The sequence below is a fragment of the Aliihoeflea sp. genome (assembly GCF_052435475.1).
Lineage (GTDB): Bacteria > Pseudomonadota > Alphaproteobacteria > Rhizobiales > Rhizobiaceae > Aliihoeflea.
Genome location: NZ_JBQVMV010000003.1, coordinates 227,270 through 283,422, shown reverse-complemented (window position 1 = coordinate 283,422; position 56,153 = coordinate 227,270). Strand labels below are relative to the sequence as shown.

51 protein-coding genes, 1 tRNA gene and 1 pseudogene (2 of these 53 running past the window's edge) are annotated in these 56,153 nt (G+C 64.6%); 19 read left to right on the top strand and 34 right to left on the bottom strand.

The features are described 5' to 3' along the window. Positions 1-21 carry the final stretch of a formate dehydrogenase subunit delta gene (locus ACT6QU_RS06835; protein ID WP_444563275.1) on the top strand. Its footprint begins 318 nt before the window's first position, so the window shows 21 of its 339 coding nt (coding positions 319-339); the start codon falls outside the window, past its left edge; the stop codon is at positions 19-21. A gap of 39 nt (positions 22-60) precedes the next feature. On the opposite strand, the gene ACT6QU_RS06830 is transcribed toward ACT6QU_RS06835, so the two are convergent. The 7 genes and pseudogenes from ACT6QU_RS06830 to ACT6QU_RS06800 all read right to left on the bottom strand — a co-directional run bounded on the left by ACT6QU_RS06830 (position 61) and on the right by ACT6QU_RS06800 (position 8,382). Continuing rightward, positions 61-1,521, bottom strand: a complete 1,461-nt coding sequence (locus ACT6QU_RS06830) for an aldehyde dehydrogenase family protein (RefSeq protein ID WP_444563276.1) — start codon at positions 1,519-1,521, stop codon at positions 61-63. An 830-nt stretch (positions 1,522-2,351) separates the two neighbouring features. Next, positions 2,352-3,056, bottom strand: a pseudogene (locus ACT6QU_RS06825) (ABC transporter ATP-binding protein); the annotation flags it as partial. Then, on the bottom strand, positions 3,049-3,780 hold the full coding sequence (locus ACT6QU_RS06820; protein ID WP_444563277.1) for an ABC transporter ATP-binding protein: 732 nt from the start codon (positions 3,778-3,780) through the stop codon (positions 3,049-3,051). The pseudogene ACT6QU_RS06825 and the gene ACT6QU_RS06820, both read right to left, overlap by 8 nt. Further along, complete coding sequence (locus ACT6QU_RS06815) at positions 3,777-4,736, bottom strand: branched-chain amino acid ABC transporter permease (protein WP_444563278.1); 960 nt, start codon at positions 4,734-4,736, stop codon at positions 3,777-3,779. The genes ACT6QU_RS06820 and ACT6QU_RS06815 overlap by 4 nt, the downstream gene beginning before the upstream one ends. Then, the gene (locus tag ACT6QU_RS06810; protein WP_444563279.1) at positions 4,733-5,599 is read right to left on the bottom strand and encodes a branched-chain amino acid ABC transporter permease; all 867 of its coding nucleotides are present in this window, start codon (positions 5,597-5,599) and stop codon (positions 4,733-4,735) included. The genes ACT6QU_RS06815 and ACT6QU_RS06810 overlap by 4 nt, the downstream gene beginning before the upstream one ends. 80 nt (positions 5,600-5,679) lie before the next feature. After that, a complete protein-coding gene (locus ACT6QU_RS06805; protein WP_444563280.1) occupies positions 5,680-6,876 on the bottom strand; it encodes an amino acid ABC transporter substrate-binding protein in 1,197 nt (398 codons plus the stop codon). Between the two features lie 57 nt (positions 6,877-6,933). Beyond that, complete coding sequence (locus tag ACT6QU_RS06800; protein ID WP_444563281.1) at positions 6,934-8,382, bottom strand: aldehyde dehydrogenase; 1,449 nt, start codon at positions 8,380-8,382, stop codon at positions 6,934-6,936. Between the two features lie 160 nt (positions 8,383-8,542). Between ACT6QU_RS06800 and ACT6QU_RS06795 the strand changes: the two genes are divergently transcribed. Beyond that, complete coding sequence (locus ACT6QU_RS06795) at positions 8,543-9,409, top strand: helix-turn-helix domain-containing protein (protein WP_444563282.1); 867 nt, start codon at positions 8,543-8,545, stop codon at positions 9,407-9,409. A 7-nt stretch (positions 9,410-9,416) separates the two neighbouring features. Here the strand turns inward: ACT6QU_RS06795 and ACT6QU_RS06790 are convergent, their stop codons facing one another. From ACT6QU_RS06790 to rpmH, 7 genes are all read right to left on the bottom strand, one after another. Further along, the gene (locus ACT6QU_RS06790) at positions 9,417-9,680 is read right to left on the bottom strand and encodes a hypothetical protein (protein ID WP_444563283.1); all 264 of its coding nucleotides are present in this window, start codon (positions 9,678-9,680) and stop codon (positions 9,417-9,419) included. A 9-nt stretch (positions 9,681-9,689) separates the two neighbouring features. Further along, complete coding sequence (locus ACT6QU_RS06785; RefSeq protein WP_444563284.1) at positions 9,690-10,970, bottom strand: amidohydrolase family protein; 1,281 nt, start codon at positions 10,968-10,970, stop codon at positions 9,690-9,692. Positions 10,971-10,997: 27 nt separating this feature from the next. After that, complete coding sequence (gene yihA / locus ACT6QU_RS06780) at positions 10,998-11,654, bottom strand: ribosome biogenesis GTP-binding protein YihA/YsxC (RefSeq protein ID WP_444563428.1); 657 nt, start codon at positions 11,652-11,654, stop codon at positions 10,998-11,000. Positions 11,655-11,785: 131 nt separating this feature from the next. After that, positions 11,786-12,337, bottom strand: a complete 552-nt coding sequence (locus tag ACT6QU_RS06775) for a fasciclin domain-containing protein (RefSeq protein ID WP_444563285.1) — start codon at positions 12,335-12,337, stop codon at positions 11,786-11,788. A gap of 131 nt (positions 12,338-12,468) precedes the next feature. After that, a complete protein-coding gene (gene yidC / locus ACT6QU_RS06770) occupies positions 12,469-14,295 on the bottom strand; it encodes a membrane protein insertase YidC (protein ID WP_444836570.1) in 1,827 nt (608 codons plus the stop codon). A gap of 20 nt (positions 14,296-14,315) precedes the next feature. Beyond that, the gene (gene rnpA / locus ACT6QU_RS06765; protein WP_024586492.1) at positions 14,316-14,654 is read right to left on the bottom strand and encodes a ribonuclease P protein component; all 339 of its coding nucleotides are present in this window, start codon (positions 14,652-14,654) and stop codon (positions 14,316-14,318) included. Between the two features lie 34 nt (positions 14,655-14,688). Beyond that, the gene (gene rpmH, locus ACT6QU_RS06760) at positions 14,689-14,823 is read right to left on the bottom strand and encodes a 50S ribosomal protein L34 (protein ID WP_024586493.1); all 135 of its coding nucleotides are present in this window, start codon (positions 14,821-14,823) and stop codon (positions 14,689-14,691) included. A gap of 280 nt (positions 14,824-15,103) precedes the next feature. Between rpmH and ACT6QU_RS06755 the strand changes: the two genes are divergently transcribed. The 4 genes from ACT6QU_RS06755 to ACT6QU_RS06740 all read left to right on the top strand — a co-directional run bounded on the left by ACT6QU_RS06755 (position 15,104) and on the right by ACT6QU_RS06740 (position 19,119). Further along, positions 15,104-15,955 carry a TVP38/TMEM64 family protein gene (locus tag ACT6QU_RS06755; RefSeq protein ID WP_444563287.1) on the top strand — a complete coding sequence of 284 codons (852 nt, stop codon included), beginning with the start codon at positions 15,104-15,106 and terminating at the stop codon, positions 15,953-15,955. Positions 15,956-15,966: 11 nt separating this feature from the next. Next, entirely contained in the window at positions 15,967-17,394 is a 1,428-nt protein-coding gene (locus ACT6QU_RS06750; RefSeq protein ID WP_444563288.1) for a dihydrolipoyl dehydrogenase family protein, read from the top strand. Between the two features lie 16 nt (positions 17,395-17,410). Further along, complete coding sequence (locus ACT6QU_RS06745; protein WP_444563289.1) at positions 17,411-18,898, top strand: ATP-binding protein; 1,488 nt, start codon at positions 17,411-17,413, stop codon at positions 18,896-18,898. A gap of 144 nt (positions 18,899-19,042) precedes the next feature. Beyond that, a tRNA-Arg gene (locus ACT6QU_RS06740) sits at positions 19,043-19,119 on the top strand. A gap of 65 nt (positions 19,120-19,184) precedes the next feature. Here ACT6QU_RS06740 and iolG read toward each other — a convergent pair. Then, positions 19,185-20,195: an inositol 2-dehydrogenase gene (iolG, locus tag ACT6QU_RS06735; RefSeq protein WP_444563290.1), complete on the bottom strand. Its 1,011-nt coding sequence runs from the start codon at positions 20,193-20,195 to the stop codon at positions 19,185-19,187. Between the two features lie 11 nt (positions 20,196-20,206). Next, complete coding sequence (locus ACT6QU_RS06730; RefSeq protein WP_444563291.1) at positions 20,207-21,331, bottom strand: Gfo/Idh/MocA family protein; 1,125 nt, start codon at positions 21,329-21,331, stop codon at positions 20,207-20,209. A gap of 159 nt (positions 21,332-21,490) precedes the next feature. On the opposite strand from ACT6QU_RS06730, the gene ACT6QU_RS06725 reads away from it, so the two are divergent. From ACT6QU_RS06725 to iolB, 8 genes are all read left to right on the top strand, one after another. Further along, a complete protein-coding gene (locus ACT6QU_RS06725) occupies positions 21,491-22,303 on the top strand; it encodes a MurR/RpiR family transcriptional regulator (protein WP_444563292.1) in 813 nt (270 codons plus the stop codon). Between the two features lie 106 nt (positions 22,304-22,409). After that, the gene (locus ACT6QU_RS06720; RefSeq protein ID WP_444563293.1) at positions 22,410-23,351 is read left to right on the top strand and encodes a sugar ABC transporter substrate-binding protein; all 942 of its coding nucleotides are present in this window, start codon (positions 22,410-22,412) and stop codon (positions 23,349-23,351) included. A 67-nt stretch (positions 23,352-23,418) separates the two neighbouring features. Then, on the top strand, positions 23,419-24,525 hold the full coding sequence (locus ACT6QU_RS06715; protein ID WP_444563294.1) for an ABC transporter permease: 1,107 nt from the start codon (positions 23,419-23,421) through the stop codon (positions 24,523-24,525). Beyond that, positions 24,525-25,298, top strand: coding sequence for an ATP-binding cassette domain-containing protein (locus tag ACT6QU_RS06710; protein ID WP_444563295.1), 774 nt, complete (start codon positions 24,525-24,527; stop codon positions 25,296-25,298). The genes ACT6QU_RS06715 and ACT6QU_RS06710 overlap by 1 nt, the downstream gene beginning before the upstream one ends. Then, the gene (locus ACT6QU_RS06705; protein WP_444563296.1) at positions 25,295-27,202 is read left to right on the top strand and encodes a bifunctional 5-dehydro-2-deoxygluconokinase/5-dehydro-2-deoxyphosphogluconate aldolase; all 1,908 of its coding nucleotides are present in this window, start codon (positions 25,295-25,297) and stop codon (positions 27,200-27,202) included. Before ACT6QU_RS06710 ends, ACT6QU_RS06705 begins: the two co-directional genes overlap by 4 nt. Next, entirely contained in the window at positions 27,199-29,031 is a 1,833-nt protein-coding gene (iolD, locus tag ACT6QU_RS06700) for a 3D-(3,5/4)-trihydroxycyclohexane-1,2-dione acylhydrolase (decyclizing) (protein ID WP_444563297.1), read from the top strand. Before ACT6QU_RS06705 ends, iolD begins: the two co-directional genes overlap by 4 nt. A 5-nt stretch (positions 29,032-29,036) precedes the next feature. Then, the gene (iolE, locus tag ACT6QU_RS06695; protein ID WP_444563298.1) at positions 29,037-29,945 is read left to right on the top strand and encodes a myo-inosose-2 dehydratase; all 909 of its coding nucleotides are present in this window, start codon (positions 29,037-29,039) and stop codon (positions 29,943-29,945) included. After that, a complete protein-coding gene (gene iolB, locus ACT6QU_RS06690) occupies positions 29,945-30,760 on the top strand; it encodes a 5-deoxy-glucuronate isomerase (RefSeq protein ID WP_444563299.1) in 816 nt (271 codons plus the stop codon). The genes iolE and iolB overlap by 1 nt, the downstream gene beginning before the upstream one ends. Positions 30,761-30,805: 45 nt before the next feature. Here iolB and ACT6QU_RS06685 read toward each other — a convergent pair whose 3' ends face one another. From ACT6QU_RS06685 to ACT6QU_RS06660, 6 genes are all read right to left on the bottom strand, one after another. Beyond that, positions 30,806-32,458, bottom strand: a complete 1,653-nt coding sequence (locus ACT6QU_RS06685; protein WP_444563300.1) for an ABC transporter ATP-binding protein — start codon at positions 32,456-32,458, stop codon at positions 30,806-30,808. Next, positions 32,455-33,369 carry an ABC transporter permease gene (locus tag ACT6QU_RS06680; RefSeq protein ID WP_444563301.1) on the bottom strand — a complete coding sequence of 305 codons (915 nt, stop codon included), beginning with the start codon at positions 33,367-33,369 and terminating at the stop codon, positions 32,455-32,457. Before ACT6QU_RS06680 ends, ACT6QU_RS06685 begins: the two co-directional genes overlap by 4 nt. Further along, a complete protein-coding gene (locus ACT6QU_RS06675) occupies positions 33,369-34,376 on the bottom strand; it encodes an ABC transporter permease (protein ID WP_444563302.1) in 1,008 nt (335 codons plus the stop codon). The genes ACT6QU_RS06680 and ACT6QU_RS06675 overlap by 1 nt, the downstream gene beginning before the upstream one ends. 64 nt (positions 34,377-34,440) lie before the next feature. Beyond that, the gene (locus ACT6QU_RS06670) at positions 34,441-36,030 is read right to left on the bottom strand and encodes an ABC transporter substrate-binding protein (protein WP_444563303.1); all 1,590 of its coding nucleotides are present in this window, start codon (positions 36,028-36,030) and stop codon (positions 34,441-34,443) included. Positions 36,031-36,068: 38 nt separating this feature from the next. After that, positions 36,069-36,746 carry an AroM family protein gene (locus ACT6QU_RS06665; protein WP_444563304.1) on the bottom strand — a complete coding sequence of 226 codons (678 nt, stop codon included), beginning with the start codon at positions 36,744-36,746 and terminating at the stop codon, positions 36,069-36,071. Between the two features lie 149 nt (positions 36,747-36,895). Further along, positions 36,896-37,828, bottom strand: a complete 933-nt coding sequence (locus ACT6QU_RS06660) for an AroM family protein (protein WP_444563429.1) — start codon at positions 37,826-37,828, stop codon at positions 36,896-36,898. A 136-nt stretch (positions 37,829-37,964) separates the two neighbouring features. On the opposite strand from ACT6QU_RS06660, the gene ACT6QU_RS06655 reads away from it, so the two are divergent. Together ACT6QU_RS06655 and ACT6QU_RS06650 are read left to right on the top strand one after the other, a co-directional pair. Beyond that, entirely contained in the window at positions 37,965-39,044 is a 1,080-nt protein-coding gene (locus ACT6QU_RS06655) for a DUF917 domain-containing protein (protein WP_444563305.1), read from the top strand. Further along, on the top strand, positions 39,041-40,597 hold the full coding sequence (locus tag ACT6QU_RS06650; protein ID WP_444563306.1) for a hydantoinase/oxoprolinase N-terminal domain-containing protein: 1,557 nt from the start codon (positions 39,041-39,043) through the stop codon (positions 40,595-40,597). Before ACT6QU_RS06655 ends, ACT6QU_RS06650 begins: the two co-directional genes overlap by 4 nt. Before the next feature lie 86 nt (positions 40,598-40,683). Here ACT6QU_RS06650 and ACT6QU_RS06645 read toward each other — a convergent pair whose 3' ends face one another. The 4 genes from ACT6QU_RS06645 to dctP (ACT6QU_RS06630) all read right to left on the bottom strand — a co-directional run bounded on the left by ACT6QU_RS06645 (position 40,684) and on the right by dctP (ACT6QU_RS06630) (position 44,573). Beyond that, positions 40,684-41,670, bottom strand: coding sequence for a quinone oxidoreductase family protein (locus ACT6QU_RS06645; RefSeq protein ID WP_444563307.1), 987 nt, complete (start codon positions 41,668-41,670; stop codon positions 40,684-40,686). Positions 41,671-41,706: 36 nt separating this feature from the next. Next, entirely contained in the window at positions 41,707-43,020 is a 1,314-nt protein-coding gene (locus ACT6QU_RS06640) for a TRAP transporter large permease (protein ID WP_444563308.1), read from the bottom strand. Further along, entirely contained in the window at positions 43,017-43,460 is a 444-nt protein-coding gene (locus tag ACT6QU_RS06635) for a TRAP transporter small permease (RefSeq protein ID WP_444563309.1), read from the bottom strand. The genes ACT6QU_RS06640 and ACT6QU_RS06635 overlap by 4 nt, the downstream gene beginning before the upstream one ends. Before the next feature lie 111 nt (positions 43,461-43,571). Further along, positions 43,572-44,573 carry a TRAP transporter substrate-binding protein DctP gene (gene dctP / locus ACT6QU_RS06630; RefSeq protein WP_444563310.1) on the bottom strand — a complete coding sequence of 334 codons (1,002 nt, stop codon included), beginning with the start codon at positions 44,571-44,573 and terminating at the stop codon, positions 43,572-43,574. A gap of 132 nt (positions 44,574-44,705) precedes the next feature. Here dctP (ACT6QU_RS06630) and ACT6QU_RS06625 point away from each other — a divergent pair, with 132 nt between their 5' ends. Both ACT6QU_RS06625 and ACT6QU_RS06620 read left to right on the top strand, forming a co-directional pair. Beyond that, a complete protein-coding gene (locus tag ACT6QU_RS06625) occupies positions 44,706-45,284 on the top strand; it encodes a MarR family winged helix-turn-helix transcriptional regulator (protein ID WP_444563311.1) in 579 nt (192 codons plus the stop codon). A 42-nt stretch (positions 45,285-45,326) separates the two neighbouring features. After that, entirely contained in the window at positions 45,327-45,959 is a 633-nt protein-coding gene (locus ACT6QU_RS06620; protein WP_444563312.1) for a glutathione S-transferase N-terminal domain-containing protein, read from the top strand. 66 nt (positions 45,960-46,025) lie between these two features. Here ACT6QU_RS06620 and ACT6QU_RS06615 read toward each other — a convergent pair whose 3' ends face one another. From ACT6QU_RS06615 to ACT6QU_RS06600, 4 genes are all read right to left on the bottom strand, one after another. After that, a complete protein-coding gene (locus ACT6QU_RS06615) occupies positions 46,026-47,399 on the bottom strand; it encodes a TRAP transporter large permease (protein WP_444563313.1) in 1,374 nt (457 codons plus the stop codon). A 2-nt stretch (positions 47,400-47,401) separates the two neighbouring features. Next, on the bottom strand, positions 47,402-47,875 hold the full coding sequence (locus tag ACT6QU_RS06610) for a TRAP transporter small permease subunit (RefSeq protein ID WP_444563430.1): 474 nt from the start codon (positions 47,873-47,875) through the stop codon (positions 47,402-47,404). 49 nt (positions 47,876-47,924) lie between these two features. Beyond that, entirely contained in the window at positions 47,925-49,043 is a 1,119-nt protein-coding gene (dctP, locus tag ACT6QU_RS06605; RefSeq protein WP_444563314.1) for a TRAP transporter substrate-binding protein DctP, read from the bottom strand. Between the two features lie 71 nt (positions 49,044-49,114). Next, a complete protein-coding gene (locus ACT6QU_RS06600) occupies positions 49,115-49,573 on the bottom strand; it encodes a cupin domain-containing protein (protein WP_152529557.1) in 459 nt (152 codons plus the stop codon). Positions 49,574-49,714: 141 nt separating this feature from the next. Between ACT6QU_RS06600 and ACT6QU_RS06595 the strand changes: the two genes are divergently transcribed. Further along, on the top strand, positions 49,715-50,470 hold the full coding sequence (locus ACT6QU_RS06595) for an IclR family transcriptional regulator (RefSeq protein WP_444563315.1): 756 nt from the start codon (positions 49,715-49,717) through the stop codon (positions 50,468-50,470). Positions 50,471-50,518: 48 nt separating this feature from the next. Here ACT6QU_RS06595 and ACT6QU_RS06590 read toward each other — a convergent pair whose 3' ends face one another. The 4 genes in view from ACT6QU_RS06590 to ACT6QU_RS06575 are tightly spaced (each overlapping or abutting the next) and all read right to left on the bottom strand, a layout consistent with a single transcriptional unit that may run on beyond the window. After that, a complete protein-coding gene (locus ACT6QU_RS06590; RefSeq protein WP_444563316.1) occupies positions 50,519-51,910 on the bottom strand; it encodes an FAD-dependent oxidoreductase in 1,392 nt (463 codons plus the stop codon). Continuing rightward, positions 51,907-52,521: a cysteine hydrolase family protein gene (locus tag ACT6QU_RS06585; RefSeq protein WP_444563317.1), complete on the bottom strand. Its 615-nt coding sequence runs from the start codon at positions 52,519-52,521 to the stop codon at positions 51,907-51,909. Before ACT6QU_RS06585 ends, ACT6QU_RS06590 begins: the two co-directional genes overlap by 4 nt. Continuing rightward, a complete protein-coding gene (locus ACT6QU_RS06580) occupies positions 52,521-54,575 on the bottom strand; it encodes a hydantoinase/oxoprolinase family protein (protein ID WP_444563318.1) in 2,055 nt (684 codons plus the stop codon). The genes ACT6QU_RS06585 and ACT6QU_RS06580 overlap by 1 nt, the downstream gene beginning before the upstream one ends. Then, positions 54,572-56,153 carry the 3' portion of a hydantoinase B/oxoprolinase family protein gene (locus tag ACT6QU_RS06575; protein ID WP_444563319.1) on the bottom strand. 110 nt of this gene lie beyond the right edge of the window, so 1,582 of the gene's 1,692 nt are visible here — the last part of the coding sequence; the start codon falls outside the window, past its right edge — the gene reads right to left on this strand; it ends in the stop codon at positions 54,572-54,574. Before ACT6QU_RS06575 ends, ACT6QU_RS06580 begins: the two co-directional genes overlap by 4 nt.

The following is a 56,153-nucleotide window of genomic DNA, read 5'->3' as shown; positions in this document are numbered from 1 at the left end:
ATCGCCGCATCACAGGGCTAAGAAAAAGGCCGGGCAATTGCCCGGCCTTTCCCGTTTCGATCAGAACATCGGCGGATAGGGCCGACCGCCACGATCAAGCGTGATCCAGCGCGTTTCAGTGAAGGTTTCGAGTGACCAGCGGCCACCGTGCTTGCCGACGCCCGACGCCTTGAAACCGCCGAACGGAACATGCGGCTCATCGTTCACCGACGAGCAGTTGATGTGGCAATTTCCAGTGTCGAGCTTGTTGACGATGGCAAGTCCCCTGCCCTCATCGCGGGTCATGACGCCGGCCGAGAGGCCGTATTCGCTGTCATTGGCGATCTCGATCGCCTCGTCATCGGTGCGGAACGGGATCACCGGCACGACGGGCCCGAAGGTTTCGTCCTGGTAGATCTTCATGTCCGGCGTTACGCCGGTCAGGATGGTCGGCTCGACGAAGCGGCCTTCGATCTTGCCGCCGAGCACCACCTTCGCGCCCTTGGCGATGGCGTCGTCGAGCTGTTCCTTCACCTTGGCGACCTGCTTGTCGTTGATGAGCGGGCCGATGATGTGCTCCTTGCTCTTGGTCGGGTCGCCGACCTTGAGCTTCTTCGCGCGCTCGACGAACTTCGCCAGGAAATCGTCGAAGATCTTCTCGTGCACGAGCACCTTTTCGACCGACATGCAGATCTGGCCCTGATGCATGAAGGAGCCGAAATTGGCGGCCTGTGTGGCGCGCTCCATCTCGGCATCGTCGCACACGATCAACGAATCCTTGCCGCCGAGCTCGACGCAGCACTTCTTCAGATGCGCGCCGGCCTTCGCCGCGACCTGACGGCCGACGGCCGTCGAGCCGGTGAAGGAAATGCCCTTCACATAAGGATGCTCGATCAGTTCGTCGCCGACCTCGGCCACGTTCTCGCGCGAGCAGGTGACGACGTTGAAGACGCCCTTGGGCAGGCCTGCTTCCTCGAAGATTTCGGCGAAGAGCAGGCCGCCGAGATAAGGCGTTTCCTCGGACGGCTTCAAGACGATCGTGTTGCCGGCGACGAGCGGGAACAGGAAGCCGCGCGCGGTGAGGATGCAGGGGAAATTCCATGGCGAGATGACCGAGACGACGCCCATCGGGCGGCGCGTCGCCATCGAGACCTTGCCGTATTCTGACGGCATGACCTCGCCGATCGGGTTCCAGACCGACGCCGCGGCGGCGTGGAAGACTTCCGTCACGTAGCCGGTCTCGAACATGCCCTTGCCGAACCAGCCGCCGCCTTCGGCCTGGATCGCATCGACGATTTCCATCTTGCGGCGCTCCCAGATCTCGGCCGCCTTATGGAGATAATGCGCGCGCTTGGAGAAGGGCAGCGCGGCCCATTCGGGGAACGCCTTGTGCGCGGCCTCGATGGCGGCAGCGGTCTCGGCGCGGCCGGAATCCGGCACCTCAGCCCACACCGAGCCGTCGGCCGGGTTCAGATCCTTGAAGGTCTTCTTCGTCGCGGACCAGCCGCCGCCGATATACATTCCTTCGAAAACACGAGCCATTTTCAAGCCTCCTTATGCTTCTTCCGCTTTTTGGGCGATTTCTTCTTCGTGTGGGAATCGGCGTCCAGCGTGGCCGCCGGTTGCGGCGGTATCGTGAACGCGGTGAGGGTTTTGCGACGCGCGGCGACGTGCTCGGCCTGGATGGCGGCGGCGCGGGCCACCACGTCGGACAAGTCGATGCGTTTGGGAGCTGCGGCGACCTGCACGTCGTCATCGTCGATGTCGAATCCGGCGCTGTTGTGACCAACGAGGCCGTGGCCGCCATCGAGCTTTTCTGGCGCCGCGACGACCGGCTTGCGCGGCAGGACGGGCCGCTCGATCGGCCTGCGCCGGCTTGCGACATGGGCGGCAAGCCGCTTGGTCGCGCGGTCGGCGAGCGCGGCCGCATCGAACGCAAGTTCCGCGCGGCGCGGCTCGGTCGAGTGCGTGACGAATGCCGGGCGCTCTGACGGCTGCGGGGTGCCGGCTCCGCGCGTCAGACGGTTCGCCATCATGTGAGCGGCAAGCCGTTCCTGCGCTCGCCGCGCCAGTTCTCCCGCCTGATCGGAGAGGCGGCCGGCATCTGCGGAGGCCGGTTTCGGCTGCGCCGTTTCCCTGGCGGCGACGTCCCACGGATCGGGACCGGCCTTCGGGTCGTAGCGCCCGGCAAAGGCGCTCGGCGCCGGGCTTTCACGGCGCAGATAGCGCACGAAGGCCGTCTGGATCGCGCCGGCGCGACGTGCGAGGTCGCCCGCCATCCGGCCCATCGCCTCGAGCGAGGCGGGTAGCGCGAGGAAGGGCGGCAGTGCGATGCCGCGCTTCGCGCTACGCTTGGCATCGTCCGTCTTGCCGCCGCCGAGATAGGCGTTGGCGACGGCCGGGTCATTCATCAGGTTGACCGCCGTGTCCTCGCCGGTGATGAGGCCGTTCTCGATCAGATAGCCGCGATCGGCGATCTTGAGGCTGAGCTTGGCGTTCTGCTCGACGAGCAGGATGCCGACGCCGGTGGCAGCCACGGCCTTCAGTGACTTGAACAGTTCCTTCGACAGGAGGGGCGACAGGCCGAGCGAGGGCTCGTCGAGCATCAGGATGTCGGGCTTCGACATCAGCGCGCGGCCGATCGCCACCATCTGCTGCTCGCCGCCCGACATGGTGCGCGCGATCTGGCTCTTGCGCTCGGCAAGGCGCGGGAAGAGTTCGTAGATGCGCTTCAGCGTCTGCGCCTCGTCCTGCCGCGCGCGGCCGGCGAATGCGCCGAGTTGCAGGTTCTCGGCCACGGTCAGGTCGCCGAAAATGCCGCGGCCTTCCGGAACGAGTGCGATGCCTTCCTCGACTATCCGATGCGCCTTGACGCCCCGGATCGGCTTGCCGTTCATCGCGATTTCGGTGCCGGGCTCGGTCTTCACGAGGCCCGCGATGGCCTTGAGCAAGCTCGATTTGCCGGCACCGTTCGCGCCGAGAATGACGCAGATTTCGCCCTTCGCGATCTTCGCCGATACGCCTTCGAGCGCAAGGTGGCGGCCATAGCGGACGCCGAGATTCGTCACCTCAAGCATCGTCGTCGTCCCCGAGATATGCGCGTACGACTTCCGGCTCGGACAGAACCTTCGCAACGTCGCCCTCGGCGATCTTTGTGCCGGTGTTCATGACGACGCAGCGGTCGCAGAGCGTGCGGATCGCGTCCATCACGTGCTCGACCATGATGATGGTGCGGCCTTCGCGGCGCAGATCGTCGATGAGGGCGATGCCGATCTGAAGCTCCGTCGGATTGAGGCCGGCCAGCCATTCGTCCAACAGCAGCACGCGCGGATCGGACGCCAGCGCACGCGCCAGTTCGATGCGCTTCTGGTCGATATAGGTCATCGACGCGACCGGCATGTCCGCCCTGCCCTCGAGCCCGACGCGGGCGAGAAGCTTGCGGGCGAGAGCATTGGCATCCGCGCCCCACAGCCGGTTGCGCGCGAAGACGGCCCCCGCCATGACGTTTTCCTCCGCCGTCATCGACGGCAGGATGCGCACGAGCTGGAAGGTGCGCGCGACGCCCTGCCGGGCGATGTGGTGCGCGGCGTGGCCGGAGATGCGCTCGCCCTTCAACCGGATTTCGCCGGCACTCGGGCGCAGCGCGCCGGAAATCAAATTGAGCATCGTCGTCTTGCCGGAGCCATTCGGGCCGATCAGCCCAAGAAGCTCGCCTTCACGGACGTCGAAGGAGACGTCGTTGACGGCGACGAGACCGCCGAACTTCTTCTGCGCGCGGTCGACGGAGAGGATAGCAGTCATGCCACCTTCTCCTCGCCGACGGGCTTCTCCGACCGCTTCATCCTTGTGCGCAACTGCTCCAGCCGTCCGGTCACGCCGTCGGGCAGGAGATAGACGATGGCGAGGAAGGCGAGGCCCATGACGATGGGTGTGTGGTTCGGGAATTGCGCGGAGACCTGATCGAACAGGATGGTGAAGGGAATGACGCCCACCAACGGACCCCATAGACGCTTCGTGCCACCGAGCAGAGCCATGATGACGACGAGGAACGAGATCATCGGATTGAAGGCCGATGGCGGCTCGATATACGCGTAGCGCGGAGCGGAGATGGCACCGGCAATGCCGATGAACGCGCCGGAGATCATGAAGAGGATGATCTTGGCACGCGCAGTGTCGATGCCGACATGGCGCGCCACCGTCTCGTCATTGCCGATGATCTTCATGGCGAAACCGAGCCGCGAGCGGCCGATCAGCCAGCCGGCGACGAAGACGGCAACCGTCAGCGCCAGCAGCATCCAGTAAATGTGCATCTCAGTGAAGTCGGTGAAGACGTAGAGGCCCATTCGCGTCGAGACCTTGGTCTGCGTCCACGAGACCAACTGGCGCACGAGTTCGGCCAGGCCCAGCGTGAAGATGACGAAATAGACGCCGGAGAGCCTGAGCGTGGCGAGGCCGACGAGCCCTGCCAGCACGGCCGCGACCACTCCGCCACCGAGCACGAGGGCAAAGAAAGGCACGTGGTCGACCCACAGGCCGACCGTATAGGTGCCGAGGCCGAAGAAGGCGGCCGTGGCGAGCGAGATGTAGTGCGTCGGGCCGGAGAAGAGCGTCCAGGCCGTGCAAAGCGCGGCGTAGAGCATCAGATTGACGCCGAGCGAGAGGTAGTAGCCCTGGCTGAAAAGCGGCAGCGTCGCGAGAGCGGCGACAGCGATCGCACCGAGAAGGCCAATGCGGATTTCCGACTGGTCGAGCGTCATGTGGTCTGCCTCCCGAACATGCCTTGCGGGCGGAAGAGGAGGACGATGATGAAGAGCGCGTAGGTCGCGGCGATGGTGAGGCCGGGATCGATGAGGCTCGCGACCGCCGTCTCGGTGATGCCGAGGATGAGGGCCGCCAACACCGCGCCGCGAATGTCGCCGACGCCGCCCATGATGACGATGATCAGCGCCTTCATGGTGAAGACGACGCCCATCGAGGCGTTGAACGTGTAGAAGGTCGACAGAAGCGCCCCGCCGCAGGCCGTCAGTGCGCCGCCCAGCGCGAAGGCGAAGGCCGCGGTCTTGGCGACGTCGATTGCGACGAGCCTGGCCGAATTCGGATCGACGGCGACGGCGCGAACGGCCGTGCCCTGCCGCGTCCGGTAGAGGAAGAAGTAGAGCCCGATGGCGATTGCGACCGCCGCGCCGAAGGCGACCACGCGGTTGAGGCCGAACGGATTGCCGAGGATCATGAAGCGCTCGGCGAGGAAGGTGTAGGAGAAGTAGGAGCCGCCGAACGCAAGCAGCATCAGGCCCTGCAAGAGGAAGAGCAGGCCGAACGTGGCGAGGATCGAATCCACCTCCAGCATGCCCCGGTTCTTCGCCCGATCCACCAGCGGCTTCAGAAGCACCGAATAGATTGCCCAGTTGATCGCGAAAGCGGCTGGCGCGATGACGAGCAGCCCGAGAAGTGGGTTGATCTGCATGGCCGTGAACAGCCAGAAGGCGATGAAGCAGGCCGCAACGAAGGTCTCGCCATTGGCAAGGTTCATGATACGCGCGACGCCGTATTGCAGTGTCAGCCCCAGCGCGATCAGCGCGTAGGTGCCGCCCAGCAATATGCCTGTGACGATGATCTGCATTCTCTAAGCTACCATACTCGCATCGCCTCGAAGGCGGGAAGCGCCATCCCGGAACCGCCGGGATGGCGCGTTCTCAAGACTTATTCCCAGCCGTCTTTTTTGATCGGCTCGATCGCCCCGTCGATGCCATTGGCGGCGACGCCGTAGAAGACGCCGTCCTTCCATTGGCCGACGGTCCAGAGGTTGCGGTTGACGTTGTTCTCGAACTTCACCTCGCCCATCACCGTATCGAAGGTGCCGGCCTTGATGGCCTCGACGACGGCTTCGCGGTCCTTGGTGCCGGCGGCCTCGATCGCCTGCTCGAGGACCTGGAGACCCGAATAGGTCACGGCGCTCGCCCAGTAATCGGCGTCCGCGCCCGTCACTTCCTTGTGCTTGGCGCGGTACTCCTTGATCTTCTCGTCATCCGGGTTGGTGCCGCCTGCGCCCAGAACGCCGTTCGCCGTTGCGCCGAAACGGCCGGCATAGGCAGGGAAGGACGCGCCGACGCCGACATAGAAGGCGCCGACGTCGAGGTCCTGGATTTGCGCCTGTTCGGTGAGCGCGAAGGTGTCGCCCGGATAGGAGAAACCGACGAATGCGTCCGGCGCGGCAGCCTTGGCCTGGCTGACGATCGGGGCGACGTCCTGCGTGCCGAGCGGATAGGATGCCTCGTAGACGATCTCGAACCCTGCCGCTTCGAGCGCCGGCTTGCCGGCACCTGCGAGTTCGAGGCCGAACGCGTCGGCGACGTGGACGAGCGCGACCTTGTTGCCGATTTCCCCGGCATCCTTCAGTTTCTTCAATGCGGCGGCAGTGCCCTCAGCCAGTTCCTTCGAGGTGCCGAGCATCCAGAACGAATTCGGCCAGCGACCGGCGAATTCCTCGACGCCGTCGGTGATCGCGCTCGTCGTGATGTGCGGATAGCCGTAGCGCGCGATGATCGGGGCGGTCGCGACGTTGAGGCCGGTCGAATAGGGCGTGACGATGAAATCGACATTGTCGACGGTGGCCAGGCGCTGGATATTCTGGACCGCGGTCTCGGCCGAGGTGCGGTCGTCATATTCGACCAGTTCGATCTGCATCTGCTGGTCGCCGACCTGGAGACCGCCGCGTCCGTTCACTTCCGACACCCAAAGCTGGATGTTCGGCCAGTGACTGACGGTCGCGCCGGCCGCGAGCGGGCCGGTCTTCGGCGCGCTCGCGCCGATCTTGATGGTTTCCTGCGCGGCCGCGTGGCCGGCAAGCGCCAGCGTCGCGGCGCTGGCTGCAAGTGCGATGAACGTGCGTCTGATCATGTCCTGTTTCCTCCCAGTGTTGACAAAGACCCGGCATCCTCCTGCCGGAATTCGGTTTCAGATCGGATAGTCCGGCCGTCCGCTCTGAATGGTGATCCACCGCAATTCGGTGAATTCGTCGATGCCGGCCCGACCGCCGAAACGGCCGTGGCCGGATGATTTGACACCGCCGAACGGCATTTGCGGTTCGTCATGTATCGTCGCCGAATTGATGTGGCAGATGCCGGTCTCGAGACGCTGCGCCACCATGAGCGCACGCGTGACGTCGCGGCCGAAAACGGCGGCGGACAGACCGTATTCGGTATCGTTCGCAATCGAGACGGCCTCGTCGATATCGGTGAAGCGGATGAGCGAGGCGACGGGGCCGAAGCTTTCCTCATAATAGATACGCATGTTGGGCGTCACGCCATCGAGGATCGTTGCGTCGAGCCAAACCGATCGCTGTTCGCCCCCGACGACGAGCCGCGCACCCTTCTGCATGGCGTCGTCGATCAGCGCCTTGACGCGCGCGGCCGCCTGTTCGCTGATCATCGGACCGATTTCGCTCGCGCCATCGCGCGGATCGCCAAGGCGCAACCGCTTCACTTCGGCGGACAGGCGCTCGAGGAAGGCGTCGGCAATGCTGTCCTGCACCACCAGACGCTCGGTCGACATGCAGATCTGGCCTTGGTTGAAGAAGGCGCCGAAAGCGGCAGCCCGGGCGGCTTCGTCGAGATCGGCGTCGTCGAGTACGATCAGCGGGGCCTTGCCGCCGAGTTCCAGCAGTGCGGGCGTCAAGTGGCGTGCGGCAATCTCCGCGATGATGCGGCCGGACCGCGTCGAGCCGGTGAAATTCACGCGCCGCACGGCCGGATGCGCGATCAGCGCTTCGACGATTTCCTGGGCATGGTCTTCCTGATTGTGAACGACGGCGATCGCGCCCTCGGGAAGCCCGGCTTCGGCGAAGATGTCGCACACCATCGCATGCGTGCCCGGGCAGAGTTCCGAGGCCTTGAACACGACCGTATTTCCGCAGGCGAGCGGCATGGCGATCGAACGAACGGACAAGACGATCGGCGCGTTCCAGGGTGCCAGCGACAGGACCACGCCGCAGGGCTGGCGCACAGCCATGGCGAAGGAGCCGGGCCGGTCGGCAGGGATCGTTTCGCCGGTCAATTGCGTGGTGAGCGCCGCCGCCTCGCGCAGAATGGACGCGCCGAGCCGGCAATTGAGTTCGCTCCAGGCGCGCGTGCCGCCAGTCTCGTTGGCGATCTTCGCGACGAACAGTTCGGTGCGCTCCAACAGGAGACCGGCGGCGCGGTTCAAGATCGCGCGGCGTTCGGATGGAGGGGTCTGCGACCATTTCGGGAAGGCTGCGGCGGCACGGTTGGCGGCATGTCGAGCTTCCGCAACGCTCGACCCATGTACGCGCGTGACCACTGTCCCCGTCAACGGGCCGACCCGCTCCAGATGGGGGGCTTCGACGACCTCCCCGACGGGAGCCGCGATCCGCGCTGCCTTTGCCAATTCATCCTCCCGCGAAGCGCATTTTCCGCTTCAGCCGCCACGGCTCCTTTGGAGTTCCGTTCTCCCAGCGACCCAATGATTGAAGCGCAAGGCACCCACACTTGATATGAACAAAACTGGTGATCTATTGTAAGAATCTGGTTTCAAGACGGACTGAAAGATGGATGTCGCCACAATCGATTGCGGACTGCACGCGCGGTTCTGGTCCTTCAACGGCGCGACTGGCGGCGTGGCACGCCAGCTCGTCCTCATGACCGATGGCGGCGGCGAGGCGGAAGCTGGCGGCCAGAGGCTTGCCATCGCCGCGCCCGCATTGCTGTGGCTGGGCGACATGAAACCGGGACGATTGCGGCTCGAGGCGGGCGCGACCGGGCTTCGGGCGCAGATCGGCGACGACACGCTCGTCGATGCGATCGGCGACGAGGCGCAATCGGTCGCCCTGCGCTACCTGGTCGATCGGGACTTCACGCTTTCGCTCGCCGGTCATCCCGAAGCGCTGGGCTTGATCGAGCGATGCCTGAGCGCCGTGATCGCGGAGCGGCAACAGCCTCGAGAGGCGTCGGCGCTGCTGCTGTCGGCGCTTCTTCGCATCGTTCTCGTCTCGATGCTTCGCGTTTCCGGCGGCCGGGAATCGCTGCCGGGGGTCGGCGAGCGGATGAGCCTGCTGCAGAGGTTCCGCCAGCTCGTCGAGATGAATTTCCGCAACCACTGGCCGGTGGCGCGCTATGCGACCGCGCTCGGCGTCTCGGCCGACCGGCTGCACGCGATCTGCACCGACGGGGTTGGAAAATCACCGAAGGCGCTGGTCTCGGAGCGGCTGGCGCGCGAGGCGATGCTGCGGCTGGAGCGGTCGTCGCTGACGATCCAGCAGCTCGGCCACTCGCTCGGCTTTTCCGACCCGGCGCATTTTTCGAGCTTTTTTCGCAAGATGACGGGCACCCCGCCGGGCCGCTATCGCCGCGCGGTCATCGATGCGCGGACCGACCGCCCTGCGCTGCATGCGCCCAGCTTCGCCGAATGGCCGTGATCCGCGTTCAGTCGCGGCGCACCGGCACGAAAACCGGGCGGTAGACGACAGCGGACGTGCGCGACCAGCGGTCGAACTCGGCGCGGCTGGCGCGTGCTTCCGCGCGGCGGTCGAGATCGATGCGTTGCAAACACCCCGCGAAGGCATCGGTTCCGGCGCGGAAGCCGTAGGAGCGGCACGCCTCCTCATCGAGCGCTCGCCGCTCCTCCGGTGTGATCGTCGTGCAGGCAGCGAGAGCCAAGGCAAGAAACGCCAGAACCGCGGATCGCATTTTGGCCTCCTAGCCCAGTTTGTGCCGGCGCCGCACGCTCTGCGGCCGTCCGTCGATCGTCAGGCGGGAATCGTTGCGCTGCTTGCGCGACACGATCTTGCCCTTCGACACCACGCAGAGCCGGTCGGGCCGCAGGCGCAGCGCTTCGATCGGGTCGCCGGCGTCGAGCACTACGAGGCTTGCGACGTTCCCGACCTCGAGCCCATAGCCTTCGAGCCCCATGATGGCGGCATTCTCCGTCGTCACCATGTCGAAACAGCGGCGCATGTCGGCCGGGCTCGTCATCTGCGCCACGTGCAGCCCCATGAAGGCGACGTCGAGCATGTCGGCGGTGCCGAGCGAATACCAGGGGTCGAGCACGCAATCCTGGCCGAAACCGACGCGAATGCCGGCCTTCAGCATTTCGGGCACGCGGGTCATGCCACGGCGCTTGGGATAGGTGTCGTGGCGACCTTGCAAGACGATGTTGATCAGGGGGTTCGGCACGGCCGAGACCTCCGCCTCCGCCATCAGCGGAAGGAGCTTCGAGACGTAGTAATTGTCCATCGAGTGCATCGAGGTCAGGTGCGAGCCATTCACCCGGCCGTGCAGACCGAGACGCTGCGTCTCATAGGCCAGTTGCTCGACATGGCGCGACAGCGGATCGTCCGTTTCGTCGCAGTGCATATCGACCCGCAGACCGCGTTCGGCTGCGATTTCGCACAGTTCGGTCACCGAGCGGGTGCCGTCCGCCATCGTGCGTTCGAAGTGGGGAATGCCGCCTACCACATCAACGCCCATGTCAAGCGCGCGGATCGTGTTTTCGCGCGCGGTCGGGTCGCGATAGAAACCGTCCTGCGGGAAGGCGACGAGTTGCAAGTCGAGGTAAGGCCCCACAGTCCTCTTGACGTCCAATAGCGCCTCGACCGCGAGCAGCCGGTCGTCGCAGGTGTCGACATGGGTGCGGATGGCCAGAAGGCCCATCGAGACGGCCCAGTCACAATAGGCGAGCGCCCTCTCCTTCACCGCTTCATGCGTCAAGAGCGGCTTCAGCTCGCCCCAAAGGCCGATGCCCTCGAGAAGCGTTCCCGACGCATTGATGCGCGGCGTGCCGTAGGACAGAGTCGCGTCCATGTGGAAATGCGGATCGACGAAAGGCGGTGCGACGAGGTCACCGGTCGCGTCGACCAATTCACGCGCATCGGTGCCAAGCTGCGGCGCGATCGCGGCGATACGATCGCCGCGAATGCCAATATCGGCGATACGGCCGTCGGCCAGCGTCCCGCCCTTGACGATCAGATCGAAATTCATCGCCGCCTCTCCCGGTCGCAACCCCGGTCAGGTTATGCAGGCCCTCATGATCGCCTCGCGCAACTCCTCGAGCCCTTCGTTCTTTTCCGACGAGGTCGCGAGGACGACGGGAAACGCGGCTGGGCGGCGCTTGATCTTTTGTGTCGTCTCTTCGATCAGCGGCTCGATGTCCGCCGTCTTGATCTTGTCGGTCTTGGTCAGGACCACCTGATAAGAGCAGGCCGCCTTGTCGAGCAGGTCCATCACGTCGGAATCGTTCTGCTTCACGCCATGGCGGGAATCGATCAGGAGATAGACTCGCTTCAGCGTGACGCGACCCTTCAGATAGTCGAAGACGAGTTTCGTCCAGGCGTCCACCTGCGCTTTCGGCGCCTTGGCAAAGCCGTAGCCGGGCATGTCGACCAGCGCCATCGGCGGCAGGTCGCCTGCTTCGCCTGAGTATCCATCAGGCACGAAATAGTTGAGTTCCTGGGTGCGGCCGGGCGTGTTCGAGGTTCGCGCGAGACCCTTCCTGACGACCAGGCCGTTGATCAGGGACGACTTGCCCACATTCGAGCGGCCGGCGAAGGCGATTTCGGGCGGGCCTTCGGGGGGCAGGAACTTCATCGACGGGACGCCGCGAATGAAGATCCAGTTCTTCGGGAACGGTGCCGCCACGATGGGTGCCGGGCGGGGGTCTTCCATATCGCTCAACGCAAGTCTCCACGGCCGTCAGGGCCGTTGTTGGCATTGAGCTTTCGGCCCGCCTTGTCAAGCGCAAGCAGGTCGCAGTCGCACGGCCGGACAATGGTAGTCCGGCCGAGCGCTTTTTCCTGTCAGGGAAGCAGGACGCGATTGACGACGTGGATGACGCCGTTCGACTGATTGACGTCAGCCGTGGTGACGACGCTCGTCGTCCCGTTCGCATCGGTCACGGCGACGCCGCGGCCGGACGGCACCACCGTCAGCGTTCCACCCTGGACCGTGGTCAACTGGGCTTCGCCGCCACCGGCATTGGCACGGCGCAGAAGCTCGGGACCGCTGAGCTTGCCGGGAACGACATGATAAGTGAGCACGCTCGTGAGCTGGCCCTTGTTCTCCGGCATGAGGAGCGTGTCGACGGTTCCGGCAGGCAGCATGGTGAAGGCGTCGTTCACCGGTGCGAATACGGTGAAGGGACCGGGGCCGGACAGGGTTCCGGCAAGATCGGCGGCCTGGACGGCGGCGACGAGGGTGGTGTGGACCGGTGAGTTCACCGCATTTTCGACGATGTTGCGCTCAACCAGCATCGGCGCGCCGCCGACGGTAGGGTTCTGCTGGGCGGATGCCGGAATGGCCAGCGCGACGGCGGCCGATACCAGAAGGGTCGTGATCGAAAGCTTTTTCATGATGCCTCTCCCAAAGCGTTGTTGTGTCGTTGACATGGGGAGTTACGGGAGGGCTGAGCGTCCAGTTTCGAGGTTCACCTAACTGTGACCACAAAAAAGCCCCGCTTGCGGCGGGGCTTTTTATCCATTGCCTACTCGGCCGGTTCCTTGGGCTTTCGGCGGAACATGCCGGACAGATTGTCCCAAAGCTCGATCTTGGCGCCCTGGCGCTTCATGATCAGGCCCTGCTGGAGAACGGACAGGGTGTTGTTCCAGGCCCAGTAGATCACGAGGCCGGCGGGGAACGTCGCAAGCATGAAGGTGAAGACGACCGGCATCCAGTTGAAGATCATCGCCTGGGTCGGATCGGGCGGCGTCGGGTTCATGCGCATCTGCACGAACATCGTGATGCCCATGATCAACGGCCAGACACCGATCATCAGGAAGGACGGCACATCGTAGGGCAGAAGGCCGAAGAGGTTGAACAGCGACGTCGGATCGGGCGCCGACAAATCGTTGATCCAGCCGAAGAACGGCGCGTGCCGCATCTCGATCGTGACGTAGATCACCTTGTAGAGCGCGAAGAAAACCGGAATCTGGAGAAGGATCGGCCAGCAGCCGGCGATCGGATTGATCTTTTCCTTCTTGTAGAGCTCCATCATCTCCTGCTGCTGCTTCATCCGGTCGTCGCCATATTTCTCACGGATTTCCATCAGCTTGGGCTGCACCTTCTTCATGTTCGCCATCGACACGTAGGACTTGTTGGCGAGCGGGAAGAAGATGAGCTTGACGAGAACGGTGGTCGCGAGGATCGCGACGCCGAAATTGCCGAACAGGCGGAAGAACCAGTCGATGACGAAGAACATCGGCTTGGTGATGAAATAGAACCAGCCCCAGTCGATCAGGAGTTCGAACTGGCGGATGCCATAGGCTTCCTCATAGGCGTCGATGACGCCGACGACCTTGGCGCCGGCGAAGACGCGCGTCTCGATTTCGGTCGACTGGCCGGGCGCGACGGAAACCGCGTCGGACAGGTAGTCCGCCTGATAGCGGACGCGGCCATCGTCGAAATAGGAATAGCGCGGCTGGAACGCCTGACCATCGGACGGGACCATCGCCACCGCCCAGTATTTGTCGGTGATGCCGAGCCAGCCATCATTGCTCTTGCCGGGCGTGATCTGACGATCCTCGGCGAGCGTCGAATAGTCGATCTCCTGCAGCCCCTCTTCGCCCGTCACCCCGATCAGACCTTCGTGAAGCACGAAGATGCCTTCGATGTCGGGCGTCCCGACGCGCGTGATGCGTCCGTAATTCATCAGTTCGACCTGCTCGCCGCCGGCGTTCGTGACGCTGTCGGAGATGGTGAACATGTAGTCCGCATCGACCGCAATCGTGCGCTCGAAGGTCAGGCCTGCATCGTTGGTGTAGGTCAGCGTGACCGGTGCGTCCTGCGTGAGCTGCGGATTGCCTTCCACGGCCCAGACCGTCTGCGGTCCGGGAACCGCGCCGGCGTTGCCCTGCCCGACATAGCCGACTTCGGCATAATAGCCGTTGGCGAGCGCGGACGGGTTCAACAACGAAATGTTCGGCGAATTCGGCTCGACGGTGACGCGGTAGTCCTTCAGCAACAGGTCGTCGATGCGGGCGCCAGTCAGGTTGATCGAGCCGGACAGACGCGGCGTGTCGATGGCGATGCGATCGGTCGCGCCGATGGCGCCGTCGCGCGTCTGCGGCGCGGCCGACGGCGCTCCGCCGCCGGGCACTTCGGCCTGCGTCCCGGGCGCGCTCGGCACGTCTCCATCACCGGGCGCGACACTTGAGCCCTGCCCCTGGGGGGTGGCCGCCTGCTGTTGCTGCGCCTGGATCTCCGCTGCCTCGCGCTGCGCCTCGATGCGGGGGTTCATGTAGAACACCTGCCAGAGGGTCAGGATCACGACGGAAAGCGCGATGGTGATGAAGAAGTTGCGATTGTTTTCCATCAAGGAATCCCTATCCCCGCTCAGCGAAATCGGCGGGAGAGTTCTGCCTTCAATTCGTCGAACGGCGTCTTGAGCAGTTCGCGGCGGCCGACGATGACATAATCGGTGCCGCACGCCATGTCACGCGCCGCATGGACGCGAACGGCTTCTTTCAGCCGGCGACGAATGCGGTTGCGAACCACCGCATTGCCGACTTTCTTGGTGACGGTGATGCCCAGACGCGGTTCTCCCGCGTCGTCACGCCGCATCGCCTCCAACAGAAAAAGCCGCCCCCGGCGCTTCTCGCCCCGGCGAACGGCCAGAAACTGGGCGCGCTTCTTCAAGCGCGCCGGTGCATTTTCGTGCGGCCGGTCGGTCAATCCCGTTGCCCTATGGCGCCCGGCCCGCGACGACTTACGCGGACAGACGCTTGCGGCCGCGGGCGCGGCGGGCAGCGATGACCTTCTGACCACCCTTGGTGGCCATGCGCGCGCGGAAACCGTGGCGGCGCTTGCGGACGAGTTTGGACGGCTGGTAGGTACGCTTCATTTATTTAATACCGCGGGGTGCGGCCCTTCTTGGTAGCTGTCTCATCGGACGAGGAGCTTCGGCCGGCCATGCGCAACATAAGTCGCGCCAGAACCTGGGCCCGAGCGTGCGCGGCTTATAGGAAGATCGCCCGCGCGAGTCAATCGATGTCGGTCACGTCGGGGTGAAGCGCGCAAGGCCGCTCGTCAACACCGCTTGAGACCGGGCGTGTGGGATTGTGGGCGGACGGAATGCGCGCCATGTGTATCGGCACGACGCATCTCCGCACCGGGAGCATCCCTTGCCAGCCAACCTCGCCAATGCCAAAGCCATGACCAATCTGTCGCGACCGACCCTTCGCGTTGCGGCCGCGACTTCGCGCGAGCGGACAAAGGACGGCGCCATGACAGCAGGCCGGTCGAAATCGATCTGGCGTTTCGTGCCGCTCGCCATCCTCGCCGGCGGACTGGCAATTGGCTATGCGCTCGGCTGGCACGAATATCTGAGCCTTGGCGAACTCGCCGCGCGCAAGGACCAGTTGCAGGCCTATGCGTCCTCCTACGGCATCCTCGCGCCATTTCTGTTCGGTCTTCTCTACATGGTGGCGACGGCGTTCGCCTTTCCCGCCGCAGGCGCCCTCACCGTCTTCGGGGGCTTTCTCTTCGGCTGGGCGCTCGCCGGCATCGTGGTCGCGGTTTCGGCGACGATCGGCGCGACGCTGATCTTCCTGGCAGCCCGTTCCGCGCTCGGCGATGCGTTGCGCAGCCGCGTCAAGGGACGTGCGGAAGCCTTGTCGAAAGGCTTCGAGGACAACGCGTTCGGCTATCTGCTCGTGCTGCGCATGACGCCGGTCCTGCCCTTCTTCGTCGTCAACGTGGCGCCGGCCCTCTTCAAGGTCCGCCTTGGCACCTATGTCGCGACGACGTTCCTGGGCATCCTGCCCGGCACGTTCGTGCTCGCCTATCTGGGAGCCGGCGTCGACAGCGTCCTGACGGCCGCCAACGCCGCCGGCCGGACGCCGACGCTTGGCGACATCGTGACGCCGCAGATCACGCTGGCGCTCGCGGGGCTTGCCCTGCTGGCGATTTCGGCCATGCTCGTCAAGGCCTACTGGACGCGCAGAACCGCATCCAAGGCGCCTGCCGCAGACTGATCGGATCATTCATGCACGAGCATCTCACGCCCGACATCTGCGTCATCGGGGCCGGATCGGGCGGACTGTCGGTCGCCGCGGCCGCGGCTGCCTTTGGCGTCGATGTGGTGCTGGTCGAGCGCGGACGGATGGGCGGCGACTGCCTCAACTATGGGTGCGTGCCGTCCAAGGCGATGATCGCAGCGGGAAAACGGGCGCACGCAATGCGCACGGCCTCGATCTTCGGGATCGAGCAGGTCGACCCGGCCATCGATTTCAGCGCTGTTCACGCCCATGTCCGTTCCGTGATCGAAGCCATCGCGCCGAACGATTCCGTCGAGCGCTTCGAGGGCCTCGGCGTCAAGGTGATCAGAGCCGAGGGGCGTTTCATCGACGAACGGACCCTCGAAGCGGGCGGTCACCGGATTTCGGCGCGGCGCTTTGTCATCGCGACCGGCTCATCGCCCGTCATTCCGCCGATCCCCGGTATCGAAAACGTCGAGGTGCTGACGAACGAGACGATCTTCGAGCTCGAGCAGAGGCCCGACCATCTGGTCGTCGTCGGCGGCGGGCCGATCGGGCTCGAACTCGCGCAGGCGCATCGCCGGCTCGGGTCACGCGTCACCGTTGTTGAAGCGGCCCGCTTCCTCTCGCGCGAAGATCCCGATCTGGCGGCCATCGCACTCGATGCGCTGCGTACGGAAGGGATCGCGCTTGTCGAGCGTCACTCGGTCGTTCGTATCGAGCGGACGGATGACGGGCTGCGGCTCGTCGCCAAATCAGAGGATGGTGGCGAGCAGATCGTCGCGGGATCGCATCTGCTTGTCGCCGCAGGCCGCTCGCCGAACCTGGCCGCCCTCGCTCTCGACGCCGCGAAGGTCCGTCACGACAAGAAGGGCATCGCCGTCGATGCGGGCCTGCGCAGTTCCAACCGGCGGATCTATGCGATCGGCGACGTGGCGGGCGGGCCGCAATTCACCCATGTAGCCAACTACCATGCCGGCATCGCGATCCGCGCGCTGCTGTTTCGTCTTCCGGCCAAGGCGGACTACGCATCTCTGCCGCGCATCACCTTTCTCGACCCCGAGCTTGTGCAGGTCGGGCTGACCGAGGCAGAGGCACGAAAGGCGCATGGCGAAGTGCGGGTGCTTACCTGGCCGGTCCACGACAATGACCGCGCCCAGGCGGAGCGCGAGACGACCGGGCTGATCAAGCTTGTCGCAGACCGTCGTGGACGCGTTATCGGTGTTTCGATCCTCGCCAAGGGCGCGTCCGAGATGGGCAATTTCTGGTCGCTCGCCCTGTCGAAGAAGATGCGCGTGCGCGATCTGACCGGCTTCATCTCGCCCTACCCCACCATGGGGGAAATTGGCAAACGCGCTGCCATGTCCTATTTTACGGATATGGCCCGCAGACCCGTCGTCAGGCGAATCATTCGCTTTCTCCGGGTCTTCGGATAGGGTGGCAGGAGACGCCGTGAGGGACCGCGAGACAGATGGCAAGGCGGCGGCGCTCGACAGGCGCGCAAGCGTCGCGCTGGGCCGTGGCCTTTCGACCAAGCTCCTCGTGCTGACCATGCTCTTCGTGCTCATCGCCGAAGTGCTGATCTTCATTCCCTCCATCGCCAATTTCCGTCTGCGCTGGCTGGAGGAACGGCTGAGCACGGCCGCCGCCGTCGCCACCGTGCTCGTTGACGAGGACGCGTCGAGCCTCTCGCGGGCGACGCAGGACGACGTCCTCGCCTCGCTCGGCGCGAAGGCCGTCGCCGTGCGCGACGAAGGCATGTCCCAGCTCCTCGTCGCAGCGGAAATGCCTCCGGCGATCGACGAGCATATCGCGATCGAAGCAACGTCGCCGATTGCGGCGGTGCGCGATGCGCTGTCGACCGCGCTTTGGGGCGGCGACCGGATGCTGCGGGTCTTCGGTCCCGTCGGCGACAGCACTAAGGAATTCGAGCTTATCATTCCCGACGCCGACCTGCGCTCGGCCATGATGGTCTATGCCCGCAACGTGGCGATCCTGTCGCTGATCATTTCCGTTATCACGGCCGGTCTCGTCTTCTGGGCGATCAACCGCATGATGATCCGTCCGATCCGCCGGATGACGCACTCGATGCTCGCCTTTTCCGCCGCGCCGGACGACCCGGCCCGTGTCATCCGGCCCGACCGCCGGACCGACGAGATCGGCATTGCCCAGCACGAACTGGCGAGCATGCAGGGTGAATTGCAGCGTACTTTGGGCGAGCAGAGGCATCTGGCGGAGCTGGGCCTGGCCGTCTCCAAGATCAACCACGACATGCGTAACATGCTGGCGGCCGCACAATTGATGTCGGATCGGCTGCGCCTGATCGACAATGCGACCGTCCAGTCCTTCGTGCCGAAGCTCGTGCGCACGCTCGATCGCGCGGTATCCTATTCCGAAGGCGTTCTCGCCTATGGCCGCACGCAGGAAGCGCCCCCGTCGCGGCGCCGGTTGCGCCTTGCCCAGATGGTCGACGATGTCGGCGAAATCCTCGGCCTCGCGCCCGAGGGCGATATCGAGTTCGTGAATGCGGTCGACCCGGGGCTCGAGGTCGAGGCGGACGCCGATCACCTCTTCCGAGTTCTCGCCAATCTGGCGCGCAATGCCGTCCAGGCGATGCAGACGGATACGGAAAGCGCCGTCGTCAAGCGGCTGACCATCGGCGCGTTGCGGGAGGGAACGGTCTCGAAGATCACGATCGAGGATACCGGCCCCGGCCTGCCCAAGCGGGCACGCGAAAATCTCTTCGCCGCCTTCCGCGGTGCGGCGCGAAGCGGCGGCACCGGCCTCGGGTTGGCGATCGCGCACGAACTCGTCCGCGCCCATGCGGGAACACTGGAACTCGTCGAGACACGCGGTGGGCGCACCATCTTCGAAATCTGCATCCCCGACCAGCCCATCGCGCTCGACGAAGCCCGCAAGTCGATCCGCCGCCCGGCCTGAGCCGATCGCTTCGCGGCTGCCCATGGGGAATCCTCACGCTGCGCTTTTTTCTCCAAAGGCCGCTTGCATTTCGCCCGGTCAGTGGCTAGGTAACGGCCACTTCAGGTGCCGGTTCGCCGGCCCCGCGATCGTTTCGATCGCTGCGCGCCCGTAGCTCAGCTGGATAGAGCACCAGACTACGAATCTGGGGGTCAGAGGTTCGAATCCTTTCGGGCGCGCCATTCAACTCACTGAAATGCCTACGATATCAAAGCCCTCATCCTGCCGATGAGAGCTGCCCGTATCATTACTGGCACGGCAGGATTTCGGCCACGTTCACGGCACGGCGTTCCTTGACGGAGCGCAAGGCTGCTTCCGCGATCATGAGTGCGAAAAGTCCGTCCCGGCCGGATGGTCGCGGTTGTGTTCCGTCGCGGATTGCGGCGATGAAGCCCGCGATCTCGGCGGCGTAGGCCTGCGTGTAGCGCGTCATGAAGAAATCGTGCAGCGGCGGTCGCGTGAAACCCCGCTCGTCGGCGATCTCGATGGAGACCGGGCGCTGGTTTTCGGCGGCGATCATGCCCTTCGTGCCCAGCACCTCGATGCGCTGGTCGTAGCCGTAGGTCGCGCGCCGTGAATTGGAGATGACGCATTGGCGCCCGCTGGTCGTCGTCAGGATGACGCTCGCGCTGTCGTAATCGCCGAGTTCGCCGATCGCAGGGTCGACGAGCGAAGCGGCCGACGCGCTCACCCAGACCGGCTCCTCGCCCAGAAGGAAGCGGGCCATGTCGAAATCGTGGATCGCCATGTCCTTGAAGATGCCGCCGGATGAGAGAATGTAGCTCGCGGGCGGTGCGCCGGGATCGCGCGAGGTGATCGTCACCATTTCCACGGTTCCGATCGCGCCCGCATCGATCTGCGCCCTCACAGCCTGGAAATGCGGATCGAAGCGGCGATTGAACCCCACCATCAAGATGCCGCTCTCCGCTTCGACCACGGCAAGGCAGGCGCGCACGCGATCGACCGACAGGTCGACGGGCTTTTCGCAGAAGATGGCCTTGCCGGCGCGTGCGAAGCGCTCGATCAGATCCGCATGGGTGTCGGTGGGCGTGCAAATTACGACGGCATCGATATCGTCCGCCGCCAGGATTTCATCGACGGAACGAACCTCGGCGCCCCAGAGCGCGGCGAGCAAATCCGCGGCCTGCGGCATGGCGTCGGCGACGGCCACCAGTGTCGCGTCCGGATCGCCGCTGACGGCCTTGGCGTGGACCTTGCCGATGCGACCCGCGCCAAGCACGGCAAACCGAATGGGCATGAAAATTCTCCTCAGGCGAGATGGATGCGGGCGTCGCTGCGCGCGGCGTCGGCGATGGCATGGATGACGCGCTCGAAGACGAGCGCTTCGTTGAAATCGGGTCCGGTGCGCGATCCGCCTGCGATCTGCGCGAGGAAGGCGCCGGCCTCGATCGTCTTGAGATCGTTCATGCCGATCTGGTGGCCGGCAGCCGGCACGAATGCCCCGAACGGCGCGTGCTCCGGCCCTGTCAGGATCGTGGTGAAGCCCTGGAGCGCCTTGTCGCCCGCATTGCGATAGAGCATCAACTCGTTCATACGCTCCTGATCGAAGACGATCATGCCCTTGGTGCCGTGGATTTCGAAGCCCAGCCTGTTCTTACGACCCCAGGCACTGCGCGAGATCGCCAACGTGCCCGTCGCCCCGCTTGCAAACCGCACGAGCGCGCTCGCCAGATCCTCATTCTCCACCGCCGCTCGGCCGTCGGACTCAGCGAGCGGGCGCGTTTCGTGCACGGTCGCCATATCCGCAATCAGGCTGTCGATGGGGCCGGCAAGCCGGCAGACCATGCTGACCAAATGGCAACCCAGATCGCCGAGTGCACCGAGCCCGGCTTCTGCCATTGCCGCGCGCCATGTCCAGGGAAGGTCGGGATCAGCCTGATAATCCTCGTCGACCCAGCCGCGCACATGCACGATGCGGCCGATCTCGCCGGCGTCCACGAGCCGCTTTGCATGGGTGAAGGCCGGATTGTGGATGTAATTGTAGCCGACCATGGTGCACACGCCGGCCTCTTGCGCGGCTCGCGCCATCTCCTCGGCCTGCGCGAGCGTCAGCGCCAACGGCTTTTCGCAATGAACGTGCTTGCCCGCTGCGATCGCCGCCAGGGCTATTTCATGATGCATCCGGTTCGGCGTGGTGATGCAGACGATATCGACGGCATCGTCGCGCACCAGAGCGCGCCAGTCGTCGGTGGCGTTCGCAAAGCCGAATTGCTCGGCCATGCGGGCGGCCTTGTCCTGCGGCACGTCGCAGAGAAGTTCGAGGCGCACCGGCGGCAGCCCGCCAAGCACCGCATTTGCGTTGCGATAGGCGAGCGCATGGCTCTTGCCCATGAACCCGGTCCCGATCAGGCCGATCCCCAGCGCGCGGGTCACGCCCGTCCTCCATCCATCTGCGCCATCGGCAACAGGCTCCTCCCGGCTTGCCAAGATCTCGACGGCGCGCCTCTCCGCGACTTGTCGAAATGGAATATTTGTTCCAAATATACATGTCCGCCCGACCGGCGGCTGTCAAGCGCATTGAGGACGACAGGCATGGATGCATCTTCCCCGCCGACCACGATCGAAGCCTTCCAGCTCCGCCTTAGCGAAGTCGCCGGCACGCTGCCCAAGCGCCTGCGCCAATGCGCGGATTTCGTGACGTCCAACCCGGAGCGCATCGCGGTCTCCACCGTCGCCGAATTGTCGTCGGCTGCCGGCGTGCCGCCATCGGCCTTCGTGCGGTTTTGCCAGATCATCGGCTTCAGAGGGTTTTCGGACATGCAGCGCCTGTTTCGCGACGCACATGCGCCGCGCTGGCCGGACTATCCGACACGCATCAAGGCACTGCACGAACAGGGACAGGATAGTCCCTCAGCGCTCTTGGCCGAATTCATCGAAGCTGGGCGGCACTCGCTGGAAAACCTCGCGACGACCATGGATAGCAAGGCTTTGGAAGCTGCCGTCGAGACGCTGGCCAAGGCACGCACGATCCATCTCGTCGGCTTCCGGCGCGCATTTCCGGTCGCCTCCTATATGGCATATGCGCTCGAGAAAATGGAAGTGCCGGCCATGCTGCACGGAGCGGTCGGCCATATCGATGCGCGCCATGCCCTTGCCACCGGCGACGCCATGGTCGCGATTACCTTTGCACCCTACACGCCGGCCACCGTCGAGCTGGCAAATTATGCCTGCGAACAGGGCATCCCCGTCATCGCGATCACGGACACGCTGGCAAGCCCCCTGCGCCGTCTGGACGTCACCGCGCTTTCGGTCAGCGAGATCGATGTGGGGGCATTTCGCGCACTGTCGGCGACGCTTTCTTTGGCAACAGCCCTTGTCGTTGCGATCGGCGCGCGTCGGAGCTGATGGAAAAATAGACTTGCATTGACTCCAAAATGGACGGAATATTCCATTTACCGGCTTGACCATGGAGGTGTCTCGCGCGGCAGCACACATCTCAGGGAGAGAGAGAATGTCCAGGACAATGATTGCCGCGTTGGCGGTTGCAACGGGTCTCGGCACGATGTCGGTTCCGGCACTGGCTGCCGACGAGCAGTTCGTTCTCATCAGCCACGCGCCCGATTCCGATAGCTGGTGGAACACGATCAAGAACGCCATTGCGGTCGCGGGCGAGCAGATGGAAGTACGCGTCGACTACCGCAATCCGCCGACCGGCGATCTCGCCGACATGGCCCGCATCGTCCAGCAGGCGACCGCTGCCGGGCCGGATGGGATCATCGTCACCATCGCCGATTTCGACGTGCTGTCCGGACCGATCAAGGATGCCGTCGATCAGGGCATTCCGGTCATCACCATCAATTCGGGTACGCAGGAACAGTCCGCCGAACTCGGCGCCATGATGCATGTCGGCCAACCGGAATTCGACGCCGGGCACGCCGCCGGACTGCGCGCCAAGGAAGCGGGCGCGACCTCGTTCCTGTGCGTCAATCACTACATCACCAACCCCGCCTCGGTCGAACGCTGCCAGGGGTTTGCCGATGCGCTGGGCGTCGAACTGGGCAGCCAGATGATCGATTCCGGCCTCGATCCTTCCGAGGTTCAGAACAAGGTCGCCGCCTATCTGACCACCAATCCGGACACCTCCGCGATCCTGACGCTCGGGCCGAATTCCGCGCATCCGACGATCCGAGCGGTGCAGGATGCCGGTCTGGAGGGCGAAATCTTCTTCGCCACCTTCGATCTGTCGGCCGAGATTTCGCAAGCGATCAAGGACGACATCATCGACTTCGCGATCGATCAGCAGCCCTTCCTGCAGGGCTATCTGCCGGTGGTTCTGTTGACGAATTATGCGCGATACGGGGTCATGCCGGGCAACAACATCAATTCCGGCCCCGGCTTCATCACGAAAGACAATATCGAGCAGGTCGAGACGCTGGCGGGCGAGTTCCGCTAGGCCGTCCCGCCGATGGGCGGCCGACGCGCCGCCCATCTTCTTCGCTCAATACACCGGGGGACCCGCCATGACGGCCACCACCGACGAACGCGTGAAGTCCGTTTCGGGCTTCCGCCGCGCCATGATCCGTCCCGAACTCGGCGCGATCTGCGGCACGATCCTCGTCTTCGTCTTCTTCGTCCTCATCGCGGGCGATACGGGAATGTTCGCCGCGCAAGGCGTGATGAACTGGACGCTCGTCTCGGCGCAATTCGCCATCATCGCGGTGGGCGCCTGCCTGCTGATGATCGCGGGCGAGTTCGACCTGTCGGTCGGCTCCATGATCGGCTTTGCCGGAACCGTCATCGCCATCGTGTCGGTGCAGTGGGGCTGGCCGGTGTGGATCGCGATCCTGTGCGCCTTCGCCGTCGCGCTTGCGATCGGCGCGCTCAATGGCTGGCTCGTCATCCGCACCGGATTGCCGAGCTTCATCGTCACACTCGCCTTTCTCTACATCCTGCGCGGCCTGACGATCTGGCTTTCGATCCTGACCACGCGCCAGACGATCATCGGCGGCGTGGGCGAAGCGGCCAAGGGCGACTGGCTCGCCTGGCTTTTCGGCGGCAAGATTTTCGGAAGCCTGTTCGTCTGGCTGGCCGATGCCGACGTGATCGCGACCTATGATCGCGGCGCACGCAGCGGCCAGCCCATCATCGACGGCATTCCCATGCTGATCGTCTGGGCCATCGGCCTGATGATCTTCGCGCATGTCCTCCTGACCCGCACGCGCTTCGGCAACTGGATCTATGCCGCCGGCGGCGATGCACAGGCCGCGCGCTATGTCGGCGTGCCGGTCGATCGGGTCAAAATCCTGATGTTCATGTTCACCGCATTCTGCGCGACCGTCTTTGCGACCTGCCAGGTGATGGAGTTCGGATCGGCCGCAGCCGACCGCGGCCTGCTGAAGGAATTCGAGGCGATCATCTGCGTCGTCATCGGCGGCGCGCTTCTGACCGGCGGCTATGGTTCGGTCGTCGGCGCGGCGCTTGGCGCCCTCATCTTCGGAGTGGTCCAGCAGGGCCTGTTCTTCGCCGGGGCCGAAAGCTCGCTCTTCCGCGTCTTCCTCGGCACGATCCTGATCCTCGCCGTCATCATGAACACCTTCATCCGCCGCATGATCACGGGAGAACGATGATGTCCCTGATCGAGATGCGTGACATCCAAAAGCATTTCGGCGCGGTGATCGCGCTGGGCGGCGTGTCCTTCGACGTCAAGGCCGGTGAATGCCACTGTCTCCTCGGCGACAACGGCGCCGGCAAGTCGACCTTCATCAAGACCATGTCGGGCGTGCACAAGCCGTCCGCCGGCACGATGTTCGTCGAGGGCAAGGAGGTCGTCTTCCAAAGCCCGCGAGACGCCATGGAAGCGGGCATCGCGACCGTGCACCAGGATCTGGCGATGATCCCGCTGATGTCGGTCACCCGCAATTTCTGGATGGGCCGGGAACCGGTCCGCAAATTCGGGCCGCTGAAGTTGATCGACTTCGAGACCGCGAACCGGGTCACGATGGAGGAAATGCGCCGCATGGGCATCAATCTGCGCGAGCCCGAACAGGCCGTGGGCACATTGTCGGGCGGCGAGCGCCAGACGGTCGCCATTGCGCGCGCGGTTCATTTCGGCGCCAAGGTCCTGATCCTCGACGAGCCGACCTCCGCGCTCGGCGTGCGCCAGACCTCGAATGTGCTGGCGACGATCGACCGGGTGCGCAAGCAGGGCATCGGAGTCGTCTTCATCACCCACAATGTCCGCCACGCCATGGCGGTCGGCAATCGCTTCACCGTGCTCAATCGCGGCAAGACGCTCGGCACGGCCGCACGCGGCGAGATCAGCGCGGAGGACTTGCAGGATCTGATGGCGGGCGGGCAAGAAATGGCCGAACTTGAAGGCTCGCTCGGGGGAACCGTATGAGCCTCGACGTCATCACCATCGGGCGCTCCTCGGTCGATCTTTACGGCGTGCAGGTCGGCGGGCGGCTTGAGGACATGCGCTCGCTGCGCAAGTATATCGGCGGCTCACCCACCAACATGGCCTGCGGCACCGCCCGGCTCGGGCTGAAATCGGCCGTCATCACGCGCGTCGGCAACGAGCATATGGGCCGCTTCATTTGCGAGCAGCTTGCCGCCGAAGGTGTCGACACGCGCGGCGTCGTCACCGACCCCGAACGGCTCACCGCGCTCGTCATCCTCGGCATTCGCGACGAGGACAATTTTCCGCTGATCTTCTATCGCGAGAACTGCGCCGACATGGCGCTCGACGAGACCGACATCGACCCCGCCTTCATCGCCGAGGCGCGTGCGGTGGTCGCGACCGGAACGCACCTGTCCCATCCGCGCACCGAAGCGGCCGTGCTGAAGGCGCTGCGCCTTGCCCGCGAAAACGGCGCGCGCACCGCGCTCGACATCGACTATCGGCCCAATCTGTGGGGGCTTGCCGGCCACAATGCGGGCGACAGCCGGTTCATCGCGTCGCAGGTGGTGACGGCGAAGCTTCAGTCGCATCTTCCTCTGTTCGACCTGATCGTCGGCACGGAGGAAGAATTTCACATCGCCGGCGGCTCGACAGACACGATCGAAGCGCTCAGGGCCGTGCGCGCCGTTACGAACGCGACGCTTATCGCCAAGCGCGGGCCGATGGGTGCCGCCGCTTTCACCGGCGGGATCCCCGACACACTCGACGAAGGCGAGGCGGGTCCGGCCTTCCGCATCGAAGTCTTCAACGTGCTGGGCGCCGGCGACGGCTTCATGTCCGGCCTCCTCAAGGGCTGGCTTGAAGACGCGTCCTGGCCGGTCGCCCTCACCTATGCCAATGCCTGCGGCGCGCTCGCCGTCTCGCGCCATGGCTGTACGCCTGCCTATCCGTCGGCGCAGGAACTCGACTTCTTCCTCGAGCGCGGGATCGTGACCCCGGCCTTGCGCCACGACCGCGAACTCGAGCAAATTCACTGGTCGACAAACCGGCGCGGCGATTGGCCGGACATGCGGGTCTTCGCCTTCGACCACCGCGCGCAACTGGAAGCGATGGACGGCGCCGACGCAAAGCGCATCGGCCAGTTCAAGCAACTATGCCTGCAAGCGGCACTGCGGGTGGCCGACGGGCATCACGGCTACGGAATTCTCTGCGACGACAGGCTTGGCCGCCATGCGCTTCATGCCGCCGCCGGCAGCGGGCTGTGGATCGGACGACCGGTCGAGCAACCCGGCTCGCGACCGTTGCGGCTCGAAGCCGAACTTGGCGCCGATTGGGGCGGGACGTTGGGCGAATGGCCGCGCGACCATGTCGTCAAGGCGTTGTGCTTCTGCCATCCCGACGACGACGAGGCGATGTGGAGCGACCAGCTCGCCACGATCACCCGGCTGGCCGAATCCGCACGCCGCAACGATCTCGAATTCCTGCTGGAAGTCATTCCGTCCAAGGTGGGTGCGGTCGACGACATGACGACCGCGCGCATCGTCGAAAAGATCTATCAGAGCGTGGTCTATCCCGACTGGTGGAAGCTCGAACCGATGACGAGTGAGCGGGCTTGGGCGAATGTGGTCACGGCCATCGAGGCACACGATCCCCACACGCGCGGCATCGTCGTTCTCGGTCTCGACGCGCCGCAGGCACAGCTTGCCGAGGCGTTCCGGCGCGCGGCCAGGTTCGATCTCGTCAAGGGCTTTGCCGTCGGCCGCAGCATCTTCGGCGACGCCGCGCGCGCGTGGTTCGCCGGCACGATGACGGATGCCGCCGCCGTCACCGACATGAGCGCGCGCTATCGCGCGCTCGCCCAATCGTGGGACGACGCCCGCAACGCCAGGGACACTGCCGCATGACCACCATCCGACTGACCGCCGCGCAAGCCATGGTGCGCTACTGCGCCAACCAGCTCAACGAGGACGGCGTGCCGTTCCTGTCAGGCACATGGGCAATTTTCGGCCACGGCAACGTCGCCGGTCTCGGCGAAGCGCTGCATGGCGCGCGCGACACCTTCCCGACATGGCGCGGCCATAACGAGCAGAGCATGGCGCACGCGGCCATCGCCTATGCCAAGACGCTAAACCGACGGCGGGCGATGATGGTGACGAGTTCCATCGGCCCCGGCGCGCTGAACATGGTGACGGCCGCTGCCCTCGCCCATGTGAACCGGCTGCCGGTGCTGTTCGTGCCGGGCGATGTCTTCGCCAATCGCGCGCCCGACCCCGTCCTCCAGCAGATCGAGGATTTCGGCGACGGCACGGTCTCCGCCAATGACGCATTCCGGCCGGTCAGCCGCTATTTCGACCGCATCTCGCGGCCCGAGCATCTGCTCACGGCCCTGCCCCGCGCCTTTCGCGTCATGACCGATCCGGCCGATTGCGGTCCGGTCACGCTGGCCTTTTGCCAGGACACGCAGGCCGAAGCGTTCGACTACCCCGAAAGCTTCTTCGCGCCGCGCGTCTGGACTGTCCGCCGACCGCCGCCCGATCCGCGCGAGCTCGACGCCGCCGTGGGTGCGATCCGCGCCGCGCGCAAGCCGCTGATCATCGCCGGCGGCGGCGTTCATTATTCGCTGGCGACAGACGCCTTGAGCGTCTTCGCCGAGACGCATCGCATTCCCGTTGCCGAAACGCAGGCCGGCAAATCCGCCTTGCCCTGGGATCACCCGTTCAATCTCGGCTCGCTCGGCGTCACCGGCAGTTCGGCCGCCAATGCGATTGCGGCGGATGCCGATCTCGTCATCGCGATCGGCACCCGCCTGCAGGATTTCACCACCGGCTCGTGGGCACTGTTCCGCAATCCGGACTGCCGCCTCCTGACGATCAACGTCGCCCCCTATGATGCCGCCAAGCACACGGCACTCACCGTCGTCGCCGATGCGCGTGTGGCGCTCGAAGCCCTTGGAGCCGCCCTTGGCGACCATCGCGCGTCCGCGCATGATGCCCGCCTGATGACCGAATGGAACGCGGCCGTCGATGCCGTCACCGCGACCGGCGACGAGACCCAGAACCGGCTCCCCTCCGACGCGCAAGTGATCGGCGCGGTGCAGCGCAGTGTCGATGACGACGCGATCCTCGTCTGCGCAGCGGGCGGGCTTCCGGGCGAGTTGCACAAGCTGTGGCGCGCCGGCCGTCCAGGCGGCTACCACGTCGAATACGGCTTTTCGTGCATGGGTTACGAGATCGCGGGCGGCCTCGGCGTCAAGATGGCGCGGCCGGACCGTGAGGTCGTCGTCATGGTCGGCGACGGCAGCTACATGATGATGAATTCCGAACTCGCGACCTCGGTTATGCTCGGTCAAAAACTGATCGTCGTGGTGCTCGACAATCGTGGCTATGGCTGCATCAACCGGCTGCAGATCGCGTCGGGCGGGACGAGCTTCAACAATCTGCTCGACACGGCCACGCATGTCGTCGCTTCCGCCATCGATTTCGCGGCGCACGCGGCCTCGATGGGCGCGATTGCCGAGAAGGTCGACGATCTGCCACGGCTCGAACAGGCGATGGCGCGCGCCCGCGCCGCCCCGCGCACCAGCGTGATCGTGATCGACACCGACCCGATGCAGACGACCGGAGCCGGCGGCGCCTGGTGGGACGTCGCGGTGCCACAGGTTTCGGAGCGCCAACAGGTCCTCGAGGCCCGAAAGGCCTATGACGACGCACGAAAACATCAGTGGATGGACTGACACGCATGATCCTCTATGGAACCAACCCGATCGCCTGGTCGAACGATGACGACCGTTCGCTTGGAGCCGCAATCTCGCTCGAAACATGCCTCGAACAGGCCGCCGCGATCGGTTTCGACGGCATCGAGAAGGGGCACAAGATGCCCGACGAGGGCGACGCGCTGAAAGAGACGCTCGGCGCGCATGGCCTGCGTTTCGTCGGCGGCTGGTATTCGACCCACCTTCTGTCGCGCAGCGTGGAGGAGGAAATCGCCGTCGCCCGCGACCATCTCGACATGGTCCAGCGAGCAGGCGCAAAGGTGTTCATCGCGGCCGAAACATCGAACGCCATCCACGGAGCAAACGGCACGCCGCTGGCTGAAAGTCCCGTCCTGAACGCCGACGAGATGAAGCGTTTCGGCGAGAACATGGAGCGCTTTGCGGCTTACCTCGCCAGCGAAGGCCTACCACTCGTCTATCACCACCATATGGGGACGGTCGTCGAGACCGGGCCGGAGATCGATGCCTTCATGAATGCGACGGGACCTGCGACCCGGCTCCTGCTCGACACGGGCCATGCCTATTTCGGCGGCGCCGATCCGGCGGACCTTGCGGTCCGATACATGCACCGCGTCGGCCACATTCACTGCAAGAATGTTCGGCCCGAGATCATGGAGAGAGTTCGCGCTGAGCGCCTCTCATTCCTCGACGGCGTCCGCGCGGGCGTCTTCACGGTTCCGGGCGATACGGAGGGCGGCGTCGATTTCGCGCCGGTTCTGGAAACCGCAGCGCGCCACGATTATTCAGGCTGGCTTGTCATCGAGGCCGAGCAGGACCCCGACCAGTGCGATCCCGTCCATTATCAGTCGATGGGCCTCAAGGCGCTGCGGAAGATGGCGCGTGATGCCGGTTTCGACACGGCGGGAGGAGCCTGATGCCCAATCTTCTGCGAAAGCCAAGCGGCGATCACGGCCAAGTCCATCGGCTCACGCCGCAGGAAGCCGGCTGGTCCTATGTCGGCTTCGACCTGCACCGGCTGGAGGCGGACGAGACCGTTCATGGCCTTCTGGAGGGACGAGAGGCGATCCTCGTCATCGTCGAGGGCAAGGCGCGGATCGAAGCCGGCGGCAAGGATTTCGGCGAGATGGGCGAGCGGGCGAGCGTCTTCGAAAAGACGCCGCCGCATTGCCTCTACGTTCCGCCCGGAACCGCGTGGAAAGCCAGTGCGACGACGGCGCTCACCCTCGCCGTCTGCTCCGCGCCGTCGAAGGGTGGCAGGCCGGCACGGATCATCGGTCCGGCGGGCATCGACAAGGTCACGCGCGGCAAGGACGCCAATACGCGCTTCATCCATCCGATCGCGATGGAAGAGCGCGACGTGGCGGATTCGCTGCTCGTCACCGAAGTCTTCACGCCCTCCGGCAATTGGTCGTCCTATCCGCCGCACCGGCATGACGAGGACGATTTCCCACGCATGACCTATCTGGAGGAGACCTATTATCACCGCCTCGACCCGCCGCAGGGTTTCGGCTTCCAGCGCGTCTTCACCGAAGACGGCTCGCTGGACGAAACCATGACGGTGAAAGACGGCGATCTCGTTCTGGTGCCGAAGGGCCACCATCCCTGCGGCGCGCCGTACGGCTACGACATGTACTACCTCAACGTCATGGCCGGACCGTTGCGCAAATGGCGCTTCGAAAACCACCCCGACCATGACTGGATCGCGCAACGCGACACCCCGCCCTCGTGACGTGACCGCGTCGGGCACGTCACTGTGGGCACTGCGCGGTCACGCCTAATATTGGCGCAAGCTTTCAAGCTGTTGCCGTCCGAGGAACGCGGATGTCGAAGTCTTGCGCCCGCTTGCCAGCAATTGCTGCGTATAGGCCCGCTCCGGCATCTCGAATATCTGCGCGACCGGCCCCTGCTCGATGATCTTGCCGCGCTTCATCACCAGAACCCGGTCGCAGATTTCGCGCACGACGGCGAGGTCGTGGGAGATGAAGAGGTAGGTCAGGTCCAGCTCTTCGCGCAGGTCGCGCAGGAATTCCAGGATCTGCGCCTGGACGGATACGTCGAGCGCGGAAGTCGGTTCGTCGAGCAGCAGCAGCTTCGGCTTCAAGGCTACGGCGCGCGCGATGCACACGCGCTGCTTTTGCCCCCCTGAAAGTTCGTGCGGGTAGCGGTAGCGAAACGCCTTTGGAAGCTGCACAGTGTCGAGCAGCTTCTCGACATTGGCCTCGATCTCGCGGCGCGAAAGTTTCGACTGGATGCGGAACGGCTCCGCGATCGCATCGCCGACCGTGTGCCGGCCATTGAGCGCGGAATGCGGATTCTGGAAGACGAGTTGCATGTGCCGGCGCATCTGGCGCAGCGCTTCGCCGTTCAACGTCGTGATGTCACTGCCATCGAAGGCGACCGCGCCTGCCGTCGGCTCGACCAGTCGAAGCAACAGGCGTGCGATGGTCGACTTGCCGGAACCGGATTCGCCGACGATGCCCAGCACCTCGCCCTTCGAAACCGAAAAATCCACCTCGTCCACCGCACGGACCTCGCCGCCGGACTTCGTCGCATAGGTCTTGGAAAGTCCCTTGACCTCCAGCAGCGCCCCCGTCGCTTCGCGTTCCTCGCGCAGGGCCAGTGGCGCGTCGATATCGGGGACGGCGGCCAAAAGGCGTTTGGTGTAGTCGTGCCGGGGCGCGCGCAGAATGTCTTCGGTCGCACCGTCCTCGACGATCTCGCCGCGGAACATGACCGCGCAGCGCTTCGCCACCGTGGCGATGGCACCGACGTCGTGACTGATCATGATGACGGTGAGATTGAGTTTCGCGACCAGCTCCTTGATCAGGTCGAGCACCTGTGCCTGGACGGTCACGTCGAGCGCGGTCGTCGGCTCGTCGGCGATTAGGAGATCGGGCTTGCCCGACAGCGCCATGGCGATCAGCACACGCTGGCGCATGCCGCCGGAAAGCTGGTGCGGATATTGATCGCACACGCGCGCAGGGTCGGGAATGCCGACCTGGTCCAGCAATTCCTCGCTGCACGCCCGGCGCTGCGTTGCCGTCATCGAGACGCCCGTTGCCCGGTTGTGCGCGGCGATCACGTCGCCGATCTGCCTTCCGATCGAAAAGAGCGGGTTCAGATACGTCATCGGGTCCTGGAAGATCATCGATATCCGCACGCCGCGGATCTTCTTCCAGCCCTTGTCGCTGACGGTCGAAAGGTCGATGCCGTCGAAGCGGATCGCTCCCTTGACCACGCGCGCGCGCTTCGGCGCAAGGCCGAGGATGGAGCGGACCAGGACCGTCTTTCCCGAGCCGGATTCGCCGACGATCCCGAGCGTCTCGCCCTGCCTGACGGTCAGGTTGATGTTCTTGAGCACATGAACCGGCCCGTCGAACGTGTCGATGTCGAGCGTGTAGTTCGTGATTTCCAGCAGTTCGCTCATCGCTCACGGCTCCGGGGATCGAGGATGTCGCGCAGGCCGTCGCCGAGGAGATTGAACCCGAGCACGGTCAGGAAGATCGCCGCGCCGGGGAAGAACGAATACCACCACCAATCGGGCATGTAGCTGCGCGCGACCGAGATCATCGCGCCCCATTCGGGCGCCGGGGGACGTGCGCCGAGCCCGATGAAACCAAGGCTTGCGGCAGCGAGGATCGCCATGCCCATGTCCATGCTCATCTTGACGATGATGGGCGACCAGCAATTCGGCAGAATGTGGTGCCACATGATCCAGGGCGTGCGCGCGCCAAGCGAACGGGCGGATTCGACGAACAGCTCTTCCTTTACCGAAAGAGTCTTGGCCTCCACGAGCCGCACATAGCCCGGCCACCAGACGATGGCGAGTGCGATGACGCAGTTGGTAATTCCCGGCCCGAGCGCCGCGACGATGGCCAGCGCAAGCGCGAGGCCCGGCACGGCGAGGAACAGCTCGGTAAAGCGCATGATCGCCGCGCGCGTCCAGCCGCCGGTATAGCCGGCGATGATGCCGAGGGGGATACCGATGCCCGCGCCGATACCGGTGATCAACAGGCCGATCCAAAGCGACGTGCGCGCCCCGACGATAACGCGCGACAGGATGTCCGAGCCCATCTCATCGGTGCCGAACCAGTGGTCCGCGCTCGGCGGCTGGAGGCGCTCGGCCATGTTGAACGCGCCGGTCGTGTGTTCTGGATAGGGCGCCAGCCACGGCCCGAAGGCTGCAAGGGCCAGGAACAGGAGGACAAGCACGAGGCCCAGCATCGAGGAAAAGCTGCCGGCGAAGGTGTGGGCGTAAAGCCGCATCTGCCGGATGCGGCTTTCATGGCGCTCGCGAAATGTCAGGCGAACGGGCGTCGTCAGGTCGCTGGTCGTCATCACGCGCTCCTCAGTCTGGGATCGATCCAGGCATAGGCGAGGTCGACGATCGTATTGGCGACGATAAAGAAGAAGCCGATCAGGAGCGTCACGCCGATCACCGGCTTGAAATCGGAAGCAAGCGCCGACGAGACGGCGTAAAGGCCGATGCCCGGCCAGTCGAACACGGTTTCGACGAGCACGGTCGAGCCGAGCATCCAGCCGAAACGCAGGCCGATCATGGCGAGCGTGGGCAGCATCGCGTTCTTCAGGGCGTAGAGCGCAACGATGCGCCGGGAGGACAGACCATGCGCGCGCGCAGCAACGACATGGTCTGAGGACAGCACCTCGATCATCTCGGCGCGGTTCACGCGCAGGATCGACGCGAGACACGGAAAGGAAAGCACGATCGCCGGCAGGATGATGTGCTTCAAAGCAGTCCAGAACGTATCGAACTGGCCGCGCAGGAGGCTGTCGACCAGAAGCAGATGCGTAATGGGTTCGGGCGGCAGCGCCACGAGCGGCAGGCGGCCGGAAACCGGCAGCCAGCCCATCTGAACGGCGAACAGCAATTGCAGCAGAATGCCAAACCAGAAGGCGGGAATGGCGACCCCCGAGATCGAGAAGATCCGCGTCACATGGTCGAACCAGCTGTTGCGGTAGACCGCCGAGAGCATTCCGAGCGGCACGCCGATGAGGATGCCGAGCGTCATCGCCACCAGCACCAGTTCGATCGTCGCGGGCGCATAGCGTAGGAGTTCGTCGAGGACGGGACGCGTCGTCACGATCGATGTGCCGAGATCGCCGCGCACGAGGTCGCTCATATAGATGACGAACTGCTCGGCCACAGGCTTGTCGAGGCCGTTTTGGACACGGATGGTCTCGACCATGTCTTCGGTCGCATTGGGACCGGCGACAAGCCTTGCCGGATCGCCCGGTGCCACGTTGGTGATGAGAAAAGTCAGCGCGGCAATGCCGAGCATGGTTCCCACCAGCGCGGCCAGCTTGCGCAATGTGAAACTCACCATGGTTTGCGTCCCGTGATGCGGGAAGCACCAAAGGCGCTTCCCGCTGCGTTGGTGGTGGCTTTGCCTATTCGGCCTCGACCCAGAGCGGGTAGAGATCGACCTCGCCGGTGAACCGCACGGGGCTGAACTGGAACCCCTTCAGGTAGTCCCGATGCGCCCAGCGGCGGTTCTGCAGCATGCCAAAGACTTCCGGCTGATCGGCGACGATCTGCGTCTGGATCTTGGCATAGAGGTCGGCGCGCTCGTCCCAGTCGGTGCTGGCGCGGGCGTCGTCGATCATCTTCGAGACCTCCGCATTATCGTAGAACGCCATGGCGTAATACTGGCCCCAGGAGTTCTTGTGATACTGATAGGCCACCGCATCCGGGTCGGTCGAAATCGGCGTCACATAGACCGACGTCATGGCCGGCGAGGTTTCGACGCGGGCGCCGTTGGCGACCATGTTCGGCCACTGCTCCGGCTTGATCTCGACATTGATGTTGAGCGCCTTGAGGTTGTCCAGCAGCACCAGACCGATGCGGCGCGCCTCTTCCAGGCCGGCGACGTGGACATATTCCAGCGTGATGCCGCCTTCGGGGTGCTCGGACTTGGCGAGATATTCCTTCGCCTTGTCCAGGTCCTGGCGCGGAATGTCGGCGACGTCGATGTGTCCGCGCATGCCGTCCGGAAGCGGGCTCGTCTGCAAGGAGGCGGCGCCGTTGTAGATCTGCACCAGCGCGTCATAGTCGAGCGCGTGTGCAATGGCCTTGCGCAGGTTGATGTCGGCGGTCGGGCCCTGCTGCGTGTTGAACTTGATGCCGAAGGTCGTCATGCCCTTATGGTCCTGGATCTCGATCCCGGGCATGTTGGCGATCTGCACGTAGTCGTCGGAGGTCAGGCCTTCGACGATGTCGACCTCGCCGCGCTGAAGCGATGCGCGCTGGGCGGACGGCTCGCGGATGATCCGGTAGATCACGCCGGCCGGACGGTTCTCGCCCTGCGGCCAGCCCTTCCAGTAGTCGGCAACGGCCTGCAGCTCATAAAGCACGTTCGGTTCCCAGCGGCCGAGCTTGAATGGGCCGGAACCGGCGGCATTCTCGGTCAGCCAGGCCTCGCCAAAGTCGCCGTCGACCTCGTTGGCCTGGACTTCGGCCGGGTTGACGATGAACCACCAGGGCAGGAAGGAAAGGAACGGCGCATAGGGCGCCCGCAGCTCGAACTTGACGGTGTAGTCGTCGACCACCGAGACGCCTTCGGGCGCGAGGAAGTCCTTGAGCATCCACGCGACGCCCTTGTTCAGTTTCAGGCCACGTTCGAAGGAGTAGCGAACGGCTTCGGCATTGACCGGATCGCCATTGTGGAACTTGGCGTTCTCGACCAGCTTGAACGTCCAGGTCTTGCCGTCCTCGCTGGTCTCCCAGCTCTCGGCGATCCACGGCTTGATCTCGGCCGGGTCGCCTTCATACTTCACCAGCGCATCATAGACGGCCTGCTGCACCATGCGCGTCGACCAATCGTAGCGCACGTGCGGGTCGAGCACCGGGATTGCCTGGCGACCGGCGAAGACGATGATCTCGCCATCTTCGGTCCGCTCGAACGCGTGCGCGCCCGATGCCATGAACGTGCCGGCGAGAAGCGCTGCCGCCATCGCCGAAAGAATCAATTTCCTCATCATCGACAGTTCCCCTTTGTCATAGCGAAAATCATTCGGTTTCAGATCATCTGGCGCACGACGCCCGCGACGACGCGGCGCGACAGCAGCACCGGCGCGTCAACCGCGCCGCGAACCTCGTCGAGCATGGCGGCCGTGTAGCCCATGCAGTGCATCACCACGAGATCGCAGTCGGCGACGCCTTTTGCGCCAGTGGCCATGCCGCCGCCCGAATAGGGCGAGGCCGATACGACCGTCGGATTGCCGGCGAAGACATGGCGCTGGCCGAATTCGGCCACCTGACGCTCCAGCGGCAGGATGACGCCCAGATTGCGGCAGGAAGCAGCCAGTGCCTCGACCGTGGAGTCCACGATCCGCTGCGCCTCGACCACGAGCGTGTTCTTCAAAGGATCGATGCGCGTGCCGGTGCAAAGGAGCACGACGATGTCGAATCCCTTGCCGTCGATCTCGGCCAAGAGTTCGTTGAGCCGTTCTTCGGTGCGTGCCTTCGACGAGACGATCTCTTCGCCCGAGGCAAGCCGCGTCGCGAAAGAATGCTCGCCGTCTTTGGCGAGAAAGGCTTCAAGATCGGCACCCTCGAGCCCGTCGAGCACGCCGAACTCCTCATAGGAAGGCTGTGTCTCAAGGCCCGCGGCGATCTCGGCCATCATTTCGGGCACGATGTCGGAACGCGGCGTCTGGCCGATCGTGACGAAGGCGATACGTGAAATGCGCGACATGCAGCTCGGGTCCTCAGGCAATCGAATGCTGAAGCCTAGCCGTCAAAAAGTCCGGCGGACTATAGGGAACTCCCCCTAGGTGAAGCGCAATCTGCCTGCCCTGACTGCCGCATTGGCACGCATTGGCCTGCCCGATTCCCCGGCAGCGGTCAGGGATGGCCCGCCTGGACGACCAGGCGGATCAGGGCGGCCGAAGACGTCACCTCCATCTTCGCCATGACGTGCGAGCGATGGATTTCGACGGTCTTCGGGCTGATGCCGAGCTGGCGCGCGATCGCCTTGTTGGACAGGCCTTCGGCGGCCAGCGACATGACCTGCCGCTCGCGCGGCGTCAGACGATTGACGCGTTCGGCGAACTCGCCGGACATGCCCGGCAAGCTGATCGGCTGCGGCCGATAGAGCAGAAGCCGGATCGCGCTGGAGATGATTCGCCGCGCCAGCACCACGGGCTTGCCGGTTACCTTCGCCGCCATTTCGCGGTCGGATTCGGAAAAACTGACTGAATTCAGGACGATGATCTCGCATTCGGCAAGGTCGAACAGCGCGCGCGCCAGCGAAGCCCGGTCACCGTCCACGGCATAGCTCGCCGTGATCCGGTAGGGGTCGAGCGCCGGGATTTCGAGTTCGTCGATCTGCTGCTCCAGTGGCTGGATCAGCCCGACGGACGAGCCCTGGGCAGCGAGCGAGATGACGGCCGATTCCAGCGCCCGCTGGGCGTTGACGGTCGGGCAGGTGCTTTCGAAATCGCGAAACAGACCGGTCGACAAGATCACGACCAGATCGAACTCGTTCGGCTTGAAGCCAGCAACGAGTTGCGCCATGCGCTCGCCGATCCGGGGCTTGGAAACGACGATCTCGCTGTTGTCGGCCAGCCGCGTCACGATGCTCGTCTCGCCCTGACGCACACGCAGATCATCGATTTCCCAAGGCAACAACCCATCCAGCGCGCCAAGTTCGATCGCCTCGATAGGCATGTCCAGATTGGCCAGCATTTCTCCGATGAGGTCGGCACGCGGCGTCTGCCCGACGCTGACGAACATCACCTTTTTCGGCGATATCGCTCCCGAGCTCATATCCTGCATGGTCACGTGACGTGTGGCTCCTTGTCCGTCCCTTGCGACCTGCTCAATTCGTGGGCAAGCGCAATCTAGGGGCAGTTCCTTATATTGTCGGCCCGTTCTCGAAGCTAGCTTCTAGCCGATTATTTGGAGGCAAGACATGACGCGTGACTTCGAGGCGGACGAGATCGATCCGCTTGCCGTGGGTGCCTGGATATTGGGAACGGGCGGCGGCGGCAGCCCCTATCTGGCGCAGCTCAACCTGAAAAAGCTCTATCGCGACGGCAAGAAGTGCCGACTGATCGATCCGCTCGCGCTCGACGACAATGACGCGGTTGCAGTCGTCTCCAAGATGGGCGCACCGCTCGTCGGTCAGGAACGGCTCGTCGATCCGGCCCATCTCGCCCGCGCGATGAAGCTGATGGAAGAATATACTGGCAAGCCGTTTCGCGCCGTCATGAGCGTCGAGATTGGTGGCGGCAACGCGCTGTCGCCATTCCTTGCCGGCGCAATGCTCGACATCCCGGTCGTCGATGCAGACGCGATGGGCCGCGCCTACCCGGAAGCGCAGATGACGTCCTTCGCCATCGGCGACCTGCAGATGTATCCGCTGACGCTCGTCGACTGCCGCGACAACGAGGCGATCGTCGCCAAGGCTGCGAGCTGGAAGTGGATGGAGCGCATCTCGCGCAAGGTCTGCACCGAAGTCGGCTCCACGTCCGCGACCTGCAAGGCACCGCGCACCGGCCGCGAGGTGAAGGATTGGGGTGTTCTCCACACGGTCACCAAGGCGACCAGCCTTGGCCGCGCCGTCCTCGATGCGCGCGCCCGACATGCCGACCCCGTCGCCGCCGTTCTGGAACATGAAGGCGGGATCGAGCTCTTCAAGGGCAAGGTCACCGACGTCGACCGGACCACGACCGGCGGCTTCCTGCGCGGCGCGGCGAAGATCGAGGGACTCGACAACGATCGCGGCGCCAGCTTCGAATTGTCGTTCCAGAACGAGTGGGCCGTTGCCTTCCGCGATGGCCAGCCCATCGCCATGACGCCCGACCTCATCTGCCTGCTCGACGCGGTGTCGGGCGAAGCGATCGGCACCGAGACGGTGCGCTACGGTCAACGCGTCACCGCCGTCGCCCTGCCCGCACCTGCCGTCCTGCAGACACCGAAGGGCCTCGAACATGTCGGCCCCCGCGCCTTCGGCTACGACCTCGAATTCAAATCGGTATTTGCATCATGAAGCGTATCGGCATTGACGTCGGCGGCACCAATACGGACGCCGTCCTCATCGACGGCGAGACCGTTCTTTCCGCCATCAAGTTCCCCACCACTTCGGACGTGATGAAGGGCGTCGTCGACGCGATCCGCCACGTCACGGCGAGCCAGCCGGCTCACGCCGCTCCGGTCGACGCGGTGATGATCGGAACGACCCATTTCACCAATGCGGTCGTCGAACGTGCGCGGCTCGAACGCATTGCTGCCATCCGCATCGCCATGCCGGCCGGCGCCTCGCTGCCGCCGATGGTGGACTGGCCGGACGATCTGCGCGAATCCGTCGAGCCGATGACCTTCATGGTCGAGGGCGGCCACGAATATGACGGCCGTCCGCTCGTCCCGCTCGACCGCGATGCGGTGCGCGAGGCGGCGATGAAGATCCGCGACGCGGGCATCCAGTCGGTGGGCATCACGGCGCTGTTCTCGCCGCTGACCACCGAATGCGAGGTCGAGGCGGCAGAGATCGTGCGCCAGGTCATGCCCGATGCGCGCATTACCCTGTCGCACACGCTCGGCCGGATCGGGCTTCTGGAACGCGAGAACGTCACGCTCCTCAACGCCGCCCTGCAAGGTCTCGGGCAGCGCACGGTCGGCGCCTTCGGCCAGGCGCTGAAGGAATCGGGCGTCCACGCGCCCTTCTACCTGACGCAGAACGACGGCACCGTCGTGCTGGCCGAAATCGCGGCCGCGAACCCGGTCTACAGTTTCGCCTCCGGCCCGACCAATTCGATGCGCGGCGCAGCTTTCCTTACTGGCCTCAAGGAGGCCATGGTGGTCGATGTCGGCGGCACGACCAGCGACATCGGCTGTCTCGTCGGCGGGTTCCCGCGCGAGGCGAACAATGTCGTGGAAGTGGGCGGCGTGCGCACCCTCTTCCGCATGCCGGACCTTCTTCCGATGGCGCTGGGCGGCGGCACCATCATCGATCTCGATCGGGGCACGATCGGACCGCGCAGCGTCGGCTACCGAATTACCAGTGAAGCACTGGTATTCGGTGGCTCGACGTTGACGACCACGGACGTTGCCGTGGCAGCGGGGCTCGTCGAGATCGGAGACCGTAACCGCGTCAAGCACCTCGACTCATCGACCGTCTCGACGCTCCTGAAGCGTATCGAGAAGATGGTCGAGGACAGTGTCGACCGCATGAAAACGTCGGCCGATGGCGTCCAGCTCATCGCCGTCGGCGGCGGCTCGTTCCTCATTCCCGAGAAGCTTGCGGGCGTGCGCGAGGTCTTGCGCGTCGAGCATGCCGGCGTCGCCAACGCGCTTGGCGCGGCGATGGCGCAGGTTTCCGGCGAGGTCGACCAGGTCTTCTCCGGCCTCTCCCGCGATGCGGCCATTGCCGAGGCCGAGAAGCTCGCGCGCGAACGCGCGATCGAAGCAGGTGCGCAACCCGGCACGATCACGACCCTCGAGACCGAAGACATCCCGATCGCTTATCTGCCGGGCGACGCCCGCCGCGTGCGCGTGCGGGTGGTTGGCGACATCGCCTTTAGCGAGAAGCGAAAGGTGGCCTGACAGCAACCCGCTGTCCAAGCGGGCCGGCATTTGGACGGCAACTGGGGCAAGGCTCTGCGCCCTTGCGGCAAGGTTGAGCTATGTGCCTATCCGCCTTCCGGAACGAGAACGACCGCACCGCCGGCCAGGCGCGATTCCAGCCGGCGGTGCGCGTCCGCGGCGTGGCTAAGCGGGAGGGTCTCGCAGTCGGGCGCCGACAGGATGCCAGCCTCGAGCGCGGTGAAGAGATCGGCGGCCATGGCGTTGCGGCGGGCGGGATCGGCGAGGTAGTGGAAGATGATCGGCCGCGTCAGCGAATTCGAGCGGGCGGCAAGCCGGCTTACCTCGAAGGGCGGAACCGGGCCAGACGCCTGGCCGAAATTGACCAGATGACCCAGCGGGCCGAGGACGGCGAGCGAACCATCGAACGTGTCCTTGCCGACTGAATCATAGACGACGTCGACGCCGGCGCCTGCGGTCAGTTCCATGACGGCGGGGGCGAAATCGGTCTCCCGGTAGAGAACCGTGTGGTGGCATCCGGCAGCCTGCGCGATCCTCGCCTTCTGTTCGCTGCCGACGGTTCCGATGACCGTGGCGCCCAGACGCGACGCCCACTGGCACAGGAGCCGCCCGACGCCTCCGGCAGCGGCATGGACGAGGATCGTCTCGCCGGGCTGCACGCGATGAACCTGCCGCAGGAGCATTTGCGCCGTCATGCCTTTCAAGAGAAGCGAAGCGGCCTGCCGGTCGTCGAAGGTCGCCGGTATCGGGATGGCGAGGTCGGCCGGCAGGACACGCATTCCGGCATATGCCCCATAGGTGCCCGTGACGTACCCGACGCGATCTCCGACGGCGTGGCCGACGACGCCCGCCCCGACCTCTTCGATGACCCCGACGGCCTCGATGCCCGGGATGCCCGGCAAGGGCAGCGTCCGGTAACTGCCATTGCGCACGTAGACGTCGTGAAAATTGACGCCGATGGCCGTCTGCCTGATGCGGATTTCACCTGGACCCGCATGCGGAACGTCGATCGTCTCGGCCGCAAGTTTGTCCGCATCGCCATGCGCACGCAGAACGATTGCCTGCGTCGTCATGAGAATGGCCGCCCGGAGCGGGCCATGAAAGTCGCCTCAAAGATAGCGGGGCAGCCAGGTGATGATGGCCGGAAAGGCCGAGAGGATCGCCATCCCGAACAGGAAGATGACAACGACCGGCCCGGATGCCGCAAAGACCTGCTTGAGGGACAATTCATCGGATGCGCCTTTCAGTGCAAACAGCGTGTAGCCGAAAGGCGGCGTGACGCTGCCGATCGTCAGATTGATCAGGAACATCGTCCAGAACCATGTCGGATCGAAACCGTAGGCCTTGACGATGGGAACATAGAGCGGGATCGCCAACAGCATGAATGCGATCTGATCGATAAACATGCACAGAACGAGGGGCAGCACCATCAGTAGCAGGAATATTTGCCAGTTCGGCAGGTCGAGGCCAGTGACGAGAGTGACGAGCCCGCCCGTTGCGCCCATGAACGCCAGAAGCTGGCTGAAGAGCTTCGAAGAAGCCAGAATGATGAGGATCATCGCACTCAGATTGGCCGTCGACAGGAGCGATTCGGTGATGACGCGCCAAGAAAGCTGACGGTACATCGCTGCGGTGATGATCGCGCCGACGACCCCGGTCGCAGCCGCTTCCGTGGGGGTCGCTACGCCCAGCAGGATCAGGCCCAGAACCGAAAGGATGATGATCCCGAAAGGCAGCATCTGGACGATCGCCATCAAAGCCTCGAGCAGCGTCGCGCGCGGCAGGTCCGGCTCGCTTAGCGGCGCCAGGTGGCGCCGACGCGCGATAGAAACCGCCAGATAGAGCGAGATCAGCATGGCGAGCAGCAGGCCGGGACCGATGCCCGCGATCAGGAGGCCGGCTATCGACACGTCGAATACCAGCGAGCCGATGACGATGACGAAAAGGCTGGGCGGGATGATTGGCGCGAGACTGGCGCCGGCCATGATCACCATCGCCGAAAGCTTCGGGTCGTAGTTCCTGCGCAGCATGTCGGGCAGAACTGAGCGACCCAGCATCGCCGCCACGGCGACCGCCGATCCGGAAAGCGCGCCGAACAGCGTCGACAGTGCCACCACCAGAAAATAGAGGCGACCCGGCATCCGGCCGACCAGCCTGTCCACGCTGCGGAAAAGCACCTGCACGCTGCCGGAGCGAAACAGGATTTCGCCCAGGAGGATGAAAAGGGGGATCGTGATCAGGCTATGAGCCGTCGCGGTCTCGAACACGCTGTTTGCAAACAGGCCGAAACCCGCCGGCCCCAGAATATAGAAGACGCCGACGAGGTTCACGACCATGAAGGCAACGAAAACCGGCACCCCCAAAGCCAGCAACGCGAGCAGAGACGCCAGGAAGACCGCCAGTGGAACTTCCCAGCCGCTCATCGGATGTCACCCGATATCGGAACCGGCGCTGCCGGCCCGGCGAAAGCCTGGCGCAGGAAGTGCAGTCCCGTCAGCGCGAACCCGGCGACGATGAACGCGGAAATCCACCATTTGGGAACAGTGAACGTGCCGACCGTGTAGATGCCATTGGCAAATTGTCGAAGCGTCTCCATGCCGGCGATCCATGCCGCCACGAGGCAGGCAGCCGACGCCGCGATCGCGATCCCGGCATTGAGCACTCTGTTGGCCCCAACGGACAGGTACTCGCTCAGGATCGTGATCGCGACGTGGCCCTGCCTGCGCGCGAGCTCCGGGATCGCAAGGAAGATCGCCGCGCACAGGAAGAACCCCACCGAGTCGGATACCCACTCAGTGGGACGATTTGCAAAGTAGCGCAGCACGACATCGGAGCAGGTCGAGACCACGATGATGGCGAGCAATGCCGCCGCCGCGCAAAGCCCTGCCGTCGACACCATGTCCAGGCCGCGGCAAAGAACGCGGAGCCACGCCGGCGTGTCGCTTTGTGCTTGCCTGGTCGCGCCCGGTCGCACCTACTCCGCGAGCCCCGCCTTGGCGGCAAGCGCGCGCAGTTCCGCGACGGGTTCTGCCGCCTGTGCGGAAGCCGCCTCCCAGACGCTTTCGGCCCAGTATTTGTCCAGCGCCGCACCCTCGCCTTCGGAAAAGTCCGCCTTTTCCATGCCAAGCTTCTGAAGTTCCGCTAGTTCGTCGGCGCCCAGCCGGTCGAACACCTCGACGGACTGCAATTCGATCGCCTTGGCGGCTGCGGTGATTGCGGCGCGCTGATCGTCATCGAGGCTGGCCCAGGTCGCGCCGTTGAAGAAGATCAGTGCGCCGACCTGTCCAAAGGCTGGTTCCGAATAGTAGTCCGCCACTTCGTTGAGCTTGAATTCGACGACGCCGGTCGTGGTCCAGATGGCGCCGTCGATCACCCCGCGCTGGAGGCTGGTGTAAACCTCACCGCCGGGCATGTTGACCGGCGATCCGCCCAGGGCGCGGACGAGCGACTGGTGCGAGGCCGTGCCGCGGATCTTCCTGCCATCGAGGCCCGGTTCACCGTCGATCGGCGATTTGAGGAAGATGCGGAACCCGTCCGAGCCGATCGGGGGCGCGCCCACGAGTTCGACCTGGAGATTGGTCCTGTAGTGGTCCGCGATGAAGTCGAACACGCCCGCCTCGCGCCGGCCTGCCGGGTCGGCCGCGGTCGCGTCGATGCTCATACCCAGTGTCGTCGTGCCGGCGTGGTAGGAGGGATGCGTGAACAGAACGTCGAATACGCCCGCCTGCATCGGCTGGAACTGCTCGAAGGTGGCGACCGTGTCCGGCCCACTGAGAACGAAGGTGATCTCGCCATTAGTGGCTTTTTCGACCTCCGCCATGAACGGCTTCAAGATGTGCTCCGTGAAGGCGTAGTTGGTCGCCCATCCCGAGACCACACGCAGCTCGCGCGCGTCGGCGTTCGATGATGCAACAGTCGCAAGCGATAGGCACGCAAAGGACCCGGCCGCCCGAAGCAGCCTCGATACGTCTCGCATGATGGTCTCCCAGGGTTTCGGTCTTGCCAAAGGCTGACGTTAGGTTAAGTTCAATACGGAACCGTGTAAAGTCCAATTTTGAACCGTTTTCGTTGTTGATTCGCACGAATTTCGCCAAGGAGCGCACAGCCGATGACACCACCGAACGACCCGGCAGAAGCCGGCGCCGACGCCGCTGTCCATTCGCGTGAAACGACGCTGCGCGAGAGGATGCTGCACGAGCACGTGATCACGACGGCGTGGCGGCTGAATTCGCTCGCGAACTTCTATTCGGTTCCCTTCTTCCGGGCTCTCGAGCAGGCCACCGGGGTCAGCCGGGCGCAGTACAACATCCTGCTGTGTCTGGCGCATTTCCCGGGCATCACCGCTCAGGACATCGTGGCGATCAGCAGCCGGCCGAAGAACAGCATCAGCGTGGCGGTGGGCCAGTTGGAGGAAAGCGGCCTGATCGTGCGCCGTCAGAGCAGGACCGACTCGCGGCTGATCGAACTTCACCTGACGGATTTCGGACGGGAGGCCTACGCAGAACTGACGCCGCTTCTGGAGCAGCGGCAAAGCCAGATGCTCGACATCCTCACGCCCTCGGAGCGCAATCGCCTCGACCAGCTCCTGCTGAAGGTCGGGCTCAACATTCCTGCCTGGGAAGAGCCCGAATTGCCGCCATCGCTGAAGCGGTTTCGCAGCAAGGGCGGTCGCCAGACAGCGAACTGACCACAGTCGCGCAGCAGCAATTTCCAGAAAAGGTCCGGGTCGATGAAACTCCTGAGCGCCACCCCCAGCCCCTATGCCAGAAAAGTTCGGATCGCTTTGATCGAGAAGGGCTTGCACTTCGACCTCGTTACCGAGGTGCCTTGGGACGCCTCCACCTCGACGCCGCGCTACAATCCCCTGGAGAAATTGCCGGTTCTGATCCTGGATGACGGCACCAGCATCTATGAATCCAGCCTGATCCTGCAATATCTCGAACTGACGCATCCCCGACCGCGCCTTCTTCCGACGAATGTCACCGACATCATCGCGGCGCGGCGGGTCGAGGTTCTGTGCGACGGGATCTGCGATGCGATCGTTCTCATTTTCTGGGAGCTCAAGCGGCCGGAAGCGTGCCGAAGCCACCCATGGCTCGCGCGCCAGCGTCGCAAGGTGGACGGGGGACTGAATGAGGTCGGCCGACTGGTCGGCGCGCGTGACTGGGCCGTCGGCAATGCGTTCGGCCTTGCCGACATTTCGGCAGGAGCAATGCTGCGGTTTCTCGACATCCGCTTTCCGGAACTGGGCTGGCGCGAAAAGCACCCGCACCTTGTCGGCTACAGCGACCGGATGGAGACACGCCCATCCTTTCGCCAAACGACGCCCCGCGCCCAGCATTTTTCCGATCCCGTCGTCTGATCGAGCGAGCGCCGCGCCATCTGCAAACTCGATCCTGCGGGAATACCGAGCGCCGCCTGTCATCGCCTACCCCATCTGCCCCGGCAGCCAGGTCACGATTTCGGGGAAACAGAAGATCAAAACGATCACGATGATTTCGAGGGGCAGGAACCACATGACACCCGCGAACGCCCGTTCGACGGGAATGCCCGAAACGCCCGAGACGACAAAGGCGTTGAGGCCGAAGGGCGGGGTGATGAGGCCGACCTCGACCATTTTCACGACCAGGATTCCGAACCAGAGCGGATTGTAGCCGAGACCTATGACCACCGGGAATGCCAGCGGGACGCCGATGAGAAGCATCGAAATCGGATCGAGGAACATGCCCAGCGGCACGAAGGCGAGAAGCAGGAGCGCGACCACCATCCACGGGGCCACGTCGAAGGACAGCATCCAGGCGGTGAAGTCCGCCGGCACGCCCGCCGAAACGAGGAAATAGGTGAAGACGGCCGAGCCGATCAGCAACATGAACGTCATCGATGTCAGCGAGACCGCTTCCATGACGGATGCGGCGGTATCGGAAACGGCCTGCCTGACCCCGCCCGCTCGAAGGCTGTCGTGCAACATCATCAAAAGCGCGACGACCGCGCCGATCGCCCCTGCCTCTGTGGCGGTGACGATGCCGGAATAAATGCCGCCCATGACGACGCCGAACAGAAAGCCGACGCGCACGATACTCGACCAGGCATTGCTCGCGACGGCTTGCGGTGCCGGCACAGGCTCCGGCAGGACCGCCGCCGCGCCGAGCGATCGCGGAGCTTGGCCGTCGCGCGCGCCCCTTCCCGCCAGCCGCGGGTCGTAGAGGCAGGCGGCGACGACGCCGAGCGCATAGACGAGCGCGGTGAGAATGCCGGGAATGATGCCCGCGATCAGCAGCGGACCGATCGAGGTATTGGTGATGATCCCATAGAGGACGATTGCGATGGATGGCGGAATGAGAACGCCCAACGTGCCCGAAGCACCCACCACGCCGGCGGCCAGTGTCGAGTTGTAGCCGTGACGCTGCATCTCGCGCATGGCCGTCGGACCCAGGGCGGCGATGGTCGCGACGCTCGATCCCGAGACGGCAGCGAAGAGCGCGCAGGATGCGACCGTCGCGATGGCGAGCCCTCCCGGAACGGCCCGCAACCCGCGGCTGGCGAGATTGTAGGCGTCAAGCGCGAGGCGTCCGTTCTTGGCGAAGATGCCCATCGCGACGAAGAACGGAATGACGATCAGGACGTACCGCGCCGGCGATTCATAAGGCAGCCGCGCAAGCGTGCTGTCCGCAGGTCCGGGGCCATCGAAGAGACAAATCCCCGCCGTTCCGGCCGCAAGCAGCGCGAAGGCCACGGGAACCCGCGCGGCAAGAAGACCGAACAGCGTGGCGAGGGCGACGACCAATGCCGTAGTTGCGTCCACGATCACCGTCCTCCAGGTCGCTTCAAAATGTCCAGAAGTCCGATAGCGAGTTGGAGGACAAGCGCGCATAATCCGAGCGCCACGGCAAAGCGCGCGGGCCAGACTGGGACCTCCGAAAGCCCGATGCGATACTCGCCCGTCGTCCATGATTCACCGGCAGCCTCGATGCTGGCGACCGTCATCCAGGCGAGCACGACGAGCGCGACGGCAACTCCGAGGCCGCGCACGATGCGATCGAGGCGGACAGGTAAAGCACGTGTCACCAGGTCGATCGACACATGCGCGTCGGCCTTCTGCGTCCAGGCGAGGCTCAGGAAGACGATCGCGACGAGGATGACTTCGGAATATTCGTAAACGCCGGGGATCGAATGACCGCCCAGATTGCGCCAGGCCACATCGGCCACGGTCAGCGCAATCAGCCCCATGATCAGTGCGCCCGCGACGAGCGCACCGATCTTCGAAAGCACGTCGATCATGCGTCTCACGTCGCGTCCTCCGTGCCAATGTCGGCGATCGATGGCGTCTTCAGTCGCTTCGCGCCGCGCATCTCGCGACGCCGAGCTCGTATTTCGAGTCCGCCTCGTATTTCGCGAGCGTCGCCGTGTAGTCGGCATAGAAGGCGTCCACGACCTCCGCCGTTACGCCCCGCTCGAGGACGGTCGCTCGCCAGGCATCCTTGATCGTGTCGCCCACCTCGGCCTTCCAGGCTTCGACCTCGGTATCCGGCGCGAGCGCGACGGTCGCCTTGGCGTCGAGCAGCTTGGTGCAGGCTTCATCTTCATAGGCCATGAGCGCCGCAGGCTCGCGCTCGAACATGTACTCCTCGGCGACCTCGGTCATGATTTTCTGAAGATCCTCGGGAATCCCGTTCCAAAGCTCGAGACTGATGCCGACGCCGACCGAGGAATACATTCCGATGCCGGTGTAATAGAGGCTCGGTGCGACCTCATGCAGCTTGAAATAAGGGATGGCATCGAAGACGAGGCTGCCGAAACCGTCGAGGGCTCCGCGCTGTATGGCCTCATATTGCTGGCCGGGATCGATCGAGACCGGCTGGACGCCGATCGTCTGGAAGGCTCTCGCGACATAGCCGAGCACGCGAAGGCGCTTGCCGTCGAGATCCTTCAGCGCCGTCACCGGCTCGCGCACCCCGGATACTGCTGGCGTGACCGGCACCATGAACATGAGCTTGATGCCTGCCGCCTCCAATTCCTTGCGCATGCTCTCGTTGTTCTTCGACAGATCATAGAACGTCAGCATCATCGCATGGGGATCATCGGTCACGAACGGAATGGAATCGACCGACCAGAGCGGCAGATCGGCCGGCCAATATCCGGGCGACATGTAGCCTCCGCCGACGCGGCCGTCCCGCGTCGCCGGCAACGTCTCGAGCGCGCCCATCAGCGACCCGGCATAAAAGGTCTGGAACTTGACGCGATCTTCCGAGCGCTTGGCGACTTCGTCCGCCCACCACTGGATGGCCTCGACATGGGCGGGGCCGCGCGGCACTGGACTTGTCAGCCGGATGGTCACGCTTTCCTGCGAAACCGCAAGCGTGGGCGTGCCGAGAAGGCTCGCGACCGCGAACGCCGAGGCTGCGAGGAGAAGGCGGGCAGTCGATCGGGATTCATGAAATGCGGCCATCATTCTGTTCCCTTGGTTGTTGAGCCCTTCGGGCTTTTTTCTGGATCGGGCAGCGCCCCGCTGCCCCGAATTCACGAACGCACAGTCTGCGAGATTTCGCCGGGAGGCAGCAGCCTGAATTCCTCCGACGCAAGCATCGCCGCCTCCGGGCCGGCGGGCGAATAGACGGCCAGGATTCTGACCGGCTCCCATCCGACGTTGAAGGTCGAATGGAAGGCACCCTTGGGTATGACGACGAGTTCGCCGGCGCCGATCAAGCGAGTGCGCGGCTTCCCTTCCTCATATTCGATCGTCATCTCTGCCTTGCCGGCGACCATGAATATTAGTTGCTCGGACGCTTCGTGCCGGTGCCGCGCATGGCCCTGCCCCGGCAGGAAATAGAGCGTCACGGCCGACATCGTCTCGCTCGTTCCGTTGTCCGGCGACGCGAGCAATTTCAGCGTCGCCCATTCACACACGAGCGTCTCGACCTCCTCCGGATCGATGGCGACGGGTTCCTTTGCAATTTGCCTGAGTGCCTTGACCGTCACCTGCTCCCCCAACCTCCACTGCCGACGAATTCGAAAGGCAGCTTGCCAAAGCTGTTTTTTCGCTATATCGAATAAATATTCTTGTAGCAGAATTTTTGCGCCTTTGCAATCTGCGCTTACGCAAAGGAAAGGATCGCGCCAATGGCTGACAAAGACCCCATGAAGGGCGCTGCAAGGGTCCTCGACCTGATGGAAGCTTTCGGCGGCCGGTGCATTCCCATGTCGCTGACCGAGATAGCGCAGGAGATCGCGGTTCCGATCTCGAGTTGCCACTCACTCGTGAAGACGTTGCATCAGCGCGGTTACATCTATCGTCTCGACAGCCCGAAGCGCTTTTATCCGACACGGCGCCTGACCGAACTGGCCGAGCGCATCGCTCGCGGTGATCAGCCGCTTCGCCGGATCGTGGCAGTCGCGGAGGAATTGAGCGCCGCAACCGGCGAGACGGCGATCATCGGCAAGCTCCAGGACGACAGTGCACTTTATCTCGACGTGGTCGACGGCACGCACACCATCCGCTACGCCGCATCTCCGGGAGACCAGCGGCCGGCCCATACCAGCGCGATCGGCAAGGCTGTTCTGTCCTTGCTCGGGCGGAAGGAATTCGAAGCGGCGCTCGACCGGATGACCCTCGTCGCCGTCACCCCCTCGACGATCACCGATCGCCCGAGCCTAGAGGCCGACATCGCGGAAGGCAGGGAGCGCGGCTATTTCCTGTCGCGCGGGGAAACGGTGGACGATGTCATGGGCATTGCCGTGGCGGTGAAGTTCGGCGGAGAAGCCTACGCGATCGGGATCGCCGGTCCCCTCCTGCGCCTGGATGCGATGCGCGAGACCTACGTCAAGAGCCTCGACGACCTGCGTGACAAGCTCGCGGAAATCAACGCCACCATGTAGGCGATCCTCCAACTCGAGCGGACGATTGCCGACACGCAGAGAGAGACCCTAGCGGGGGAAAGAGTTGTGCCCCGCAATATAGCCGAGCGCGATGGCCGTGAGCAGGCCGTTGCCCGAAAGATACCCCGACACATCGGGTCCCGAAACGCCGCATGCGGCTCCGCCGCCGGCGAAGAGGTTGGGAAACGCCCGGCCCGAGTTGGACAGGACATGCGCCTCGCCATCGACCATCAACCCGCCCTGCGTGTGAAAAAGCGCGCCGGTGACCTTCACGGCATGAAGGGGCGCTTTGAGAGCCGGTCTCGCGGTGAAATCGCGACCGAATTCGTCCGCGCCTTCCCCCGCCTGAAGCGCCGCCACCGTGCGCAGCGTGTCGGAGAGCGCGCGCGGGTCGACGTCGATCTGCCGCGCAAGCTCGTCCAGGCTGTCAGCACGGCGGATCGCGCCGGCCTCCATCGCGTCGCGATAGTCGGGAAAGGCCTGGGCGAAATCGTGGATTCGCTGGTCATACACGTTCCAAGCGAAGCGCGATGGCTGAGCCAGAACCTTGACCGCCTGCTCGGAGTATCCCGCATGCTCGTTCGAGAAGCGCTGTCCGGCAGCATTCACCTGGATACCGCCTTCCATCATCAGCGCCCACGAAATCAAGATCTGGTGCGGATGCGCGAGCGAACCGTGGCCCTGATAGCCGGAAAGGTCGCGGATGTCCGCGCCCAGCGCCTGCCCCCACAGCACCGCATCGCCCTGATTTCCGGCATGTCCGTGATATTGCGCACCTTCGAGTTCGGGAATGTGTCGCGCGACGAGGCTGGCATTGCCGCCATAGCCGTTGCAGGCCAGCACGAGCGCCTTGCAGGCAAGGTGCTCCTCGCTGCCGTCCGCTCTGGAAATACGAACGCCGCGGATGCGTTCTTCGTCGGCAAACAATCCGGTGACATGCGTACCCGTCGCTACCATGACGCCAGCAGCCTCGGCCGCCGTCGCCAGCCTTTGAAGCAGCGCCGCGCCGGTCTTTTCGGGCACCGCGTGCATGCGATGGCGGGAATGGCCGGGATAGAGGAAATCGTCGAGCACGATCCATTCGAGCCCGTGGCTGTCTGCGAGCCATTCGAGCGCGGAGCCGATGGTCCCCGATACGGTGGCGACGAGGCCGGGATCGGCGCGGTTCTTCGTCTTCGCCTGGATGTCGCCTGCAAAGCGCTCAGGCGTATCGTCCTCGACCCCGATCGCGCGCTGGAAGCGCGTCGCGGGTGCGGGAATGAAGCCCGATGACATCGAGGTCGACCCGGTTGGCTTCGCGTCACGTTCCAGCACCAGCACGTCCGCTCCCGCCTCGACCGCGCGCAGAGCGGCGACGAGCCCACAGGCGCCGGCCCCGATGATCGCCACATCGACCTCGGCATCAGCCTTCATCGCGGAGACGGGCAGGACGGCGCTCATGCGCCGTCGACCATTGCGATCGCCTCGGCGACGGTGATCGCCTTCGTAAGGGTCGACAGATCGCGGATCGCGTTGTCGTGCGTTTCTTGCGAAAACGCGCCGCATCCATCGGACAGGACGAAGGTGCGAAAATCGCGCACATGCGCGTCGCGAACCGTCGAGGCGACGCCGCCATTGGTAACGATGCCGCAGACGAACAGCGTCTCGATGCCGGCCTTCTTCAGCACGAATTCCATGCGCGACTGGAAGAAGACCGAATAGGCAACCTTTTCGACCACGAAATCGGCCGGCTGAAGCATGTCGACGAGTTGATGTCCCCAGGCGCCCGGCTGGAAGTCGCCCTTCCTGAGGAAGGGGCGCAGTGCTTTCAGATGCGGCGAGATCATCGGCTCGCCGCCGCGCCCCGGCACCAGCGTGAACTGCGAGGAGAGGCTGAAGCCGCCCTTCGCGCGCAGCGCATCGGCAAGCGGCTTCAGCCGCGCGGGCAATTTGGCGATCATTTCCGCCGACTGGCCAGCGCGGCCATAGGCTCCCTTGGGATCGAGAAAATCGTTCTGCAGATCGACGATCAGCAGCGCGGTCTTCGTAACGTCGATCGGTCCCCCCGCCATCATGTCGCCGCCCGCGAAATGACGACATTGCCAAAGCCGTCCACGACGCCCTCGAGACCCGGGTCGACAAAGATCGTCGTGTCGGCCTGCTCGAGGATCGCAGGGCCGGCAATCTTGGCGCCGACGGGAAGAGCGAGACGGTCATAAAGCGGCGTGTAATGCCAGGCGCCCTCGGCATAGAGCTTGCGGCTGCCGGTGAGGCACTCATCGGCCGTCTTGTCGGTGACGGGAGCGAATGCGCCCATGTCGAAGGCAGGACGGCGCCCGACGACCGCGACGCGGTAGTTCATCACGCGCATCGGAATGCCGGCGAGCAGACGACCGAAGGCAGATCGGTAAGCCGCCTCGAACGCATCGCGGATTGCATCGACCGTCAAATCGCCCGCGGGCATGTCGAGCGGGACGGAAACCGTGTGCGTCTGGCCGAGATAGAGCATGTCGAGTTCGAAGATGCGGTCGACGCGCTCGAAGGAGACGCCGGCTGCCTTCAAGAGTTCGGCAGTCTCGTCGCTGACCTTCTTAATCTCCGCGCCGAGCGATGCGGCGTCGAGCCCGTCGAGCAGGCGGTTCACGGTCTGAACGCGATCATGGCGCATGTCCGCGACGACGCAGCCGAGCGCAGATGTGACACCCGGAAAGCGCGGTACGAGCGCTGACTTCAAGCCCACTTCCTTGATCAGTGCGCCGGTGTGGAGAGCACCGCCGCCGCCGAACGGCATGGCCGCGAAGTCGGCGGGATCGTATCCGCGCTCGATCGAGACGAGCCGGATCGCGCCCGCCATCTTGGCATTGGCGATCTTGAGAATCGCCTCGGCTGCTTCCTCGACGGAGAGGCCGAGCGGGCCTGCGACATGGGTCTCGATCGCGCGCCGTGCGGCATCCACGTCGAGCCGCGCGAGCTTGCCGCCGATCGGGCGGTCGGCATTGATGCGGCCGAGCACGACATTGGCGTCGGTGACGGTCGGACGTTCGTTGCCGAGCCCGTAGCAGACGGGACCCGGATCAGAGCCGGCCGATTCCGGACCGACCTGCAGGATGCCGCCATTGTCGATGCCGGCAATCGAGCCGCCGCCAGCGCCGATGGTCGAGATCTCTATCATCGGGGTGCGGACGACGAGGCCGAAATCGATGGCGGTCTGCGCAGCGAGCGCGCTTTGTCCATCTGCGACCAGCGAGACGTCGAAGGACGTGCCGCCCATGTCGCAGGTGATCACGTTCGGGAAGCCCGCCGCCTTGGCGATCGCCTGCGCCGCCATGACGCCGGCAGCGGGACCGGACAACGCCGTGCGGACCGGAAAGCGCTTGGCGGTGTCGATCGCCATCACGCCGCCATTCGACTGGACGATCAGGATGTCGCCGGCAAAGCCGCGCCCTTTCAGCGTCTTTTCCAGACGGTCCAGATAGGACGAGACGACCGGCTGGAGATAGGCGTTGAGCGCCGCCGTCGACAGGCGCTCGAATTCGCGGATCTCCGGCACGATCTCGGTTGCCGCCGTGACATAGCCGTTCGGCCAGATTGCGCGCACGGCCTCGACGGCTTGCCGCTCATTGGCGTCGTTCGCATAGCCATTGACGAAGAAGACGCAGACCGCATCGCAGCCTGCCGCCTCCAGCATCTCGGCCTGCGCGCGGACCTCGTCGTCGTTGACGGCCTCGCGCACCGTGCCGTCGGCGAGCACGCGCTCGCTCACTTCGAGGCGATGCTCGCGGCTGATGACCGGCGTGTACTGCCCCCACAGGCCCCAGGTCGAGGGCCGGTCGCGCCGGCGCATCTCGAGCACGTCGCGAAAGCCCTTGGTCGTGATAATGCCGGTCTTCGCGCCCTTGCGCTCCAGCAGAGCATTGGTGCCGACGGTCGTGCCGTGAACAACCGTCGCGATGTCGGCGAAATCCGCGACGATGCGGGAAATGCCCTCGGCAAAGCCCTTCGACTGGTCACCGCGCGTGGACGGGATCTTGGTCGTCTGGACGGTGTGGTCGATCTGGTCGTAGACGAAGATATCGGTAAAGGTCCCGCCGACATCGACGCCGATCACATAGCGTTTCTCGCTCATGCCGCGGCATCCTTCTTCAAGCCATGGCCGTAGTCACGTTCGGCGGCATCGGCCGAGACGTATCCAAGCGCGATGTCGCGCTCGATCCGTGTCGGGTCGCGCTCGGAAGCCGGGCCGTACCCGCCGCCGCCGGGGGTCTCCAGCCGCACCTTCTGGCCGCGCTTCAGCTTAATGCCGACCATCTTGGAGGCCATCGGCGGGTGGTGCTCCCCGTCGGCCTGCTCATAGGAGAAGCTGTTCAGAACGGAATTGCGGCCACCCGCGACACCCTTCGGCGCAAAGCGGCCGCGCTCGCCGAACAGGAAGACATCGGCGCTCTCTTCCAGAAGTTCGAGCTCGTAGACCGCGCCGAGACCGCCACGACTCTTCCCCGCCCCGCCGGAATCCGGCCGCAGCGCCCATTGCGTGAACATGACCGGATAGGCGGCTTCGAGGATTTCCAGCGGCGGAATGGTCGCGGTCGAAATCGGCGCGTTGCCGTGGTTCAGCCCGTCGCCTTCCGGATGCCCGCCATGGCCGCCGCCGAAGAAGGAGAACATCACCCAGCGCTTCTTGTCGGCTCCGCGATACCCTGCGAGCGACAGTGCGTTGATCGTGCCGTAGGCGCAGCCGTTAGAGCGTTCCGGCGCGATCTTTGCGATCGCCTGGAAGACCACGTCGATCAGCCGCAGAATCGTCTCGGTGTAGCCGCCGACGGGCTTCGGCGCGACGACCGAGAGAAGGCTGTCCTCGGGGATGACGAAATCGACGGGCTCCAGCACGCCGGCATTGGCCGGCACGTCGCCGAAGACATGCTTCAGCGCGACGTAGCAGGCGGCGATCGTCGTTGCGCGCGAGATGTTGACCGGCCCGGCGCAGGCGAGCGAGGAGCGGGAGAAGTCCATGACCATGCGGCCATTCTCGATCGTCAGATCGAGCGCGATGGTCAGCGGCTCGTCGACGATGCCATCATTGTCGAGATAGTCCTCGGCCGACACGGTGCCCTGCGGCAGCTTGTCGATCTCGGCGCGCATCAGCATCGCAGCGCGGGCCTTCAGTTCGTCGAGTGCGCCCGACACCGTCTCGTCGCCGTAGTCGGACAGAAGTTCGGTCATCCGCTTGACGCCGAGGTCGAGCGCGTTGATCTGGCCGTTCAGATCGCCGAAGAGCGAGTTCGGCAGGCGCGAGTTGGACGACAGGATGTCGATCACGTCCTGACGCAATTCGCCCCGATCGAAGAGCTTGACCGGCGGGATGAGCATGCCTTCCTGAAAGCTCTCGGTTGCAACCGGATTGTAGTTGCCCGGCACATTGCCGCCGACATCATGCCAGTGACCGACCGAAGCGAGGTAGCAGAACACCTCGCCATTGCGGAAAAGCGGGCGCACGAGACGGAAGTCCGACAGATGCGTGCCGCCGGCATAGGGATCGTTGAATATCCACACGTCGCCGTCCTTCGGGCCGCCGCTCTTGGCCGCCTTCTCGATCACGGCCTTCACCGCAAACGCCATGACACCGACGAAGATCGGCAGGCCGGACTTGCCCTGCACCAGCGTGTCGCCGGTCTTCGCATCGTAGATGCCGTGCGAGGCGTCATGC

What these genes read in the sequence shown, in the direction of transcription:
- ACT6QU_RS06830 (WP_444563276.1), bottom strand. Translation starts at nt 1,521, where the DNA reads ATGGCTCGTGTTTTCGAAGGAATGTATATCGGCGGCGGCTGGTCCGCG.
- ACT6QU_RS06820 (WP_444563277.1), bottom strand. Translation starts at nt 3,780, where the DNA reads ATGACTGCTATCCTCTCCGTCGACCGCGCGCAGAAGAAGTTCGGCGGT.
- ACT6QU_RS06815 (WP_444563278.1), bottom strand. Translation starts at nt 4,736, where the DNA reads ATGACGCTCGACCAGTCGGAAATCCGCATTGGCCTTCTCGGTGCGATC.
- ACT6QU_RS06810 (WP_444563279.1), bottom strand. Translation starts at nt 5,599, where the DNA reads ATGCAGATCATCGTCACAGGCATATTGCTGGGCGGCACCTACGCGCTG.
- ACT6QU_RS06805 (WP_444563280.1), bottom strand. Translation starts at nt 6,876, where the DNA reads ATGATCAGACGCACGTTCATCGCACTTGCAGCCAGCGCCGCGACGCTG.
- ACT6QU_RS06795 (WP_444563282.1), top strand. Translation starts at nt 8,543, where the DNA reads ATGGATGTCGCCACAATCGATTGCGGACTGCACGCGCGGTTCTGGTCC.
- ACT6QU_RS06790 (WP_444563283.1), bottom strand. Translation starts at nt 9,680, where the DNA reads ATGCGATCCGCGGTTCTGGCGTTTCTTGCCTTGGCTCTCGCTGCCTGC.
- ACT6QU_RS06785 (WP_444563284.1), bottom strand. Translation starts at nt 10,970, where the DNA reads ATGAATTTCGATCTGATCGTCAAGGGCGGGACGCTGGCCGACGGCCGT.
- yihA (WP_444563428.1), bottom strand. Translation starts at nt 11,654, where the DNA reads ATGGAAGACCCCCGCCCGGCACCCATCGTGGCGGCACCGTTCCCGAAG.
- ACT6QU_RS06775 (WP_444563285.1), bottom strand. Translation starts at nt 12,337, where the DNA reads ATGAAAAAGCTTTCGATCACGACCCTTCTGGTATCGGCCGCCGTCGCG.
- yidC (WP_444836570.1), bottom strand. Translation starts at nt 14,295, where the DNA reads ATGGAAAACAATCGCAACTTCTTCATCACCATCGCGCTTTCCGTCGTG.
- rpmH (WP_024586493.1), bottom strand. Translation starts at nt 14,823, where the DNA reads ATGAAGCGTACCTACCAGCCGTCCAAACTCGTCCGCAAGCGCCGCCAC.
- ACT6QU_RS06750 (WP_444563288.1), top strand. Translation starts at nt 15,967, where the DNA reads ATGCACGAGCATCTCACGCCCGACATCTGCGTCATCGGGGCCGGATCG.
- iolG (WP_444563290.1), bottom strand. Translation starts at nt 20,195, where the DNA reads ATGCCCATTCGGTTTGCCGTGCTTGGCGCGGGTCGCATCGGCAAGGTC.
- ACT6QU_RS06725 (WP_444563292.1), top strand. Translation starts at nt 21,491, where the DNA reads ATGGATGCATCTTCCCCGCCGACCACGATCGAAGCCTTCCAGCTCCGC.
- ACT6QU_RS06720 (WP_444563293.1), top strand. Translation starts at nt 22,410, where the DNA reads ATGTCCAGGACAATGATTGCCGCGTTGGCGGTTGCAACGGGTCTCGGC.
- ACT6QU_RS06715 (WP_444563294.1), top strand. Translation starts at nt 23,419, where the DNA reads ATGACGGCCACCACCGACGAACGCGTGAAGTCCGTTTCGGGCTTCCGC.
- ACT6QU_RS06710 (WP_444563295.1), top strand. Translation starts at nt 24,525, where the DNA reads ATGTCCCTGATCGAGATGCGTGACATCCAAAAGCATTTCGGCGCGGTG.
- ACT6QU_RS06705 (WP_444563296.1), top strand. Translation starts at nt 25,295, where the DNA reads ATGAGCCTCGACGTCATCACCATCGGGCGCTCCTCGGTCGATCTTTAC.
- iolD (WP_444563297.1), top strand. Translation starts at nt 27,199, where the DNA reads ATGACCACCATCCGACTGACCGCCGCGCAAGCCATGGTGCGCTACTGC.
- iolE (WP_444563298.1), top strand. Translation starts at nt 29,037, where the DNA reads ATGATCCTCTATGGAACCAACCCGATCGCCTGGTCGAACGATGACGAC.
- iolB (WP_444563299.1), top strand. Translation starts at nt 29,945, where the DNA reads ATGCCCAATCTTCTGCGAAAGCCAAGCGGCGATCACGGCCAAGTCCAT.
- ACT6QU_RS06685 (WP_444563300.1), bottom strand. Translation starts at nt 32,458, where the DNA reads ATGAGCGAACTGCTGGAAATCACGAACTACACGCTCGACATCGACACG.
- ACT6QU_RS06680 (WP_444563301.1), bottom strand. Translation starts at nt 33,369, where the DNA reads ATGACGACCAGCGACCTGACGACGCCCGTTCGCCTGACATTTCGCGAG.
- ACT6QU_RS06675 (WP_444563302.1), bottom strand. Translation starts at nt 34,376, where the DNA reads ATGGTGAGTTTCACATTGCGCAAGCTGGCCGCGCTGGTGGGAACCATG.
- ACT6QU_RS06670 (WP_444563303.1), bottom strand. Translation starts at nt 36,030, where the DNA reads ATGATGAGGAAATTGATTCTTTCGGCGATGGCGGCAGCGCTTCTCGCC.
- ACT6QU_RS06665 (WP_444563304.1), bottom strand. Translation starts at nt 36,746, where the DNA reads ATGTCGCGCATTTCACGTATCGCCTTCGTCACGATCGGCCAGACGCCG.
- ACT6QU_RS06660 (WP_444563429.1), bottom strand. Translation starts at nt 37,828, where the DNA reads ATGCAGGATATGAGCTCGGGAGCGATATCGCCGAAAAAGGTGATGTTC.
- ACT6QU_RS06655 (WP_444563305.1), top strand. Translation starts at nt 37,965, where the DNA reads ATGACGCGTGACTTCGAGGCGGACGAGATCGATCCGCTTGCCGTGGGT.
- ACT6QU_RS06650 (WP_444563306.1), top strand. Translation starts at nt 39,041, where the DNA reads ATGAAGCGTATCGGCATTGACGTCGGCGGCACCAATACGGACGCCGTC.
- ACT6QU_RS06645 (WP_444563307.1), bottom strand. Translation starts at nt 41,670, where the DNA reads ATGACGACGCAGGCAATCGTTCTGCGTGCGCATGGCGATGCGGACAAA.
- ACT6QU_RS06640 (WP_444563308.1), bottom strand. Translation starts at nt 43,020, where the DNA reads ATGAGCGGCTGGGAAGTTCCACTGGCGGTCTTCCTGGCGTCTCTGCTC.
- dctP (WP_444563310.1), bottom strand. Translation starts at nt 44,573, where the DNA reads ATGCGAGACGTATCGAGGCTGCTTCGGGCGGCCGGGTCCTTTGCGTGC.
- ACT6QU_RS06625 (WP_444563311.1), top strand. Translation starts at nt 44,706, where the DNA reads ATGACACCACCGAACGACCCGGCAGAAGCCGGCGCCGACGCCGCTGTC.
- ACT6QU_RS06620 (WP_444563312.1), top strand. Translation starts at nt 45,327, where the DNA reads ATGAAACTCCTGAGCGCCACCCCCAGCCCCTATGCCAGAAAAGTTCGG.
- ACT6QU_RS06610 (WP_444563430.1), bottom strand. Translation starts at nt 47,875, where the DNA reads ATGATCGACGTGCTTTCGAAGATCGGTGCGCTCGTCGCGGGCGCACTG.
- dctP (WP_444563314.1), bottom strand. Translation starts at nt 49,043, where the DNA reads ATGGCCGCATTTCATGAATCCCGATCGACTGCCCGCCTTCTCCTCGCA.
- ACT6QU_RS06595 (WP_444563315.1), top strand. Translation starts at nt 49,715, where the DNA reads ATGGCTGACAAAGACCCCATGAAGGGCGCTGCAAGGGTCCTCGACCTG.
- ACT6QU_RS06590 (WP_444563316.1), bottom strand. Translation starts at nt 51,910, where the DNA reads ATGAGCGCCGTCCTGCCCGTCTCCGCGATGAAGGCTGATGCCGAGGTC.
- ACT6QU_RS06585 (WP_444563317.1), bottom strand. Translation starts at nt 52,521, where the DNA reads ATGGCGGGGGGACCGATCGACGTTACGAAGACCGCGCTGCTGATCGTC.
- ACT6QU_RS06580 (WP_444563318.1), bottom strand. Translation starts at nt 54,575, where the DNA reads ATGAGCGAGAAACGCTATGTGATCGGCGTCGATGTCGGCGGGACCTTT.